This window comes from Streptomyces sp. NPDC029151, from assembly GCF_055564315.1.
The window spans coordinates 736017-792149 of record NZ_JBVHWQ010000001.1; the positions used below are offsets into that span (position 1 = coordinate 736017).

A 56133-nucleotide genomic window follows, 5' to 3' on the forward strand; every position below is an offset into this window, starting at 1 on the left:
GAGACCGGCTGGCACAACCCGCTGTACGTCGCCGCGGTCGGCCTGCTCCTCGCGCAGTACACCTTCTCCGGCTACGACGCCTCCGCCCACCTGTCCGAGGAGACCTCGCACGCCTCGGTGGCCGCCTCCCGCGGCATCGTCCGCGCCATCTGGGCCTCCTGGCTGGCCGGTTTCGTGCTGCTGGCCGGTCTGACCTTCGCCATCCAGGACTACGACGCCACCCGCACCAGCGCTACCGGTGTGCCGCCCGCCCAGATCCTGCTCGACGGTCTCGGCACCGACGGCGCGAGCGCGCTGCTCCTCGTCGTCGTCGTCGCCCAGCTGTTCTGCGGGAACGCCGAGGTCGCCGCGGCCAGCCGGATGGTGTTCGCGTTCAGCCGGGACGGCGCGCTGCCCGGCTCGCACCTGTGGCGCAAGGTGAGCGGCCGCACCCAGACCCCGGTCGCCGCCGTCTGGCTGTCCGTCGTCGTGGCCTGCGTCCTCGCACTGCCGTCGCTGTACTCGGCGACGGCGTACAACGCGGTGACCGCCATCAACGTCATCGGTATCACCCCGGCCTACGCCATCCCGGTGTACCTGCGGCTGCGCGCCGGAGACCGCTTCCGGCCGGGACCGTGGCACCTGGGCCGGTGGAGCAGGCCGATCGGCTGGATCGCCGTCGTCTGGGTGGCCTGTGTGACCGTCCTGTTCTGCCTGCCCCAGGCGTCACCGGTCACCGTCGGCTCGATGAACTACGCCTCCGTCGCCCTCGCCGTGGTCCTGGTCCTCGCCAGTGTCTGGTGGTACGTCGCCCGCCGCTCGTACGGCACTCCCACCACCGCGGCGTACGGCAGCGACCGCGACCAGGCGGAACTCGCGGAGGGCATCGTCTGACGACCGCCCGAGGAGCGCCGTCCCGGTACGAACTGGCGTTCCGGATACGGCAGGATGAGCGAGCGCGCCGGTCAGCGGAGTTCCCCCGGCCGACGCGCTCGCACATTCCGGACTTCGAGCAGGTGACAACGTGACGAGACTTCACATACGGCTCTCCGCAGCGGCCGCGCGCCCCGGGGGTGACCGGTGAACCGTGCGCTGACCCTGGACGACCTCCTCCTCGCCGGGATCGCCCTGGCCGCCGGCCTGGTGCTCGCCTTCATGTCGCGCACCCTGCTGCGCTGGCTGGCCAAGCACGCCAAGCGGACCCGGTGGACGGGCGACGACGTCATCGTGGACGCGCTGCGCTCGGTCGTCCCGTGGGCGGCGATCGCGGGCGGCGCGGCGGCGGCGACGGCCGTGCTGCCGTTCACCCGGACCATCCAGCACCACGTCGACCAGGCCCTCCAGGTCTGGCTGATCGTCGTGGTGACCTTCTCCGCGGCCCGGGTGATCGCCGGCCTGGTCCGCTCGGTCACCCAGTCCCGCTCGGGGGTGGCGGGCTCGGCGACCATCTTCGTCAACATCACCCGGGTCCTGGTCCTGGCCATCGGCTTCCTGGTCGTCCTGCAGACCCTCGGCATCTCGATAGCACCGCTGCTCACCGCCCTGGGCGTGGGCGGTCTGGCGGTCGCCCTGGCCCTGCAGGACACGCTCGCCAACCTCTTCGCGGGCGTCCACATCCTCGCCTCGAAGACGGTCCAGCCGGGCGACTACATCCGGCTGAGCAGCGGCGAGGAGGGCTACGTCGTCGACATCAACTGGCGCCAGACGACGGTCCGCCAGCTCTCCAACAACCTGGTGGTCATCCCCAACGGCCAGCTCGCCAAGGCGAACATGACCAACTACACGCGCCCCGAGCAGGAGCTGACCGTCCTGGTGCAGGTCGGGGTGGGCTACGAATCCGACCTGGAGCACGTGGAGCGGGTGACCGCGGAGGTCGTCGCGGAGGTGATGAGGGACGTCACGGGCGCCGTGCCCGACCACGAGCCGGCCATCCGCTTCCACACCTTCGGCGACTCCCGGATCGGCTTCACCGTGATCCTCGGCGTCGGCGAGTTCAGCGACCAGTACCGGATCAAGCACGAGTTCATCAAGCGCCTCCACCGCCGCTACCGCGAGGAGGGCATCCGCATCCCGGCCCCCACCCGCACGGTCTCGCTCCAGCAGGGCTCGGCGGTGATCCCGCAGCAGCGCAGCGGGGAGGACGTCGTGGGCGGGGCGGTCCTGTCCGACTAGGAGCGGCGCGGCGGCGCCCCCTCGCCGGCCCCCTCGTGGGAGCCGTCGGTGATCTTGGGCATCCGTAGCCAGAGATCGTCGTCGCTGTCAGGAGGAGCCAGCATGACCATACCCGTGCGCCGGACCCGTCCGGCGGAGCGCCGGCGGCGCTTCGATCTGCGCAGCACCACGATGTTCTTCGTCCTGCTCGCGATCATCCTGTGCGTTCTGGCGTGGGTGGCGCGTACGGCGGCGGACATGGTCGAACGCCGCCCGCTGTGGGCGGGTGTGCTCGCGGTGCTCGGGGTCGCCGCCGCGCTGCAGTTCCGGTCGGGACGGCGCCGCTTCTCCGCCTGGAGGTACGCCCGCCGGGCCGCCCGGGCACTGGAGGAGGCCGCGGACAGGGCGTCGGACAGTCTCCGCGCCGCGGAGGAGGCGGCTGCCCGGCCGACCGAGGCCGCCGTGCCGGCCGGGCCCTCCGGGAGCACCGTGCCGGTGGCGGAAGCCACGGCTCCGCTCCCCGCGGCGGACTGTGCCGAGCTGGACCCCGACGGTTTCGAGCACGCCGTGGCGGAGCTGTGCGTCCGCTCCGACTGCCGTGACGTGGAGGTGGTGGGCGGAGCCGGTGACCTCGGCGCGGACGTCGTCGCGGTCGCCCCGGACGGGCGGCGCGTCGTCATCCAGTGCAAGTTCTACGCGGACGGCAACAAGGTCGGCTCCCAGGACCTGCAACGCTTCGGGGGAACCTGCTTCACCATCCACGAGGCCGATGTCGCCGCGGTCGTCACCACCAGCGACTTCACCGAGCCCGCTCTGGAGTACGCCCGTCAGTGCGGGATCGTCTGCGTGAACGGCGACGGCCTGCGGGCCTGGCACCTGGGCACGGGCCCCAGCCCCTGGCACCGGGCGGACATCGAGGCCTGACCCGGCCGGCGCGGACCGGGCCGGCGCGGACCGGGCGGCGCTCGCAGCGGCGTGACCGGCCGGGGCCGGGCTACGCTCGAAGCAGCATGACGTCCTCCCCCTCCTCCCCAGGCCCGACCGGGCAGCCGTCCGACCCGCGGTCCGCCGGGCGGGGCCCCGTCGGGCCCCGCGCGCTCGACCAGCGGCTCGACGCCCTCGCGCGCCAGCCGTTCCGGGCCGGGTTCCACCTGCGCGGGCGGGACCGGGCGACCGCCGCCCTGAAGGGCCCCGCGACCCTGCGGTGGCACGCGTACGACCTGATCGCCAAGCGCCTGGCGCCGGCCGAGCCGTACAAGGACGGCCGGCAGACGCCGTACCGCGGCCATCCCGTGTTCGTGGCCCAGCACGCGACCGCGACCTGCTGCCGGAGCTGCCTGGAGCGCTGGCACGGCATTCCCAAGGGGCGGGAGCTGACCCGGCCCGAACACGTGTACGTGGTGGAGGTGATCTGCCGCTGGATCGCGCGCGAGATGGCGGACGGGTCTTTTTCCGGCCCGGACCCCTGTCGAGCCGACCCCGATCACGAGATATCTTGATGTCGAGCAATGTTACAGACGTGGAGCGGAGCACCCGGTGACTGACTCGACCATCATCTACACCTACACAGACGAGGCCCCGGCCCTGGCGACGCATTCGTTCCTGCCGGTGATCCAGGCGTACGCCTCGCAGGCCGGTGTGCCCGTGGAGACGCGCGACATCTCGCTGGCCGGGCGCATCATCGCCGTCTTCCCGGAGTACCTGAACGAGGACCAGCGCATCCCCGACGCGCTGACCGAGCTGGGTGAGCTGGCCAAGACCCCGGCCGCCAACATCATCAAGCTGCCGAACATCTCGGCGTCCATCCCGCAGCTGAAGGCCGCCGTCGCCGAGCTCCAGGGCAAGGGCTACGCGCTGCCGGACTACCCGGACGACCCCAAGACCGACGAGGAGCGCGAGATCCGCGCCCGCTACGACAAGGTCAAGGGCTCCGCCGTCAACCCGGTCCTGCGCGAGGGCAACTCCGACCGCCGTGCCCCCGCCTCGGTGAAGAACTACGCCAAGACCCACCCGCACCGCATGGGCGCCTGGACCTCCGAGTCCAAGACCAACGTGGCGACCATGGGCGAGAACGACTTCCGCTCCACCGAGAAGTCCGTCGTCGTCTCCGAGGACGGCGCGCTGAAGATCGAGCTGGTCGGCGAGGACGGCACCACCACCGTCCTGAAGGAGTCCGTACCCGTCCTGGCGGGCGAGGTCGTCGACGCCTCCGTCATGCACGTCGCGGAGCTGGAGCAGTTCCTCGCCGCGCAGGTCGCCCGCGCCAAGGCGGAGGGCGTGCTGTTCTCCGTGCACCTGAAGGCCACGATGATGAAGGTCTCCGACCCGATCATCTTCGGTCACGTGGTGCGCGCCTTCTTCCCGAAGACGTTCGCGAAGTACGGCGAGACGCTCAAGGCGGCCGGCCTCACCCCGAACGACGGCCTCGGCGGCATCCTGAAGGGCCTGGAGAGCCTGCCCGAGGGCGCCGAGATCAAGGCCTCCTTCGACGCCGAGATCGCCGAGGGCCCGGACCTGGCCATGGTCGACTCGGACAAGGGCATCACCAACCTGCACGTGCCGTCGGACGTCATCATCGACGCCTCGATGCCGGCCATGATCCGCACCTCCGGCCACATGTGGGGCGCGGACGGCCAGGAGCACGACGCCCTCGCCGTGATCCCGGACTCCTCCTACGCCGGTGTCTACCAGGCCGTCATCGACGACTGCCGGGCCAACGGCGCCTACGACCCGTCCACCATGGGCTCGGTCCCGAACGTCGGCCTGATGGCGCAGAAGGCCGAGGAGTACGGCTCCCACGACAAGACCTTCGAGATCGCGGCCGCCGGCACGGTCCGCCTGACCGACCAGGCCGGCAACGTGCTGATCGAGCAGCCGGTCGCGCAGGGCGACATCTTCCGCGCCTGCCAGACCAAGGACGACCCGATCCGCGACTGGGTCAAGCTGGCCGTCACCCGCGCCCGCGCCACCGGCGACCCGGCGGTGTTCTGGCTCGACGAGAACCGCGCCCACGACGCCCAGCTGATCGCCAAGGTCAAGCAGTACCTGCCGGAGCACGACACCGAGGGCCTGGACATCCGCATCCTGTCCCCGGTCGAGGCCACCAAGCTGTCGGTGGAGCGCATCCGCCGCGGCGAGAACACCATCTCGGTGACCGGCAACGTCCTGCGCGACTACCTGACCGACCTGTTCCCCATCCTGGAGCTGGGCACCAGCGCCAAGATGCTGTCGGTCGTCCCGCTGATGGCGGGCGGCGGCCTGTTCGAGACGGGCGCCGGCGGCTCCGCGCCGAAGCACGTCCAGCAGCTGGTCAAGGAGAACTACCTGCGCTGGGACTCCCTCGGTGAGTTCTTCGCGCTGGTCCCGTCCTTCGAGCAGTACGCCGAGGCCACCGGCAACACCCGCGCCAAGGTCCTCGCCGACACCCTCGACCGCGCCACGGCGACCTTCCTCAACGAGGACAAGTCCCCGACCCGGCGCGTCGGCGGCATCGACAACCGCGGCAGCCACTTCTACCTGTCCCTGTACTGGGCGCAGGAGCTGGCGCGGCAGACCGACGACGCCGACCTGGCCAAGGCCTTCGCTCCGCTCGCCGAGACCCTCGCCGCGAACGAGCAGAAGATCGTCGAGGAGCTGAACGCGGTCCAGGGCTCCCCGGCCGACATCGGCGGCTACTACCAGGTCGACAAGGCCAAGGCGGACGCGGTCATGCGCCCGTCGGCCACCTGGAACGAGGCGCTGGCGTCCCTGAGCTAGTGCCCCCGGCGGCCTGAGCCGCCGCGGTGACGCGCCCTCCGCCCCGGCCGGGAACCCCCCGGCCGGGGCGGAGGCATGCCGGGAGCCTGCGGGCGGGGGGCGTTGTCAGTGCCGTATGGCACCTTGATCACGCAGGTGCCTCGCTCCTGCGCGCCCCGACCACCCAGGACCTCAGGAGCAGCCGGTGTCCCACCCCGCCCCCTCGTTCGACCTCCTCCCCGGTGCCGCCGACTCGCCGGTGCTGCTGCACGTGCCGCATTCCGCGCGGGCGATACCGGACGACGTGCGGGCCGGCATCGTGCTGGACGACACCGCGCTGGAGCGGGAGCTGGACCACATCACGGACGCGCACACCGCCGAGATCGCCGAGCGGGCCGCCGCGCTCGCCGGGCTGCGCCCCTGGCGGTTCGTGAACCGGCTGTCGCGGCTGGTGGTGGACCCGGAGCGGTTCCCGGACGAGCGGGAGGAGATGACGGCCGTCGGCATGGGCGCGGTGTACACGCGGACCACGCACCGGGCCGAGCTGCGCCCCGCGGACACCGATCCCGAGCCCCTGCTCGACCGCTACTTCCGGCCCTACGCGGCGGCCATGACACGGGCGGTGGCCGACCGGCTCGCCGCGACCGGCCGGGCCGTGATCATCGACGTCCACTCCTACCCGGCCGAACCCCTCCCGTACGAGCTGCACGGGAGCGGTCCGCGTCCGCCGGTGTGCCTGGGCACGGACGGCTTCCACACCCCGCCCGGGCTGGCCGAGTCCGCCCGCGAGGCGTTCGCCGCCTGCGGCGGGACCGGTCTGGACAGCCCGTTCGCCGGCACCTACGTACCGCTGGACTTCTACGGCACGGACGCCCGGGTCGGCGCCCTGATGGTGGAGATCCGCCGGGACACGTACATGACGGAGCCGGGCGGCCCCGCCGGCCCCGGCCTGGACCGGCTCGCCACCGCGCTGGCGGCGCTCGTGGACGCCCTCAGGCCCTGAGCCACTCCGTGACGATCAGCTCCGCGCGGGTCCGCAGCCGCAGGGCGAACGGGCCGGACGGCGGGGTGTCGCTGGTGAAGCGGCCGAGGGGATCGGCGGTGAGCGGGCGGCCGGCCTGGGGGCCGCCGAGCACCTCGATGCGGGCCGGCTGCGGTGGCAGCAGCTGGCCGATCAGACCGTCCTCGGTGACCTCCACGTCCACGGTCGTCCCGCCCGCGCGGAACGTCAGCATGCGCGGCGCGTCCCCGGCCCCCCGGACCGGCAGCGCGTCCACGAGCGAGTCGAAGCTCAGCTCGGCGAGCCGGGCGTCCAGGTCGTGCAGCGCGAAGGCGTCCAGGGCCGTCTGGAGCAGCTCGGCCGGGACCGGGTCCAGCACGGCGGCGGCCTGGCGCAGCTCCTCCTCCAGCACGGCGTCCGCGAACTCCTCCGGCCCCTCGGGCATGTGGTCGTCCTCGTTCACAGCGCACCCCGCGCGTTCATCCGGGCCCGCAGCCGGCGCAGACAGCGCTGGCGCAGCGGGCCGATGCTGCCGATCGCGATACCGAGCGCGGCCGAGATCTCCCCGTAACTGGGCGGCGGCGAGGCCATCAGCACACGCAGCAACTGCCGGCAGCGCTCGCCCAGTCCGTCCAGCTCCTGCCAGAGGCGGCGGACCCGCTCCGCCCGGTCCGCCGCCTCCTCCAGATCGATCAGCGTCTCCTCGGGCGTCCGGTCCTCGCTGGCCCGGTCCAGCACCCGCGGGTCGTCGGTCAGGGTCAGCCGCGCCAGGCCCTTGAGCACCTTCAGGCACTCGTGCCGGGCGGTACTGGCCAGCCAGGCACCGGCCTTGTCGGGTTCCCGGATCCGGCCCAGGTGCTGGGCGAAGCGGAACCAGGTGGTCTGGAAGACCTCGTGCCCGTCGGCGTCCGACAGCCGGTGTGCCCGCACCACCGACCACACCAGCGGACTCATCCCTTCCACCAGCGCCTTCCAGGCCGCGGCGTCCCCGTCGACGGCGGACTGGACCAACGCGCCGACCTCTGCTCGGTCCACGGCTCCACCCCTTGTGTACGGGCTGTCATCGTACGCCGCGGAATGGAGCGTTCCGGCCCTCACGCGGGCACGGCCGGGACGCCGGCCGGGACGGGTCGCCAGGTGGGCGGGCGGAGCGCCGGTACGTGCGCCCCGCGCACCTCGGCCCGGTCCGTGGCGGCCGCCAGCAGCGCGGCGCCGGCCGCCCGCGGGTCGCGCTCCCGGTACGCCGTCATCCGCGCGGCGACGAGTCCCGCGGCCACCGGGGTGGCGAAAGAGGTGCCGCTCCACTGCGCGAGGCCCTCGAACATCACCTGGTCCGGCTTGGCGCCCGTGCTCTCCCGGCCCTCGCTCAGCACGCCGGTGTGGCGCGGGTACCGGCAGGTGCAGGGGTAGTCGGCGGAGCCGAACCGGCAGGAGTCGTAGGTGGAGTGCTGGTAGACGTACGGCACGGGGGTGGTGAAGCCGGTGAGGGCGCTGGTGAGGCGTTCGCCGGGGGCGTGGACACGCACCCAGGGCCCGTGGTTGGTGAAGCAGGCACCGGCCTCGCCGTCCGCGCGCAGGGCGCCGACCGAGAGCACGCAGTCGGCGTACTCGGGCAGGGTGGCGTAGGCGGCGGGCCAGAACGGGGTCTCGCTGCCGTTGTTGCCGGCGGCGGCCACCAGCAGGGTGCGCTGTCCGCGCAGTTCGCGCATGAACGCGTCCAGGCCGATCAGACCGTCCGGGTCCGTGCTGGGCGTGCCCGCGGAGAGGCTGAGGATGTCCGGCCAGCCGTCCCGGTCGACGGCCTCGAAGAGCAGCCCGCCGAACTCGGACTCCAGCACCGCCCCGGCGTCGTTGAGCGTGCCGCGCACGGTGATGTCGGTGTTGGGCGCGACGGCCGCGAGGATCCCGGCGATGAACGTGCCGTGGCCGACGTACTGGCGGAGCACGCCGTCGCCGTCGGTCTCGGTCAGCTGGGCGTCGCCGGTGGTGTGGGAGAGCAGCGGGTAGGAGCGGTGGTCGTGCACCAGGCCGGTGTCGACCACGAGCACGCCGACCGCGGTGGCCGGGTCGTAACTGCCCTCGGCGGCGCCGGGGTTGGCGGTCTCGGTACGCGCCACGGGCACCGGCTCGTCGCCGGGGCAGGCGTTGACCGCGATGTGCAGCACATGGTTGCGGCCGGCGAGCCGGCGGCCCTGGCGCTCCTCGGCCTCCCGCACCGCCCGCAGCGCGTGCGGCACGGTGTCCTCGCCCCCGTCCGGGTCTCCGACCCGGATCCGGGTGACACCGGTGCGGCCGGCCCGCGGGCCGACGCGGCGCACGTGGTCGGGGACGAGACCCCGGGTCTCGGTGAAGTGGGCACGCACGGCGTCCTCGACGAACCGGGCCTCCTCGCCGTCCCGGACCAGGACGACACCCTTCTCGTAGAAGTGCCCGGCCGTGTCGTCCGGCCCCATGGTCAGGGGTACGTCCGGCAGGGAGCGCTGGATGTGGTGGAACTGCTCGTGGAAACGCTGTGGTGCCATGTGGTGTCCTCCCCCTCAAGACGGTGTCCGACAGTGAGAGTCGCGGGACCACCGTCTGATACAGCAGGCCACTACCATGCGAGACGTGACAGCGGGAAGCGAGCCGGTTCTCGAACTGCTGCCCTTGGTGTTCGCCGATCCCGGCGAGGCCCGGGCGCGCGCCGAACAGGTCCTGGGAGCCGGTTCGCCGCCGCTGCACGCCAGTGTGGCCCACCAGGTACTGGGCATCTGGCAGCGGGACTTCGGCGATCTGCGGATCGCGCTCCGGCACCTGCGGCGGGCCCGGGACCTGGCCGCGCGCGCCGAGTCGGCCGACCGGGAGGCCGATGTCCTGGCGACGCTGGGGGTCGCACTGGTGCACGCGGGGCGCACGCGGCAGGGGCTCGCGTCCTTCGAGCGGGGTGTCGCCCGCGGCGGCGGACACACCCGGGCCCGGGTGCTGTACCGGCGGGCGTACGTGTGGTGGGTGCTGGGACACCACCGGGAGGCCCTGGAGGACGTACGGCGGGCCCTTCCGGTCCTCAGGCAGGCCGCCGACGACATCTGGACCGCGCGGGCACTGACCCTGCGGGCCACCGTGCACCTGGCGCTGGGCGCGGTGGAGCGGGCCGTCGCGGACTTCACGGCGGCGGAGCGGCTGTGGGACACCACCGGCCAGGAGCACGACAAGGCGGACGCGGTGGAGAGCCGGGGGCTGGCCGCGTTCCGGTCCGGGGACGTCCCGGCGGCGCTGCGGCTGCTGGACGAGGCCGAGGAGCGCTACGCCAAGCTGGGCACCCCGACGTACAACCTGTCGATCCGGCGCTGCGAGGTGCTGATGGCGGCGGGGCTCGCCCCGGAGGCGCTGGTCGAGGCGGACGCGGCGATCGCGCTGCTGGACCGGATCGGCGGGCAGTCCACGCGCAAGGCCGAGCTGCTCCTCGCCGCCTCGTGGGCGGCCCGCTCGGCGGGCGACGCGCACACCGCCGTGGCCCGCGCCGCCGTGGCCGTGCGGCTGTTCGCGGCGCAGCGCCGGACGTGGTGGGAGACGCACGCCCGGCTGGTGCTGCTGGAGGCGCGGGTGGCGGCCGGGCGCCGGTCGGGGCGGATGGTCGCGGACGCCGCGGCGGTCGCCGAGCGGCTGGCCTCCTTCGGCTCGCCCGCCGCACCGCAGGCCTCGCTGCTCGCGGGCCGGATCGCGCTGGCGCTGGGCTGGACGGCGGACGCGGAGCGGCACCTGGCGGTGGCGGCGCGCAGCCGGCACGGCGGTCCGCCGCCCGCCCGGATGACGGGCTGGGCGGCGCAGGCGCTGCGGGCGCGGGCGGCCGGTTCCCGGCGCGGTGTGCTGGAGGCGTGCCGGCGCGGCCTGGACGTGCTGGACGACCACCGGATGACGCTGGGCGCCTCGGAGCTGCGTGCCCACGCGACCGCCCAGGGCGCCGAACTCGCCGCGCTGGCGCAGGAGGTGACCCTCGCCCAGGGCAGTCCGCGACGGCTGCTGGAGTGGAGCGAGCGGTGGCGCGCGACCGTGCTGTCCACACCGCCGACCCGGCCGCCGGAGGACCCGGCGCTGCTGAGCGGGCTGACCGCCTACCGGGAGATCGCGGCCCGCGCGGAGGCCGCCCGGATGGAGGGCCGCCCGGTGCCGGCGCTGGAGCGCGAGAAGCGGCGCCTGGAACGGGAGATCCGCTCCCGCACCCGCCACATGGGCGGGGCCGCCGCCGACGCGGGCGACCGGTTCGACGTGGGCCGGCTGCTGGACCGGCTCGGTGACGGGCGGCTGGTCGAACTCGCCGTGGTGGACGGCCGGGTGCACGTCCTGCTGTGCGGGCAGGGCCGGGTACGGCGGTTCGCCGGCGGTTCGCTGGCGGAGGCGGTGGCCGAGGCCGAGCACGTGCAGGCCGGACTGCGGCGGCTCGCGCACCCCGGGGCCGAGGCACGGCTGCCGCTGGTGGAGGCCGCGGGCCGGCGCCTGCAGGAACTCCTGCTGGCGGGGGCGGTGCCGCATCTCGGCTCGGGCGAGGTGGTGATCGTGCCGCCGGGCTCGCTGCACCGGGTGCCGTGGGCGCTGCTGCCGGCGCTGCGCGAGCGGGTGCTCAGCGTGTCGCCGTCGGCGGGCAGCTGGCTGCGCGCCCGCGAGACCCCGGCGCCGCCGGACGGCCCGCCGGTGCTGGTGCGCGGCCCCGGCCTCGCCACGGGCGGCGCGGAGGTCCCCGAACTGGCGGACCGGTACGGCGCGGCGACGGTCCTGGAGGACGACGCCGCCCAGGTGCCGCGGGTCCTGGCGGAACTCGACGGCGCGTGCCTCGCCCACCTCGCGGCGCACGGCACGTTCCGCGCCGACAGCCCGCTGTTCTCGGCCCTCCGGATGGCGGACGGCCCGCTGATCGTCCACGACTTCGAACGCCTGGCGCGCAGCCCGTACCGGATCATCCTCTCCAGCTGCGACACCGCCCGTCTCGCCTCCGTCGGCGCCGACGAACTCCTCGGCGTGGTCACCGCGTTGCTGCCGCTGGGCACGGCCGGTGTGGTGGCGAGCAGCGCACCGGTGAACGACGCGGCGGTGGTGCCGCTGATGCTGGCCCTGCACAAGGGCCTCGGCGCCGGCCTGTCCCTGGCCGAGTCCCTCCGCGACGCCCGCGCGTCCCTGCCGGGCGACGCGGTGCACCAGGCGACGGGGTGGGCGTTCGCGGCGTTCGGGGCGGCGTGAGAGGTGTCTTCTACGCCGTCTCCCTCCCGGTCGTGTCCACCAGCCAGGGCAGCGCCCCCCGGTCCCCGGTGCCCAGCCGCGTGTAGGCGCTGTAGAGATGGTTGCCGACCGTCCGGACGGACAGCGTCAGCTTCTCGGCGATCTCCCGGTTGCTCAGCCCCGCCGCCGCCAGCTCCACGATCTGCCGTTGCCGGGCGGTGAGTTCGCCGAGGACCAGCCCGGCCAGCGCCCGCGTACGCGCCCCCTCGCAGCGGCGGGCCAGGGCGGCGGCCCGGGTGCGCGAGAGCCGCGCGGCCCGCGGATCCCGGTGCACCCGTGCGGCCTGCGCGTGCGCCTCCGCCGCGTACAGCGCGAACCCGCGCTCCGCCAGCGCCTGCGCGGCCCGGTCCAGCCCGGCCCCGTCCCCGCGCGCGAGCGCGTCCGCGTGCCGCGCGAACACACTCCCGGCCGGCAGCCGCCCCACGGCCCGCCCGGGCTCGCCGAGGCGGACGGCCTCATAGGGCGCGAGGACGTCGTCCGGGTCGGCCCCCTCGCGCGGCTGCCCGTCGGCCCGCTCCAGTTCACGCCGGCAGCCCGGGTCGTCCGGTGCCTCCCGCAGCCCCTCCCGCGCCCATGCCGCCGCCTCCCGCAGCTCGCCGCGCAGCCGGGCGAAGCGGGCGCGGACCTCGGCGTACCGGGCCGGCGGCGGGCCGCCCTCCGCGAGCAGCCAGTCCCCCACCGGCGTGGGCACCGGCCGGACGTCGAGCTGGTCCGTCCGCCGGGCCAGGGTGCGCAGTTCGGCGGCGAGCGCGGGACCGTGGGCGAAGGGAGGACGGGCCAGCCGCCGGGCTCGCAGCCGGCCGGCCGTGGCGCGCAGCGCGGGCCCGTGCAGGGGATGGGCGAGGGTGACACCTCCTCGCTCGTCGACGTCGACCAGGCCGTCCGCCTCCAGACGTTCGAGGGCGTCCAGGTCCAGCTCGTCCGCCGGCATCGGCAGGGGTTCGGCGAAGGCCAGGCGTTCCAGGGCGTCCCGTTCGCCGGGTCCGGTCCGCTCCAGGGCGGGGGCCAGCCGCTCGCGGACGGCCGGGGTGACCGGCAGCGCGCCCCGCCAGGCCCGCTCCCCGGTGCCCGGGACGGGCGTCAGCCGGCCGGACCCGGTGAGCGCGGTCACCAGGTCGCGCAGCAGCCGCAGATCGCCCCGGCAGGCCTGGTGCAGCCGGCGCACGGTCAGCGGTTCCAGTCCGGTCCCGGCGAGGAGGCGGGCGGTGTCCTCGCGGGGCAGCGGGTCGAGGGCCAGCCGGGGCAGCAGCTCCCCGGTCCACAGCCGGGACACCGCGCCCGGCGCGGGCGTACCGTCCGCCGCGGCCACGAGCAGACGGGTACGGCCCCGCACGGCCAGCTGGTGGACCAGGGCGGCGGAGGTCTCGTCCAGCAGCTGGGCGTCGTCCACGACGAGGAGCCGTACGCCGGACAGCGCGCGGACGGCGCGGTGCAGCGAGACGGTGTCCGGGAGCAGGTGCGCGAAGGCGGCGAGGGGCAGGTCCCGGGCCTCGGGCGTGCCGGTCACCCGGGCGTGGTCCGTGCCCCTGACCGCCTCCGTGATCAGCCGGGTCTTGCCGCGGCCCGCCGGTCCGGTCACCACGATGCCGGGCCGGCCGGCGCCCAGCGCACCGCGCACCAGCTCCAGTTCGTCCGCGCGGCCGGTGAACGGCCACGGCAGCTCCAGGGTCTTCGCGTCCTGTCCGTAGGTCCTCACATCAGACAGAGCGCGTGTACTCAGGTCTGATACAGGGCGACTTGAGCAGCTCCCGACTCAGGCGGGCGGGCGGGGCTGGCGGCAGGCTGGCCGCATGACCCGACGCCTCTGCTCGCTCCCGCGGCAGCCGGCCCCGTCGTTCGCACCGGGGCTGACCGCCGAGCGGCTGGGCGCGCTGCTCGCCGGGCGGCGGATGTGGGTCAACGGCACGGTGCTGCACTACTGCTTCCTGGACGCCCCCACCGACGTCTCGGTCATCCCGGTCCCCGGGACCGGGGAGCTGCGCCGGGTGCCGTGGGCGGGCGGCGAGGAGCAGCGGGACGTGGTCCGCGGGTGCCTGCGCGAGTGGCAGGACCTCGGCATCGGCGTCACCTTCGCCGAGGTCGGCGACCGCCATGAGGCGGAGCTGCGGATCGGGTTCCAGGCGGGTGCCGGGTCCTGGTCGGCGGTGGGCCGGGAGGCGCTGTCGGTCGGCCGGGGCGAGCGCACCGTGAACCTCGGCTGGGACGTGACCGCGCCCGGGGAGCGCGGGACCGTCCTGCACCAGATCGGGCACGCGCTCGGCATGGTGCACGAGCACCAGAGTCCGTTCGCCGGGCTGCACTGGGACGACGAGGCCGTGTACGCCGAGCTGGGGGGCCCGCCGAACTTCTGGAGCCGGGAGACGACGTACACGAACGTGCTGCGCCCGCTGGACGCCTGCGAGGCGGGGGGCTCGGTGTGGGACCCGCAGTCGGTCATGACGCTGCCGTTCGGGCCGGGACTGGTGCTGGAGCCGGAGCAGTACCGCGGGGGGCTGTGTCCGTCCGGCGCCCCCTCCCCGGCCGACAAGGAGTTCGTGCTCCGCTGGTACCCGCCCGCCGCGCCCTCCGGGCCGGCCGCGCTGGTGCCGTTCCGGTCCGCTCCGCTCGGTCTCGGGCCGGGCGAGCAGGCCGACTTCACCGTCGAGCCGCCGGAGACCCGCGCGTACACCGTGGGCACCTTCGGCGACGCCGACACCGTGCTGGTGGTCTTCGAGGAGCGGGACGGGGAGCCGCGCTTCCTCGCGGGCCACGACGACGGCGGCGGGCCGGACACCGCCGCCGTCCGGGTCCGGCTCGTCAAGGGCCGCCGCTACGTCGTCCGGGTCCGCCTGTACTCCACGTGGGGGGCGGGAGAGACAGCGGTCATGTGCTGGTGACAGCACACGGACGGCGGGGAGCCACGGTCCGGCGCCGGGGGAACGGGCGTGGACGTCACCTACGGGGGAGGTGACGTCCACGCCCACGCCGTCGGTTCCGGGCCCCGTGCCGGGGCCGTCGGCTCGCCGGAGAACACCGCCTGGGGTACGAGTGCTACGGCGGGCACACCGAGTGGTTCAGCGGCGCGGACGGCCGGCGGCTGACGGACCGGCTCAGCCGGCGGTGCGCAGCGGTTCCACGCCGATGACCTTGCGGTACACGCGGGCGCCGTCGCCGTAGTCGTCCACGGCGTAGTGCCAGGTGGCCTGGTTGTCCCAGAGGACGAAGTCGCCGGGCCGCCAGCCGAAGCGGATCGTGTAGTCCGGCGAGGAGGCGTGCCGCAGGAGGTGGTCGAGCAGGACGCGGCCCTCCTGCGGGGTGACACCGGTGAGCCCGAGCGCGGAGGAGCTGAGGAAGAGTCCCTTGCGCCCGGTGAGGGGGTGTTCCAGGACGACGGGGTGCTCGACCGTCGTCTCACCGATCCCCGTCTTCCTGCTGCCCTGCGCGTAGTTCGCGGGGTTCCCGTCGTAGACGGCGTTGACGTCGGCCAGCAGCGCCTTGAACGGCTCGGACAGGTCGTCGTAGGCAGCCTGCAGATCCGCCCACAGGGTGTGCCCGCCCAGTTCCGGCACCTCGTCATAGGTCAGCGACTCGATGGCGAAGGCCGGGCTGCGCCACAGGCCTCCGATGTGCCAGGTGCTGGCCTTGCCGGTCTGCCGCACGTTGTACGGGTAGACCAGCGCGTGCTCCGGGTGCCGCACGGCGGTGGGGTGGTCGAAGACGTCGGAGAACAGCCGTACCGCTTCCACGTGCTGGTCCGGCGTCAGGTGCTGGTCCCGGAAGACCAGCACCTTGTGGTCGCGGAAGGCCCGGCGCAGCGCGTCGGCGGTGGCCTCGTCGACGGGGCGGGTCAGGTCGACGCCGGTCACCTCCGCGCCGAAGCGCGGTCCGGCGCGGTGGAGGGCGAGGTGCGTCTCATGGGTGGTGACAGTGGGCATGTCCATCTCCTTGGAACGCCGTGCGGACGGCGCCGTGCGGACGGGACACCCCTGGGCGGACGGCGGGAGGAGCGGCAGCTCGGGACTGCCCGCGGGCCCGGGGTGATGGAGGGATGTCAGGCGTGTCGACAGACCGGCGCGCCGGTGCGCGCCAGGTCCACGTGCGGTCTGCGGGACAACGCCGGGGCGGTCACCTCACCACGGTAGGCGGGTGACACCGCCCCGGACCAGTCTCCACCGTTGCACTCACATGAACTCTCACCGCGGTCCCGGCCGCCCGGGTCGTCCGGGTCGTCCGGGGCACGGTGACGGCATGCTCGTCGTTCTGCGTGGCCTCCCCGGGGCGATCGCGTGCGGCAGGTCCGTGCGTACCCCGGTGCGCCGGGGCGGAACCGCTCCTGCTACGGCCCCGGCACCCCGGTGACCGGGTGGGGCCGGGACTCGGTCGGGGCGGCGGCGAGGCCCGTCACGACGCGGCCCGCTCGGGCGCGGCACCGGTGCCGGCGTCGGGGTGGGCGAGGCCCAGGTGGTCGCGCAGGGTCGTGCCCGCGTAGTCGGTGCGGAAGACGCCCTGTTCCTGGAGCAGCGGGACGACCTTGTCGGCGAACGGGTCGAGTCCGCCGGGGGTGATGTGCGGGACGAGGATGAAGCCGTCGGAGGCGTCGGCCTGCACGAAGTCGTTGATGGTCCGCGCGACGGTGGCCGGGGCGCCGACGAAGGTCTGCCGGTTGCCGGTGTGGATGACCAGGTCGCGGATGGACCACTTGTTGGCCTCGGCGAGCTGCCGCCACTCGCGGGCGATGGCGACCGGGTCCCGGTACATCCGCACCTGGGCGCGGCCCCGGGATATGTGCTCCTCGCTCACCACCGGGTCGACGTCGGGCAGCGGACCCTCCGGGTCGTACGCCGACAGGTCCCGGTTCCAGACGAACTCCAGGTGCTTGATGGCGGTGGCGCCGCTGACCTGCTGCCGGCGGACCTCCCGGGCGAGTTCGGCGGCCTCCTGGTCGGTGTCGCCGAGGACGAAGGTCGCGGCGGGCAGGATCAGGAGCTGGTCGGGGCGGCGGCCGTACCGGGCGAGGCGGGACTTGACGTCCGTGTAGAAGGCCTGGCCCTCCTTCAGCGTCGCGTACCGGCTGAAGATCGCGTCGGCGCTGGAGGCGGCGAACTCGCGGCCCTCCTCCGAGTCGCCGGCCTGGAAGACGACCGGGCGGCCCTGCGGGGAGCGCGGGACGTTGAACCGGCCGTGGATGTCGAAGTGCTGCCCCTGGTGCACGAAGGCGCCGGCCCGGGCGTCCCTGAGGAAGGTGCCGGTGGCCTGGTCGGCGAGGATCTCGTCGCCGCGCCAGGAGTCGAACAGCTCGTGCGCGGTGGCGAGGAACTCCTTGGCGCGGGAGTAGCGCTCCTCCTGTGGCAGGAAGCCGCCGCGCCGGAAGTTCTCGCCGGTGAAGGCGTCCCAGGAGGTGACCACGTTCCACGCGGACCGGCCGTCGGAGAGGTGGTCGAGGCTGGCGAACTGGCGGGCCACCTCGTACGGCTCGTTGAAGGTGGAGTTGATGGTGCCGGTCAGGCCGAGCCGGTCGGTGACGGCGGCCAGGGCGGCCAGCACGGTGAAGGTGTCGGGGCGGCCGACGACGTCCAGGTCGTAGATCTCGCCGCCCTGTTCGCGGAGCCTGAGCCCCTCGGCGAGGAACAGGAAGTCGAACTTGGCGCGTTCGGCGGTGCGCGCGAAGTGGACGAAGGAGCTGAACTCGATGTGGCTGCCGGCGGCCGGGTCGCTCCACACGGTGGTGTTGTTGACGCCGGGGAAGTGGGCGGCGAGGTGGATCTGCTTCAACGGCTTGCTCATGGGGTGCGGTCGTCCTCTCCGGCGTCTCAGGCTGCTGCGTAGCGGTTGGCGGGCCGGGTGAGGCCGAGGTGGCCGCGCAGGGTGCCGGCCTCGTAGGCGTCCCGGAAGCGGCGGCGGCGCTGCAGCTCGGGGACCAGGTCCCGGGTGATCCGCGGCAGGTCGTGGCCGGCGACCGCGGGCCGCAGCCGGAAGCCGCTCAGCCCGGCGGCCGCCAGCTCCTCCAGCAGGTCGGCGAGTTGGGCGGCCGTGCCGGTGAAGATCCGGGCGTCGCTGGTGTACGGCTCGCCCGCGAGGGTGTCGAGGCGGTCCCGGCGGTCCTCCGCCTCGGCCCGGCTGTCGTCCAGGAGGACGACGAGGTCGCCGAAGACGTGCAGGGTCTCCCCGGCACGGCCCGCCGCCTCCTGCTGGGCGCGGATCTCGGCGACGATCGCCCGGGCGTGGTCCGCGTCCCGCGGGGTGACGTAGCCGATGTCGGCCTGGCGGGCGACGAGCCGGTACGGGACGGTCCGGTGGGCGAGGGCGGTGACCAATGGCTGGCCCTGCGGCGGGCGGGGCGTGATGGAGGGACCCCTGACGCTGAAGAAGCGGCCCTCGAAGTCGATGTAGTGCAGCTTCTCCCGGTCGATGAAGCGGCCGGTCGCCGCGTCCCGGATCTCGGCGTCGTCCTCCCAGCTGTCCCAGAGCCGGCGGACCACTTCCACGTGGTCGGCGGCCTCGTCGAACAGCTCCGTGATCGCCTCCTGGGCGTCCGGGCCGTCGAAGCCGTCGAGCCGGGGGACGGTGCGCCGGCCGAAGTGCGCGGCCTCGTCGGTGCGGAAGGTGGTCCGCACCCGCAGGCCCGCGCGTCCGGCGCTGACGTAGTCGAGGGTGGCGATCGCCTTGGAGATGTGGAACGGCTCGGTGTGGGTGGTCACCACGGTCGGCACCAGGCCTATGCGGCGGGTGAGCGGGGCGACGCGCGAGGCGATGAGGACCGCGTCGAGCCGGCCGCGGACCTGGTCGGTGCGCTCGTCGGGCGCGAAGAGCAGGGAGGACTGCGGGCCGAGGCCGTCCTCGATGGTGACGAAGTCGAGCAGGCCGCGTTCGGCCTCGGTGATCAGGTCGGTCCAGTAGCCGGCGGTGAACAGGTCGCGGGGGCGGGCGACCGGCTCGCGCCAGGACGCGGGGTGCCAGCCGGTGCCGTCCAGGGCGACGGCGAGGTGCAGTGGTGCGGGGGAGGTCGAGGACACGTCGGTGCCTTCCTTGATGTCCGTACGAGAGCACCGGCACGCGGTGCCGACGGCGGCCGGGACGGGCGGCGTCGGCCACGGGCGGGCGCGGCAGCAGGAGGAGACCCGGGCCGGGGGAAGAGGGCCGGGGTGAGGTCAGGGGCGACAGAGCGCGGCGGACACGCGCTGGAGGTCTATGTGCGGCCGGGAGTGCAGACGGACGGAGCGGTACGCGGGCACGGGGCGCGGCGGGCGTGCCCGCCGGGGCGCTCGGGTCACGGCCGTCACCTCCCTGCGTCGGACACGGCGGGCCGGGCCGGCGGCCGCCTGCCGGATCTCGTGTCGGATGCCTTCGTGACGTTCAACGCCCGGCCGGCGCCGCTTGTTCCCGGACTGCGGCACCTGCACGATGCGGGAACGGCGGCGCGGGGTGAACCCGATCGACTCGTAGAGCCGGACGGCGGACGTGTTGTCGGCGGCGGCGTGCGGGAACGGGGTGTGCCCGCGCTCCCGGATCCCCGCCGCGACCGCGCGCACCAGCCGGGTCGCCGGCCCCCGGCCGCGATACGCGGGGTCGGTGCACACCGCGCTGATCTCGGTCCAGCCGGGCAGCCGCAGTCTTTCCCCCGCCACGGCGACGAGCCCGCCGTGGTGCCTGGGGCCGAGGTAGGTGCCCATCTCGGCGGTCCGTCGCGGGAACGGCCCGGGCCGGGTGCGGGCGGCCAGGCCGAGGAACCCGGGGACGTCCCCGGGCCCCGGGCGCACCGCCTCCGGGGCCGGTTCGGCGCGCAGCGCGGTGTCGACGAGCTGGACGCCCTCGCCGTCGCCGAGCGTCTCCCACCCGTCGGGGACCCGCCCGACCGGCTTGCCCCGTACGGTGGTTCCCGGTCCGACGAGCGTGCGCAGGTCGTCCCGGGCCGCGGGGTCGGCCGGGTCGGCGACAGCCGCGAAGGCGCAGGTCCTCGGCCGGTAGCGGGCCGCGCGCCCGAACCGCTGCGCGAGGTGGGCGTGCGGGCCGTCGAGGGCGGCCCGGACGGCGTTGCCGAGGGCGGGGGCGTCGGGCGGGAAGGGACCTGCGCCGACGCCGGGCACGTGATCGCGCATCAGGAGTTGTCCAGCGGCAGCCCGGGCGGGTTGACCTCCGACTTCGGCAGGGACTCGTTGGAGAGGTTGTAGGCGGCCAGCAGCTTGCCGTACTGCCCGTGCTCGACCAGGTAGTTGATGGCCTCGGCGACCGGCTCGGCCAGGTGGCTGTCCTTCTTGGCGGTGGCCGCGATCAGGCCCTGGAGCGTGGCGCCGGCGCCGGAGAAGGTGCCCGCGTTGCGGGTCGGCTGGGAGGACTTGGCGGTCTGCCGGACGCGGTAGGAGATCGTGGGGTTGGGGCCGAAGTAGGCGTCGATCTTGCCGCTCCTGAGGGCCAGGTTGATGGAGTTCTGGTCCGGGAAGTACTTGACGGTGAGCTTCTTGCCCTCCTTGGCGAGTCTCGCCTTCCACTCCAGCAGGATCTTCTCCTGGTTGGTGCCGGCGCCCACGCTGACCGTCTTGCCGGCGAGGTTCTGGTACCGGCCGTCGAAGTTCCAGGGGTTCTTCTTCAGCACCTCGAAGGCCAGGTTGTCCTTGCGGTAGGAGGCGAACTCGTACTTCTTCTTGCGCTCCTCGGTGACGGTGACGTTGGAGAAGGCGACGTCGACCTTCCCGCTGTCGATGCCGACGAAGAGGTTCTCCCAGGTGGAGTTCCTGACCTCGGGCTGGAGACCGAGGACCGCGGCCACCAGGCGGCCGAGGTCGGGCTCGGAGCCGGTGAGGGTCTTCTGGTCGCTGCCCAGGAAGGTCAGCGGCGCGGATCCCGAGGGCAGGGCGCCGACGCCGATGACGAGCTTGCCCCTGCTGCGGACGGAGTCGGGCAGGTGAGCGCTGATGGACTTCACTTCGGAGACCTTCAGCGCGGTCTGCGTGGCGGCTCCGTTGGACAGCCGCCCCACGGTCACCGTGCCCGCGGAGTCGGTCGTGGCGGCGGCCTCGCTGTCACCACCGCAGGCGGTGAGCGCGCCGGCGAGGGAGAAGGCAGCGGTGGCCGCGGTGAGGCCGCGCAGGAGGCCGCGTCGGGAGAGGTGGCTGGGCATGGCTGTCCTTGTCGTTCGCGGAGTGGTTGTGGTGGCGGGTCCGGGTTCGCGTCGCGAGCCGGTGAGGGTCAGAGCACCTTGCCGAGGAAGTCCCGGGTCCGCTGGTGCCGCGGGTGGTCGAGCACCTGGCCGGGCGGGCCCTGTTCGACGATCCGGCCGCCGTCGATGAAGACGATCCGGTCGGCGACCTCGCGGGCGAAGCCGATCTCGTGGGTGACGATGACGAGGGTGGTGCCGCTGGTCGCCAGGTCCTTGATGACGGCCAGCACCTCGCCGACGAGTTCCGGGTCGAGTGCCGAGGTCGGTTCGTCGAAGAGGATGATCCCGGGCCGCAGGGCGAGGGCGCGGGCGATGGCGACACGCTGCTGCTGGCCGCCGGACAACTGCCGGGGATAGGCGCCGGCCTTGTCGCCGAGCCCCACGCGGTCGAGCAGTTCGCGGGCCAGCGCCACGGCCGCCGCCTTGGTCAGCCGGCCCGTGGCGACGGGGGCGGCGGCGACGTTGTCGAGGACGGTCAGGTGCGGGAAGAGGTTGAAGTTCTGGAAGACGAAGCCGATCCGGCCGCGCTGGGCGAGGATGGCGCGCTCGCTGAGTTCCTTCAGCCGGTCCCCGTGGCGCTTCACCCCGATCAGCTCGCCGCCGACGCTGACGTGACCGATCTCGGGCTTCTCCAGGTGGTTGATCACCCTGAGCAGCGTCGACTTGCCGGAACCGGAGGGCCCCAGGACCACCGTGACCTCGCCGGGGCGGACGGTCAGGTCGATGCCGTCGAGGACGCGGTGGGCGCCGTACCACTTGTGGACGCCGTGCACTTCCAGCGCGGCGGGGGCGGTCTCCGGAAGGGTCGGTGCGGTGGTCATACGGCGGCCTCCCTGCGCAGCCGGTCCCGCAGCGAGGCCAGGCCGGCCCGCGCCTTCTGCAGGGGTGTGGGGGGCAGGGTGCGGGTGGCGCCCCGGGCGTGGTACCGCTCGACGTGGAACTGGACGACGGACACGGCGCTGGTGAGGATCAGGTACCAGACGGTGGCGACCAGCAGCAGCGGCACGACGTCACCGGGGTAGGTGCTGCTCATCGACTGGACGGTGCCGAAGATGTCGAGCAGGGACACGTAGAAGACGAGGGACGTGCTCTTGACGAGTCCGATCAGCTGGTTGACGTAGTTCGGGGTGATGGACCGCAGGGCCTGCGGGAAGACGATCCGGCGGAACTGGTAGCCCTTGGGCAGGCCGAGCGCGGCGGCCGCCTCGTGCTGTCCCTGGTCGACGGAGAGGATGCCGCCGCGCACCACCTCTGCGGCGTACGCCGCCTCGTTGAGGCTGAGACCGATGACGGCGATCGTCATGTCGGTGGCCAGTTTCGACTCGTCGAAGGTGACGAAGGCGGGGCCGAAGGGCACACCGAGGCTCAACGTCTTGTACAGGGCACTGAAGTTGTAGAGGAAGATCAGCACCACGATCAGCGGCACGGAGCGGAACAGCCAGGTGTACGTCCAGCTGACCGCGCGCAGCACCGGGCTGCCGGAGAGCCGGCCGAGGGCCAGCAGGATCCCGCCGAGGAGTCCGAGGACGGCGCTGAGCGCGGTGACTTCCAGGGTGACGAGGAGGCCGTCGAGGACGGTGGGGCGCACGAACCAGTAGCGGAAGCGGTCCCACTGGTAGAAGGGGTTGGTGACCAGCCCGTGCAGGATCTGCGCGACGAGCACCAGGACGACGGCGGTGACGATCCACCGGCCGGGCCGACGCAGCGGCAGGACCCGCTGGGCGGCAAGGGGTTTCGACGGGGTGTCGGTCGGTGTCGGCGGCGCCTCGGCCAGCGAGACGGCGGCGCCCGGCGGTTCACTCATGGCAGGCTCCGGCGGAGTCGGACACCCCCGGGTGCCGCGCACGGGCGGGCGTGGGCCACGACGGCACTACGGCACGAGGCGGCGCACGGACAGGCACGGGACCGGGGGCTGGGCGGACAGCGGCACGCCTCGGGGACGGCGTGCGGCGGGAGTGCGGGGGCTGGGAGGAGAGGTCAGCCCTGACAACGGGCGGAGCCCGGTGCGGTACACAGTGCGCTGTTCACGCGGAGCAGGTCGACGGCGCGGTCGGCGACGAGGAGACCGTCGTACGACGGTACGCAGCCCTGGGGGCGGCTCGCGGCCGTCCGGGGAGCTGCGTACATGGCGTCACCTGTCACTGTTCCGGGCCCCGGGGGGCCTCGCGCTTACCGAAACGTCATCCGGTCCGGTCGTCACCTGGGGCACCCCACCGCGGCGCGAGGGTTGCCGGTCAGCGAGCCAGGGCTTGGCGCTGACGCTCATGACCGTTCTTGAGCCGTAAGTAAGGCAGTTGCCCGTTCGATTGTCAACGGCCGTCCGCCCACCGGACATCGGCGGCCCGCTCTCACCTGCGGGAAGCGTCCGGGGCTTCCGCGGCGTGGGCCGCCCAGTCCAGGATCTGGACAGCTGCTCCGGCGGCTTCCAGGCCCTGGCAGCGGCCGTGGTGGCGGCGGGCGATGCCGTCGAGGTCGAGCCGGCGGCCGAACGCGGGGTGCGCGGCCAGCCGGCGGGCGTAGGCCCACAGGGCGCGGTGGCCGGCGATGCGGTGCACGGCGGAGGCGTCGAGATGGCAGCGGTGGACGGTGTCGAGCTGCACGAGGGTCACCCACAGTTCGATGTCGGCGGCGGTGAGCCGGTCGTCGACGAGGTACGACTCCCCGTCCAGCCGCCGCTCCAGCCGGCCCAGGGTGTCGAGCAGCACGTCGAGGGCGGCGGCCCGCTCCGCCGGGTCGGCACCGGCCCGTCCCGCGCGCTGCGCGGCCTCCTCGATGCCCTCGGCGCACATCCGCTCGACGGCCTCGATCACGGACTCCAGCCCGGAGGGGTACAGGCGGGCACCGCCGCCCGGACGGAACCGGTCCAGGTCGCGCAGGATGTCGGGCGTATGGGTGCTGACGATGCGTCCGGACCAGTCGTCGCTGAGCACGGGCCCGAGCGCCGGTCCGGTGTGGTGGTGGGCGCTCGCCTCGTACAGCGGGCGCAGCACCGAGTGACCGGCGTCGGGACAGTCCGGGACGGCGGGCAGGAGGGTGACCGGACAGACGGTGTCCAGATCGAGCAGGCGGTGGCCGACGGCGAGGCGCAGCCCGTCGGGACAGGCGGTGGACAGATGGAGCCGGTAGCGGTGCGGCACGGCGTAGTGGCCGCTGCGCGCGTCCCGGCCGATCCGGCCCCGGAAGGCGGGGGCGGTACGAGGGGCGGCGGACGGCACGGCGGCGAGCGGAGCGATGGACATGCGTCTCCCCGGAGGTGGGTGTGCGGACGGACGCGCCGGCGCGGAGGGGGGCCGGTCGGTGGCGGTGGGGGCGGCCGGGTCAGCGGTGGCGGCTGATCGCGCTGCAGACGCGCTGCAGGTCGATGTGACGGCGGGAGGTCAACAGGGGGGCGCGCAACGGCGTCCGGCCCGTGCGGCCGGTGCCCGTCGCGAGGCGCGTCATGATTCCCTACCTGTTCACTAGGATTCCCTCCCTGGAGTGTCGATCCGGGGTGGTACGACGTCAAGAGGGTGTCCACGCCCGGTACTCGGGCTCGGCCGTGACACGGGCCGGCCGAGGGCTCCGGCTCGGCGCGGGGGACTCCTCAGACACGGGAACATGTGACATAGTACTGGCGTGACGAAGCGACTGACCTGCGATGTCGTGGTCGTCGGGGCCGGAATGGTGGGCGCCGCCTGCGCCTGGTACGCCGTGCGCGCCGGACTCGACGTGCGCCTCGTGGACCGGGGCCCGGTGTCGGGCGGCACCACCGGCGCCGGCGAGGGCAACCTCCTCGTCTCCGACAAGGGACCGGGCCCGGAACTCGCACTCGCCCTGCTGTCCGCCCGGTTGTGGGCCGAGCTGGCGCGGGAGCACGGCACCGCGATCGAGTACGAACCCAAGGGCGGCCTCGTGGTCGCCTCCACTCCCCCGGCCCTGGACGCCCTGCGGGACTTCGCGGCGGGCCAGCGCGAGGCCGGCGTCACCGCCGTACCCGTGGACGGCGGAGGGCTCGCCGAGCTGGAACCGCACGTGGCGCCGGGCATGGCGGGTGGCGTGCACTATCCGCAGGACGCCCAGGTCATGCCGGCGCTCGCCGCCGCCCACCTGGCCCGCGCCTCCGGTGCCGCCCTGCACACCGGGCAGGCCGTGACCGGGGTGCTGCGGACGGCGGGCGGCACGGTGTACGGCGTCCGCACCGACCGGGGCGAGATCCACGCACCGGCGGTGGTGAACGCGGCCGGCACCTGGGGCGGCGACCTCGCCGCGCTCGCCAGCGTCCGGCTGCCCGTCCTGCCGCGGCGCGGCTTCGTGCTGGTCACCGAGCCACTGCCGCGAATGATCCGGCACAAGGTGTACGCCGCGGACTACGTCGCCGACGTGGCCAGCGACTCGGCCGGCCTGCGCAGTTCGCCGGTGGTGGAGGGCACGCCCGCCGGCCCGGTGCTGATCGGCGCCACACGGGAGCGGGTGGGCTTCGACCGCTCGCTGTCGCTGGACGCGGTTCGGGCGCTCGCGGCCGGGGCGGTCGGACTGTTCCCGTTCCTGGAGCGGGTCCGCGCGCTGCGGACGTACGCGGGCTTCCGGCCGTACCTGCCCGACCACCTGCCGGCGATCGGGCCCGACCCGCGGGCGCCCGGCCTGTTCCACGCCTGCGGGCACGAGGGCGCCGGCATCGGACTCGCCCCCGGCACCGGACAGTCGATCGCGCGGGTGCTCACCGGGAAGGCGCCCGAGCTGGATCTCACGCCGTTCCGTCCGGAGCGGTTCGACACCGAGGGAGGCGACGTCCGGTGAATCCGCTGAAGCTGACCCGCGCCCGCCCGCGCGAGGCCTGCACCGTCACCTTCGACGGCCGGCCCCTGTCCGCGCTGCCGGGCCAGACGGTCGCGGCGGCGCTGTGGGCGGCGGGCGTGACGGCCTGGCGCAGGACGCGCGGCACCGGCGAGCCGCGCGGTGTGTTCTGCGGGATCGGGGTGTGCTTCGACTGTCTGGTGACCGTCAACGGCCGTCCGAACCAGCGGGCCTGCCTGGTGCCGGTGCGCCCGGGAGACGTGATCCGCACACAGGAGGGGACGGGCCCCGGCGATGACTGAACCACCGCGACTCACCGTCGTCGGCGCGGGCCCCGCGGGTCTCGCCGGGGCGCTGGCGGCAGCGGCACGAGGTGTCCGCGTGACCCTGGTCGACGCGGCCGAGCAGGCCGGCGGGCAGTTCTACCGGCAGCCCGCCCCGGCCCTCGGCGCACGTCGGCCGGGGGCCCTGCACCACCAGTGGCGCACCTGGGAGCGGCTGCGGGACGCGCTGGCCCGGCACCGCGCGGCCGGCCGGATCACCCACCTGACCGACCACCACGTGTGGTGCGTGGAGCGGCGGTCGGACTCCGGGCCGGTCACCGTGCACGCCCTGCGCGGCCCGGCGCAGCAGGAGGGCGTCACCGTCCGGGCCGACGCCGTGCTGCTCGCCACCGGCGGGTACGAGCGGGTGCTGCCGTTCCCCGGCTGGACACTGCCCGGGGTCGTCACGGCGGGCGGCGCGCAGGCCATGCTCAAGGGCGGCCTGGTGCTGCCCGGCCGGAGGGTGGTGGTGGCCGGGACCGGGCCGCTGCTGCTGCCGGTGGCCACCGGGCTCGCCGCGGCCGGCGCCCGGGTCGCCGCGCTGGTCGAGTCCGCCGATCCGGCCGCGTTGCCGCGCCGGGCGCCCGCCCTGGCCGCACAGCCCGGCAAACTCGCCGAGGGCGCGGGGTACGCGGCCCGGCTGCTCCGGCACGGCGTGCGCACCCTGACCCGGCACACCGTCGTCGCGGCGCACGGCACCGGCCGGCTGGAGGCGGTGACGGTGGCCGCGCTCGACCGGGACGGCCGGCTCCGGCCCGGCAGCGCCCGGCGCATTCCCTGCGACACCCTCGCCGTCGGCCACGGCATGCTGCCGCACACCGACCTCGCCGAGACCCTCGGCTGCACCCTGTCCGGCACCTCCGTACGGGTCGACGCCGAGCAGCGCACCGACGTGCCCGGTGTCTGGGCCGCCGGGGAGGCCACCGGCGTGGGCGGCGCGGCGCTGGCGCTCGCCGAGGGGCACATCGCCGGGAGCTCGGCCGCCGCCCGGCTGCACGGCACAGTCCCCGACCCGCGCCACTGGGCCGCCGCCGACCGGGCCAGGACCCGGCTGCGGGCGTTCGCCACGGCCCTGGACGAGGTGTACGCGCCGCCGGCCGGCTGGGCGGACCGGATCCCGGACGCCACGGTGGTGTGCCGCTGCGAGGAGGTCACCGCCGGACGGGTGCGGGAGGCCGGTGAGCTCGGCGCCGGGGACCTGCGCACGGTGAAGCTGCTCACCCGGGCCGGGATGGGCTGGTGCCAGGGCCGGATGTGCGGGCCCGCGGTGGCGGGCCTGGCCGGCTGCCCGCTCACCGCCGGACGCCGGCCGTTCGCCCGGCCGGTACCGCTGGGCGTCCTGGCCGCCCTGCCGGAGAGGGAGTGAGACCGGCACCGCCCGGACGACCCGCACCAGCACGCCCTGCGACTCACACCAGCACGCCCACGGCTCGGACCCGGCTCGGACCGGCACCCGAACGGCTCGGGGTCCGGCACCCCACTCAGTACTATGTCACACGCCACGAATGAGGGAACATCCATGACCATGGCACAGCACCGTCCCTGGCGCGGCATCCTCGTCGCCACCGCCCTCCCCCTGCGCGCCGACCTCTCGGTCGACCACGACCGCTACGCCGAGCACTGCGCCTGGCTCGTGGCGAACGGCTGCGACGGCGTCGTACCGAACGGCTCGCTCGGCGAGTACCAGGTGCTCACCCCGCAGGAGCGGACCCGGGTGGTGGAGACGGCCGTGGCCGCGGTCGGCGGCGAGCGGGTGATGCCGGGGGTCGCCGCCTACGGCTCGGCCGAGGCCCGCCGCTGGGCCGAGCAGGCGGCCGAGGCCGGGTGCGGGGCGGTGATGCTGCTGCCGCCCAACGCCTACCGCGCCGACGAGCGGTCGGTGCTCGCGCACTACGCGGAGGTCGCGAAGGCGGGCCTGCCCGTGGTGGCGTACAACAACCCGATCGACACCAAGGTCGACCTGGTGCCCGAACTCCTCGCCCGGCTGCACGGCGAGGGGCTCGTGCAGGCCGTCAAGGAGTTCTCCGGAGACGTCCGCCGCGCCTACCGCATCGCCGAACTCGCGCCCGAGCTGGACCTGCTGATCGGCGCCGACGACGTGCTGCTGGAGCTGGCGGTGTCCGGCGCCAAGGGCTGGGTGGCCGGCTATCCGAACGCGCTCCCGCGGGCCTCGGTGGAGCTGTACCGCGCCGCGCTGGCCGGCGACCTCACCACCGCGCTCCCCCTGTACCGGCAGCTGCACCCGCTGCTGCGCTGGGACTCGAAGGTGGAGTTCGTGCAGGCGATCAAGCTCTCCATGGACGTCGTCGGGCGGTACGGCGGCCCGGTGCGCCCGCCGCGGGTGCCGCTGCTGCCCGAACAGGAGGCCGCGGTCCGCGCGGCCACCGAGAAGGCCGTCGCCGCGGGCCTCGCGTAAGGGAGCCGGACCATGCGCAGCACACTCGTCCTGCACGCCGTCGACTCGCACACCGAGGGCATGCCGACCCGGGTGATCACCGGCGGGATCGGCACCATCCCGGGCGCGACCATGAACGAACGGCGGCTGTGGTTCCGTGAACACCGCGACGGCGTCAAGCGGTTGCTGATGAACGAGCCGCGCGGCCACTCCGCCATGAGCGGCGCGATCCTGCAGCCGCCCACCCGCCCCGACTGCGACTGGGGCGTGGTCTACATCGAGGTCTCCGGTTATCTGCCGATGTGCGGGCACGGCACGATCGGGGTGGCCACCGTGCTGGTCGAGACCGGGATGGTGGAGGTCACCGAGCCGGTCACCGTCATCCGGCTGGACACCCCGGCGGGGCTCGTGGTCGCCGAGGTCGCGGTGGAGGACGGCGCCGCACGCGGCGTGACGCTGCGCAACGTCCCCTCGTTCGCGGCCGGCCTGGACCGCGAGGTCACCCTGCCCGACGGCCGTACCGTCACCTACGACCTGGCCTACGGCGGCAACTTCTACGCGATCCTGCCGCTCGACACCTTCGGGCTGCCCTTCGACCGGGCCCGCAAGGACGACATCCTGGCGGCCGGACTGTCCCTGATGGAGGCCGTCAACGAGCAGGCGGAGCCGGTGCACCCGGAGGACCCGTCCATCCGCGGCTGCCACCACGTCCACCTGTACGCGCCCGGTGCCACGGCCCGGCACTCCCGGCACGCCATGGTCATCCACCCCGGCTGGTTCGACCGCTCCCCGTGCGGCACCGGCACCAGTGCGCGGATGGCACAGCTGCACGCGCGCGGTGAACTGCCGCTGCACACCGAGTTCGTGAACGAGTCGTTCATCGGCACCCGGTTCACCGGCCGGCTGCTGGGGACGGCGGAGGTCGCCGGGGTGCCGGCCGTGCTGCCCAGCTTCACCGGGCGCGCGTGGATCACGGGCACCGCGCAGTACCTGCTGGACCCGACCGACCCGTTCCCGGAGGGCTTCGTGCTCTAGGGGGTCCTCTAGACTCACCCGGTGATGCGTGACATGGCACAGAATACGGCTCAGGGCGCGCGGGACGCGGAGCTGCCCGCCCTCCCCCGGCTGGGCGGCCGGCGGAGCAGCTACCGCGAGCGGGTCGCGGACGCGCTGCGCGCCGCGCTGATCGCGGGCGAGCTGCGGCCGGGCGAGGTGTACTCGGCGCCCTCGCTCGCCACCCGGTTCGGCGTCTCGGCGACACCCGTGCGGGAGGCGATGCTCGACCTGGCCAAGGAGGGGCTGGTCGACACCGTGCCCAACAAGGGCTTCCGGGTCACCGTCGTCTCCGACCGGCAGCTGGACGAGTACACGCACGTCCGGGCGCTGATCGAGATCCCCACCGTGGTGGAGCTGGCCCGCACCGCCGACCGCGTCTCCCTGGAGGCGCTGCGCCCGGCGGCCCGGGAGATCGTCGCCGCCGCGGCGGCGGGCGACCTGATCGGCTACGTCGAGGCCGACACCCGCTTCCACCTGGGGCTGCTCGCCCTGGCCGGCAACGCCCACCTGGTCGAGGTCGTCGCCGACCTGCGCAAACGCTCCCGCCTCTACGGCCTGACCGCACTGGTGGAGGCGGGGCGGCTGCTGGCCTCCGCCGAGGAGCACCTGGAGCTGCTGGACGCGCTGCTGGAGCGCGACGAGAAGGCCGTGCACGCGGTCATGACCCGGCACCTGGGACATGTGCGCAGCCTCTGGGCGGCACCGGACTGACCGCGGCCGGCCCCCGGAGCGCCCCGCGGGAGGCGCCGGACATCTGGCGGCGCGGGGGCCGTGCCACGACGCTTTTTCCGTGATCAAGCGGCCCGCACAGAACAACAAACGGCGATTTTGAGCCACATCGGTGCATCCCCGACCATGGGCCCGTCCCGGCGATCCCGGGAACGTCAGTTCCATGAGAGGCGCACCACCGATGCACAGCACCGGAACCGTCCCGCAGTCGGCTCCGGCCCCCACGGGGGTCCCCGCCACGTCCCCCGATCTCCCCGCCGAGGACCGGCACGGCGACACCGGCAGGCATGCCCGCCGGTTCGGCCTGCCCGTCGCCACCGCGCTGGTCATGGGCAACATCATCGGCGGCGGCATCTTCCTGCTCCCCGCCTCCATCGCCCCGTACGGCACGGTCAGCCTGGTCGCCTTCGGCGTGCTGACCGTCGGTGCCATCGCACTCGCCCTGGTCTTCGGCCGGCTCGCGGCGCGCGACCCGCGCACCGGCGGACCCTACGTCTACGCCCGCGAGGCGTTCGGCGACTTCGCGGGCTTCCTCGCCGCCTGGTCGTACTGGATCACCACGTGGGTGTCGAACGCCGCGCTCGCCGTGGCCGCCGTCGGCTACCTCGACGTCCTGATCCCGGTGAACGGGCACCGCTGGACCGCCTGCCTGGCCGCGCTGGCCCTGCAGTGGCTGCCCGCGCTCGCCAACTTCGCGGGCACCCGGTACGTCGGCGCCGTCCAGCTGGTGTCGACGGTGCTGAAGTTCGTACCGCTGCTGCTCGTGGCGGTCGGCGGGCTGTTCTTCTTCGACCCCGACCGGCTGGGGCCGTTCAACACCAGCGGCCAGGGTGCGGTCGGCGCGGTGTCCGCCTCCGCCGCCCTGCTGCTCTTCTCCTACCTGGGGGTGGAGTCCGCCGCCGTCAGCGCGGGCGAGGTCAGGAACGCCCGCCGCAACGTGGGGCGTGCCACCGTGATCGGCACCGCGGGTGCCGCGCTCGTCTACCTGCTCGGCACGCTGTCCGTGTTCGGCACGGTCGCGCACGACCGTCTGGTGACCTCCACCGCGCCGTTCTCGGACGCCGTGAACGCGATGTTCGGCGGCAGCTGGGGCGGTACGGCGGTGGCGCTCGCCGCCCTGGTGTCGATGACCGGCTGCCTCAACGGCTGGACCCTGCTGAGCGCGCAGACGCCGTACGCGGCGGCCCGTGACGGCCTGTTCCCGAGCGCGTTCGCACGCCGGCGCCGTGGCGTGCCCACGGTCGGTGTCGGCGTGACGGTCGTGCTCGCCTCCCTGCTCACCGTCTACAACTACGCCTCCGGCTCGGGCAAGGTCTTCGAGATCCTCGTCCTGGTGACCACGTTCACCGCGACGGTCCCCTACCTGCTGGCCACCGCGGCGCAGATCTTCCACCTGGTCTCCGGCCGCGGCGGGACGGTGGACCGGGCACGGCTGGTCCGGGACTCGGTGGTCACCGCGGTCGCCGCCGCCTTCTCCGTCTGGCTGATGGCGGGCGCGGGCTACGCGGCGGTGTACCAGGGCGTGCTGTTCCTGTTCGTCGGCATCATCGTCTACGCGGTGATGGCGGCACGGCGGCAGCGGAGGCAGGCCCAGGACGGCGGGGCCGGGCTCCCGTCGGGCGGGACCGCCGGTCACCCGTGAGCGGCTCGGTGACGTGAGGACCGCGGTGCTGCCCCGCGGTACTTGGGGACGCGCATCGTGATCTTCATTCCGGCACCGACACCGGTCTCGATGACCAGTCCGTGCTCGTCGCCGTAGACCTGGCGCAGCCGCTCGTCCACGTTGCGCAGCCCGATGCCGGCCGAGGGGCTGCCCTCGCCGCGCAGGATGCGGCGCAGCCGGTCCGGTTCCACGCCGACCCCGTTGTCCTCGATGACGATCCGGGCCGTCGCGCCCTCGTCCTGCGCGGTGATGGCGATGCGGCTGCGCTCGACGCTCTCCTCCAGCCCGTGCTTGACCGCGTTCTCCACCAGGGGCTGGAGGCAGAGGAAGGGCACCGCCACGGGCAGCACCTCGGGGGCGATCTGCAGGGTGACCCGCAGCCGCTGTCCGAACCGGGCGCGGACCAGCTCGAGGAACTGCTCGACGGAGCGCAACTCCTCGGCCAGCGTGGTGAACTCACCGTGCCGGCGGAAGGAGTAGCGGGTGAAGTCGGCGAACTCCAGCAGGAGCTCCCGGGCCCGTTCGGGGTCGGTCCGCACGAACGAGGCGATCGCCGCCAGCGAGTTGTAGACGAAGTGCGGTGAGATCTGCGCGCGCAGCGCCCGGATCTCCGCCTCGATCAGCCCCGTGCGGGTCCGGTCGAGTTCGGCGAGTTCGAGCTGTACGGAGACCCAGCGCGCCACCTCCTCGGTGGCCCGGCCCACGGACTCCGATTCCCCGGTGCTCAGCACGACGAGCGCGCCGAGCACCCGCCCGTCGACGGTGAGCGGGGCGACGGCACCCCGGCGTACCGGGCAGGCCGGGTCCGGGCAGCCGACGGTGAAGGTCTGGGCGCGGCCGGTGTCCAGCACCTGGCGGACCCGCTCCAGGGCCGTGTCCGCGTGGTGCCGGCCCGGTCCGTCCCAGGCCAGCAGCCGGTCCTCGGCGGTGAGGCCGAGCGCGGCCGTGGCGAACAGCGGCCGGAGCCGTCGTACCGCCTTGCGGGCCGCGTCCTCGGTGAGTCCGGCGCGCAGCGGGGGCGCGGCCATGGACGCGGTGTGCAGGGTGTGGAAGGTGGCGCGTTGCACGGGGGTGCCGTGGTCCGTGCCGTCCGGGTCGGCCCTGCGGGCCAGGAGTCGGCCGGCGCCGAGACCGGCGGCGAATAGCACGGGGGCCCCGGCGGCGAGGAGGACGAGCCCGTTCACGCGGGGGTCCCGGCGTCGGCGGGCCGGCGGCGGATCGTCATGGGGCGGTCACTCCTCGGCGAGCGGCGGGCACGTCGTGGCCGGCGGGACGTTCGGGCAGGTGGAGGCGGGCCATGACGGCCTCGGTGCCGGCCGGGATCCGGTCCCGGGTGGCGAGCGAGACAAGGATCATGGTCAGGAAGCCGAGCGGTACCGACCACACGGCCGGCCAGGCGAGCAGGGTGTGCGCCCAGCCGTCGGACAGAGGACCGGTCAGGGGTCCGGCGATGGTCAGGGCGACCGCGGTGAGGGCGCTGCCGCCGCCGGTGAGCAGTCCCGCGATGGCGCCCGGCGGGGTGAGGCCGCGCCACCAGATGCCGAGGAGCAGAAGCGGGCAGAAGGAGGAGGCGGCCACCGCGAAGGCGAGTCCCACGGCGTTGGCCACGGGGAGTTTGCCGGCGGCCACGCTCACCGTGGCGGGTACGGCGACCGCCAGGAGCGTCGCCGGCCGGAAGCGGTGCACGCCGAGCGAGGGCAGCACGTCCTGGCTGAGCACGCCGGCGACGGACAGGGTGAGCCCGGAGGCGGTGGACAGGAAGGCGGCACAGGCGCCGGCGGCGACGAGGGCGCCGAGCAGGTCGCCGCCGAGGCCACCGACGAGACGTTCGGGCAGGACGAGCACGGCGGCGTCGGTGGTGCCGGTGAGCAGCAGGTCGGGGGCGTAGATCCGGCCGAGCAGGCCGTACAGGGGCGGCAGCAGGTAGAAGCCGCCGACCAGGGCGAGCACGATGACGGTGGTGCGCCGGGCGGTGCGGCCGTCGGGGTTGGTGTAGAAACGGACGAGGACGTGCGGCAGCCCCATGGTGCCGAGGAAGGTGGCGAAGATCAGCCCGTACGTCGCGTAGAGCGGATGACCGTCCCGGCCGCCCGGCAGCGGCGCCGCCCAGCCGGAGGCCCCGTCCCGCCGCCCGTCCCCGCTCTCGCGCTCGGGCACGGGTGTGCCGGGCGCGAACCGGAGCGTCGTCCCGCCCCGCACCTCGTGCACGCCGGCGTCCAGCACCAGGCGGCCGTCGTCGTACCCCCGCCCGTCCACGGCACCGGTCACGACGGCCGGCAGCGGCGCCGCGATCCGGATCCGGACGGTGGTCTCGACGGTGACCTGCGTGTGCCGGCGGAAGGTGGGCGGCTCGTCGAGGGCGCCGGCGGGCCGCGGGTCGCCGTGCCAGGCGAGGACCAGGAAGACGGCGGGCACCAGGAGCGCGGTCAGTTTCAGGCAGTACTGGAAGGCCTGGACGAAGGTGATGCCGCGCATGCCGCCGGCGGTCACGGCCAGGGTGACGACGACGGCGACGAGGACCCCGCCGAACCAGTGCGGTGCGCCGGTGACCAGTCCGAGGGTGAGGCCCGCGCCCTGGAGCTGGGGCAGCAGGTACAGCCAGCCGACACCGACGACGAGCGCTCCGGCCACGCGCCGGGCGGCGCGGGACTCCAGCCGTGAGTCGGCGAAGTCGGGCAGCGTGTAGGCCCCGGAGCGGCGCAGCGGGGCGGCGACGAAGACCAGCAGGACGAGATGGCCGGCGGCGTAGCCGACGGGGAACCAGAGCATCTCGACGCCCTGGGCGGCGACGAGCCCCGCGATGCCGAGGAACGAGGCCGCGGAGAGGTACTCGCCGCTGATGGCCATGGCGTTGAGGTACGGCGGGACGGTACGGGAGGCGACGTAGAAGTCGGAGGTGGTGCGGGAGATGCGCAGTCCCGTCGCACCGATCACCAGGGTCGCGACGACCGCCGCCGACACGGCCACGATGCCGTACGCCTGGTTCACCCGGCCGCCCCGGACGCGCGGCCGGACCGGTCACGCCGGACGCCGGTCACCGTCAGGCTCCTTCGGTGCGGTCCGCGGCGGCCCGTTCGTTGCGTTCGGCGCGTACGACGTACCACCGGCCGATGACGACGAGGGCGGGATAGGCGGCGACACCGAGGACGGCCCACACGATCAGCGCGCTGCCCGGCGAGTCCGCCGGGTCGGGCAAGGCGGTGAAGGCGAGGGGCAGCAGCCCGAGCAGGGCGACGAGCACACCGAAGGCCGTGAGGGCGAGGCGGAGTTGACGTCGCATCAGAAGCCGCAGAGTGAGGGGGTCCACAGCGGAACCGGGCCCCGTACTCCCTGCCCGGACCACACGGCCGCCGCGCGGGACCCCCGTGACCACTTCACGCCGAGGAGTCCCAGGTGCACCCATGCCGCGTCCTCCGACCGCGATGATCACACTTCGCAGTGGAGTGTACGCACCCCCCGGCCAAAGCAACAGCTCCTGTGCCGACGCCCGCCGGCCCCACCCGTCAGGGATTCCGTGGGGATGTGGGGCCCCGGGGAACGACCAAGGGTCCTGCCTCACCACGGTGAGGCAGGACCCTTGTCTGCGACCTCGGAGCGTCGCTCCCGTCGGGACGACAGGATTTGAACCTGCGACCCCTTGACCCCCAGTCAAGTGCGCTACCAAGCTGCGCCACGTCCCGTCGCGGTCTCACGCGTAGTTCCGCGTGATCGCGCAGGTCAACACTACCGCACCCGGGCGGGTGCCCGTGTCGGGGCCGGTACGGGGGCCGTCGTGGCGGGGGCGCGGCGGACCGGGACCAGGAGGGCGGCGCCGGACGCGGCGCTCGGCCGCTCCGTCGGGACGCTGCCGACGACGCGGTCGGCGTCGAGGCGAATGCGAAGGCGAAGGCGAAGGCGAAGGCGATGCCGGAGGGACCGGCCGCGACGGGCGTCTGCCCCTGCGCGTCATGCCACGGCGTGAGGAGTCCGCAGGCCGGCGCGCCGAGGGCGGCACCCGGGGTGGGCAGCGTCTTGGCGCCGGCGCGCGGCTCCGGAACGACGCCCGGCGCGACCCGGCCCCGCCGATCGCCCCGGACGGGCTCCGCACCGCCCGCCGAGTGCGTCCGGCTACTTGATCAACGCGTTCGCCACGACCACGACCAGCCCCAGCAGCGCGTCCCCCAGTCCCACGAGGACGGCGACCGGCCAGCTCCGTGCCGACCAGCGGGCGGTGACCAGGCCGAGCCCGAAGAGGATGACGATGTTGAGGACGAAGGCGGCGTACTCGACACCCTTGGCCGGCCACCACCCCCAGCGCGCGCCCGCGAGCAGGAAGACCGTGGGCAGCACGGCCGTGACGAGCGGCCACTCGTTGCGCATCGCGAGCAGGGCGTCCCCGCGGCGGTGCGGGGTGCGCTCGGCGATGTAGTGGGCGTAGCCGTGGGCGAGGGCGGAGGCGCACGCGGTCACCAGCACCCAGGCGGCGTCGTAGCCGCGGACCTCGGCGGAGGTGTGCCCGTACTGCGTGAGCGCCGCGACCATCGAGCTGGCGAGGACGGCGCCGTACACCCCGCCGAAGAGGACGATCTCGCGGGTGTCGTGCTGCCGGGGCGGTGCGGTACCGGCCGCCGTGGAGTCAGCCATCTCCCCACGATCACCCGCGCCCCGCGCCCCCGCCACTCCGCCCGTTCCCCTCGCCGCGCACCCCGCCGCGCACCCGGCCGCTCCGGGCGGTCCCGCCTCGTCCCGCCCGACGAAGTGTCCTCCCACCACGCCCGACGCCCCACACACTGTCCACGGCGGCACGCCCCGCACGCCCACTAGGGTCGGCCCCATGACGCACAGCTTCGCGCTCCACATCCCCGACGCCGACCTCGAACCCGAGCCCCTGGACCCGGGGCAGATCGTCTCCGGGAGCCCGGAGGTGACCGGGAAGGTGGTCTGGGAGTCGGCGGACGGCCGGCAGGTCCGCGGGATCTGGCAGATCACCCCGGGCGTGGTCACCGACACGGAGGCGGACGAACTCTTCGTGGTGATCAGCGGCTCGGCGACGATCGAGGTGGCGGACGGACCGACGCTGACGGTGGGACCCGGCGACATGGCCGTGCTCCGCGCGGGCGACCGTACGACGTGGACCGTGCACGAGACACTGCGCAAGGCCTACGCCGTCAACCTCTGAGGCCGTCCCCGGGCGGCCCCGTCGTCCCCCGGATCTCCAGGGCCGGCACCGCCAGCTGCACCCGCCCCTGGCCCGCCGGCGCGTCGAAGCGGTCCAGCAGGCAGCGGGCGGCGCGTCGGCCCATCTCGTGCGGCGAGGTGTCGACGGTGGTCAGCCAGACGTGCCGGAGCCGGGAGATGCCGGTGTTGTCGTACCCGGTCACCGACAGGTCCCGGGGCACCCGCAGCCCCAGCTCCCCGGCCGCCGACAGCGCCCCCACCGCGGCCATGTCGTTGACGGCGAGCAGCGCGGTGGGCCGCTCGGGGCGGCTGAGCAGGCGTACGGTCCCGCGGTAGCCGCCCTCCTCGGTCAGGTCGCCGGGCTCGACCAGCGGTCGGGCGCCGTGCGCCCGCATCGCCGCCTCGTAGCCCCGCCGGCGCAGTGCGCCGACGGCGCCGTGGCCGGCGAGGTGCGCGATCCGGCGGTGGCCGAGCCCGAGGAGGTGCTCGGTGGCGAGCCGGGCACCGCGTTCGTCGTCACCGGCGACGACGTCCACCTCCGGCGGCTGCTCCTCGCGCGCGCCCGCCACCACCACCGGCATCCGCCGCGCGAGCGCGCCGAGCGCACCCGCGTCCGGGACCGTGCCGACGACCACCAGGCCGTCGACGCCCAGGTCCAGGAAGGGTTCGGCGAGGTCGTGGCCCATCCGGCGGTTCAGCCGGGCGTCGGCCAGCAGCATGTGCAGACCGGCCGCGCGCAGCGGGGCGTTGAGCCCGTCGAGCAGTTCCACGAACCAGGGGTTGCGCAGGTCGTCCAGGAGGACGCCGACCGTGCGGGTGCGCTGCTCGCTGAGGCTGCGGGCGGCCGCGTTCGGCCGGTAGCCCAGCTCGCGCACGGCCCGCAGGACGGCCTCCCGCTTCTCGGGCCGCACCGGGCCGGACCCGCGCAGCACCAGGGACACGAGCGACTTGGACACGCCGGCGCGTTCCGCCACGTCACGGATGGTCGGCGGTCTCACGGCAGGAACCTCACGGCATGGACCGTTCCACGCGACGTGCCGGGCTGTCAAAGGGTTGACACCCAGGCCATGTCCGAACAAAGGTGGCCCCTGAGCGAGATGGACCGGTCCAAACAGGCCAGAGAGAGGGCTGTCATGGTGGATGCGCTCGGTGTCGCCGTCATCGGTTTCGGCTGGATGGGCCGGGTCCACACCCAGGCCTACGCCCGCCTCCCGCACCACTACCCGAAGCTCCCGCTGCGACCCCGGCTGGTGTCGGTCGCCGAGGAGGTGCCCGGGCGGGCGGAGGAGGCCGCCGAGCGGTTCGGGTTCGCCTCGGCGACCCGCGACTGGCGCGAGGTGGCCGCCGACCCGCGCGTCCGGGCCGTGAGCGTCACCGCGCCGAACTTCCTGCACCGGGAGATCGGCGTGGCGATGGCCGAAGCCGGCAAGCACCTGTGGATCGAGAAGCCGGTGGGCCTGACCGCCGGGGACGCCCGCGCGGTCGCCGACGCCGTCGCCGAGGCCGGCGTCCAGGGGACGGTCGGCTTCAACTACCGCAACGCGCCCGCCGTGGAGGCCGCCCGTGAGCTGATCTCCTCCGGCGAGATCGGCACCGTCACCCACGTGCGCATCCGCCTCTTCAGCGACTACGCCGCCCATCCGGAGTCCGCCCTGACCTGGCGGTACGAGCGTGAGCGCGGCGGCAGCGGGGTGCTCGGCGACCTCGCCTCGCACGGCACCGACCTGGCCCGTTTCCTGCTCGGCGACATCGCCTCGCTCACCGCCGACACGGCGGTCTTCGTCCCGGAACGCGCCCGCCCGGGCGGTGCCACGGCCGGTCACACCCTCGCCTCCGGCGGCGAGCCGGGGCCGGTCGAGAACGAGGACTACGTCGGCTGTCTGTTCCGCTTCGCCTCCGGCGCCCGCGGCGTCCTGGAGGCCTGCCGGGTCTCGGTCGGCGAACAGAACGCCTACGGCTTCGAGGTGCACGGCACCCGGGGCGCGGTGTTCTGGGACTTCCGCCGGATGAACGAGCTCAGGGTGAGCCGGGGCACGACGTACCAGGACCAGCCGGTGAGCACGGTGTACGTCGGCCCCGGCGCCGGCGAGTTCGCCGCGTTCCAGCCGGGCGCGGCCAACGCGATGGGCTACGACGACCTCAAGGTGATCGAGGCCTACCGTTTCGTCCGCTCCATCGCCGAGGGCACGCCCCACGGCACCACCCTGGCGGACGCGGTGCGGGCCGCCACCGTGCTCGACGCGATGGCGGAGTCGGCGGCGAGCGGCCGGTGGGTCAGCCTGCCGGGGTCGTAGGCAGGTTGTACGGCGTGACCACCTGGATCGCGGACGGCAGGACCGGTCCGGCCGGCGGCAGGGCACCGTGGAAGCGCATCACCTCGTGGCAGGCCTCGCGCAGATCGTGCCGCAGGTCGTGGTGGAGCACGGCGGACAGGCGGTGTTCGCGCAGCAGGCGGGTGTTGTCGTGGTCCAGGTCGTGCGCGACGTACACCGCGCAGTCGCGGCCGAGGTCGGCGAAGGCCCGGAGGGTGGCGTTGTTGCCGCCGCCGATGGAGTACACCGCGCGGATCTCCGGGTCGCGCCGGAGGGCGGCGCGGACCAGGTCGTACTGCGTGGCGTCCAGGCCCTGCCCCTCGGCGATCTCCACCAGCGCGCGGTGCGGGTGCCGTACCCGCATCACGCTGCGGAATCCCATCTCGCGCTCCTCCTCGTTGCGGAAGAAGCCGCTGCTGAGGCTGGTGAGGACGTTGCCGGGCCGGTCGCCGAGCCACTGGCCCATCAGGTAGGCGGCGGTCGCGCCGGCCGCCCGGTTGTCGATGCCGACGTAGCCGACGCGTCCGCTCGCGGGCAGGTCGGTGACGAGGGTGACGACCGGGACGCCGGCGGCGGCGAGCCGGCCCACGGCCGCGGTGACCTCCGGCACGTCCGGCGCCTTGAGGATCACGCCCTGCGATCCGCGCCGGGCGATCCGGTCCAGCGTGCCGGCCAGTTCCCGCACCGGGCCGGTCTCGCGGAAGTGGAAGCGGGAGCGGACGACGGCCGGGTGCAGGGCCGGAAGTTCGGCCTCCAGGGCGGCGCGGACCGCGGTGGTGAACCGCTCGGGCGCCTGCGCCACGATGTCGACCATGAAGGTGCGGCCGACCAGCCGGACCTGGGTGCGCTGGCGGTCGAGGTCGGCGATGGCCCGGTGCACCTCGCGCGCGGTGCTCTCCCGCACTCCTCCCCTGCCGTTCAGCACCCGGTCCACGGTGGCCTCGCTGAGACCGGCCTGACGTGCGATCTCCCGGATCGGGAACGGGTGGCCCATGGACGGGCTCCTCTGCTGCGTGAGGGGTTTTTGATGGCTCGCTGCTGGTTGTTCGAGGGGTTTGTACTGACAAGAATGGCAGGGCCGCGCCGTCCCCCTGGCCGAAAGCGCTCCGGTGGGCCCACGGACGGCGACTGAACGCCGGGGCAGCCGAGGCCGGTCATGGGACGTCCACTGGACGACAGGCGGCCCGGTCGCCCGGCGGCCCCGACCACAACTGCGCACCCACCCAGGAGCAGCACCGCATGCGTATCGGAATCCTCGGCCTCGGCCGTATCGGCGCCTTCCACGCCGAGACCCTCTACGGCCTCGACGCCGTCGAGTCGCTCGTCGTCGCCGACCCGTTCGCGGACGCGGCCGAGGCCGCCGCCGAGCGGTTCGGGGCCGAGGTCGCGGACTCGCCGCAGGCCCTGCTCGCGGCCGGCGTGGACGGCGTCGTCGTCGCGGCGGCCACCGACGCCCACCCCGCCCTGATCCTGGCCGGTGTCGAGGCCGGCGTCCCGGTCTTCTGCGAGAAGCCCGTCGCCAGGACGATGCGCGAGGGCGTCGAGGTCCTCAAGGCCGTCCAGGGCAGCGACGTGCCGATCCAGATCGGCTTCAACCGGCGGTTCGACGCGGGCTTCGCCGCCGCGCGGGCCGCCGTACAGGCCGGCGAGCTCGGCACGCTGCACACCGTCCGGTCCACGACCCTGGACCCGGCGCCGCCGCCGGCCGCGTACGTCGCCGCGTCCGGCGGCATCTTCCGCGACTGCTCGGTGCACGACTTCGACATCATCCGCTGGGTGACGGGCCGTGAGGTCGCCGAGGTGTACGCGGTGGGCGGCAACCGGGGCGCCGACCACATCAGGGCGGCGGGCGACGCGGACACCACCGGGGCCCTCCTGACCCTGGACGACGGCACCATCGCGGTGGTGTCCAACTCCCGGCACAACGGGCGTGGTTACGACGTCCGCATGGAACTGCACGGCTTCGCCGACTCCATCGCCGTGGGCCTGGACGACAAACTGCCGCTGCGCTCGGTCGAGCCCGGTGTGAGCTTCCCGCCCGGCCCCCCGCACGACTTCTTCATGGACCGTTTCGCGGACGCCTACCGCGCCGAACTGACCGCGTTCACGGAGGTCGTGGCCGGCACCCGGCTCTCCCCGTGCACCGTCGAGGACGCCCTGGAGGCCGGCTGGATCGCCGAGGCCTGCACGTTGTCCCTGCGCGAGCACCGCCCGGTGACACCGGCGGAGGTCCGGCAGGGCTGAGCCGGGACGACGGCGCCGGGCGGGTGCCCGGCGCCATCCGTGTGCCGGCCGGCCGTGGTCCGCCCGCCGAACGGCCCTGGTGCGCCTTCCGGTCGGCCGCGGGTGGGCGCCCCGGTCAGCCGCAGTACCGGATCAGCCACTCGTCCGGGTTGTAGGTGTCCCGCGCCGGGTCCGGCGCCGTCGCCGGCCTCGTCTCCACCGTGTCCTCGGGGCGTATCCGCTCGGGCAGCGCGCCGAAGCGGTCGCGGCGCAGGGCCGCGGCGTCGGCGGGCTCCTGGGGGGTGCTGCGAGCTTCCGTACGGTGTGTCATCTCGTCCTCCCGTCTGCGCGGGCGTTCCCCGTTGTCTGTCAGAACGCCCGCGTGCCCCCGTTGGTTCCCGGCCACCCGGTGCCCGAATCTTCAGGAACAGCGAAGGAACCGGGCCGCGGTCCTCACCGGGGCCCGGTTCCGTCCGGCCGGCCGGCGCCTCAGGCCCCGCAGGACCGCAGGAAGCGCCGGGTGCGTACGGCGATCGGCAGCGGCTTGTCCGGCTCGCAGGGGTACATGTCCTGCTCGACGATCGCGAACAGCTCCACGCCCAGCCGCTGCGCCGCCTGGAGCACCGGCCCGAGTTCCGGGACCCCGCCGGGCGGTTCGCACATCACCCCGCGCCGCACCGCGGGTCCGAACGGCACCCCGCCCGCGACGACGTCGGCGAGGATCTCCGGGTCGACCTGCTTGAGGTGCAGGTACCCGATGCGCTCGCCGTAGGTCTCGATCAGCTTGACGCTGTCCCCGCCGCAGTAGGCGTAGTGTCCGGTGTCCAGGCACAGGTTGACCAGCTCGGAGTCGGTCGAGTCCAGGAAGCGCTCGACGTGCTCCTCGGTGTCGATGTGGGTGTCGGCGTGCGGGTGCACCACGATCTCCAGGCCGTAGTTCTCCCTGACCTCGTGGCCGAGCCGTTCCATGCCCTTGGTCAGGAGCGCCCACTGCTCGGCGGTCAGCTCGGGCGGCTCCAGGATCTCGGCGGTCTTGTCGTCCCGCCAGAAGGAGGGGATCACCACCAGGTGCCCGGCGCCCATCGCCTGGGTGAGCGCGGCGACCTGGCTGACGTGTGCCCAGGTCTCCTCCCAGACGGCGGGGCCGCGGTGCATGCCGGTGAAGACCGTGCCCGCCGAGACCTTCAGGTTCCGCCTGGCCACCTCGTCGGCGAGGCGGGCGGGGTCGGTGGGCAGGTAGCCGTAGGGGCCCAGTTCGATCCAGTCGTAGCCGGCCTCGGCGACCTCGTCCAGGAAGCGTTCCCAGGGCACCTGCTGCGGGTCGTCGGGGAACCAGACGCCCCAGGAGTCGGGGGCGGATCCGACCCGGATGCGGTCGAGGGCGTGGGGCATGGTCAGGAGGTCCCTTCGGGGGTGGTCGCCACGGGTGCGGTGAGGTCGCCCTCCTCGGGCAGCTCCTCGGTGTCGACGCCGCGCACCTGGGCCAGTTCGTGCTTGAGCGCGGCGAGTTCGGCGCCGCCGGCCATGTGGTTGGTGAGTTCTTCGAGGCTGATCCCGCTGCGTTCGGCGCTCAGTTCCAGGGTGCCGAGGCGCAGGACGCTGAAGTGGTCGCCGACCATGTAGGCGTGGTGGGGGTTGTGGGTGATGAAGATGACGCCGAGGCCGCGGTCACGGGCGGCGGCGATGTACTTCAGGACCACGCCGGACTGCTTGACGCCGAGGGCGGCGGTCGGCTCGTCCAGGATGAGGACGCGGGCGCCGAAGTAGACGGCGCGGGCGATGGCCACGCACTGGCGCTGGCCGCCGGAGAGCGTGCCGATGGGCTGTTCCAGGTCGTCCAGGACGATGCCCATGTTGCGCAGTTCCCGGTCGGCGGTCTCCTTCATGCGGGCGATGTCGAGGCGGCGCAGCGGCCAGGGGCCCCTGGTCATCTCGGAGCCGAGGAAGAAGTTCCGCCACACCGGCATCAACGGGACGGTGGCGAGGTCCTGGTAGACGGTGGCGATGCCCCGGTCGAGGGCCTCGCGCGGGGTGGAGAAGCGCACCGGGGTGCCGTCGACGAGGAACTCGCCCTCGGTGTGCTGGTGCAGCCCGGAGATGATCTTGATGAGGGTGGACTTGCCGGCGCCGTTGTCGCCGAGCACGCAGGTGACCCGGCCGGCGTGGACCGTCAGGTCGACGCCGTGCAGGGCGCGGATGTTGCCGTAGGACTTGCCGGCGCCGCGCAGTTCGACGAGGGGGCCGCCGTCGGCGGGCGGGGAGTCCTTCAGGACGGTGCCGTGGGTGGTGTCGTCGGTCATCGTTTCACCTCCGGGTCGCCGTGCGCTGGACCCACAGATTGATCAGGACGGCGCCGAGGAGCATCACGCCGAGGAAGGCCTTGAACCAGTCGGGGTTCCAGCCGGCGTAGACGATGCCCTGCTGCACCATGCCGAACATGAAGGCGCCGAAGACCGGGCCGATCGCGGAGCCGTAGCCGCCGGTGAGCAGGCAGCCGCCGATGACGGCCGCGGCGATGTAGATCAGCTCCTGGCCGACGCCCTCGCCGGACTGCACGGTGTTGAACGAGAACAGGTTGTGCATGCCGACGAACCAGGCGCCGAAGCCGACCAGCATGAACAGCGAGATCTTCGTGAACCTCACCGGGACGCCGACCGCGCGGGCGCTGTCCTTGCTGCCGCCGACGGCGAAGATCCAGTTGCCGTACCTGGTGCGCAGCAGCACCCAGGTGGCGAGCGCCGCGAAGACCAGCCACCAGACGATGGTGATCTTCACCTGGACCCCGCCGACGCCGAAGGTGGAGGCGAAGACCGCCTTGGCCTGGCCGAAGCCGTCCATGTCGCTGATGTCGTCGGTCGCGACGTTGCCGGTGACCAGCTTGGTCACGGCGAGGTTGGCGCCCTGGAGGATCAGGAAGGTGCCGAGGGTGACGAGGAAGCTGGGCAGCCCGGTCTTCACCACCATCCAGCCGTTGAAGGCGCCGATCGCGAGGGACACGGCCAGGGCGACGATGACACCGGTCCACACGTTGAGGGTCAGCTGGTAGCTGAGCATGCTCGCGGTGAGCGCCGAGGAGAGCACGGCGACTCCGGAGGAGAGGTCGAACTCGCCGCCGATCATCAGCAGGGCCACCGGGAGGGCCATGATGCCGATGGTCGAGGACTGGTAGAGGATGTTCGCCATCGAGCTGCCGTCGCGCACCGGCGGAGCCGTGATCAGGAAGAAGACCAGGACGGCGACGGCGCCGAGGAAGACACCCACCTCCGGCCGGGCCAGGAGCCCGAGGACCGGCGAGCGCCGGGCGGTGCGGCCGTCGGTCTGCTGCGGACCGGACGCCGGCGGCCTGTCCACCGCCGGCTCAGCCTGATGGGTCATGCTCATCACCGGGTGCCCTTCGCGGCGTACTCGGCGACCTTGTCGACGTTGGACTTGTCGACGAAGGCCGGGCCGGTCAGCACCGGCTTCTCCCCGCCGCCGCTGTAGTTGCCGTTGTTCTTGTAGAGCCACAGCGAGTCGACCGCCAGGTAGCCCTGGAGGTAGGGCTGCTGGTCGACGGCGAACTCGACGGTCCCGTTCTGCACCGCCTTGACCAGGTCTTTGTTGAGGTCGAAGGTGGCCACCCGAGCCTTGCTGCCCGCGTCGCCCAGCGACTGCACCGCGGTGAGGGCGAAGGGGGCGCCGAGGGTGACGACCGTGTCGACGTCCTTGTCCTGCTTCAGCTTGGCCGTGATGGTCGACTTCACGGACGGCATGTCGGTGCCGTTCACGTACAGGGTCTCCGTGGTGCCGGCGAAGGTCTTCTTCACGCCGTCGCAGCGCTGGGTGAGGCCCACGTTGCCCTGTTCCTGGATCACGCAGACGATCTTCTTGGCGCCCGTGGTGTTCAGCTTCTTGCCGAAGGCCTCGCCCGCCACGCTCTCGTCCTGCCCGAAGAACTCCAGCAGGCCGAGCTTCTTCCAGTCGCTCAGTCCCGAGTTGAGGCCGACCACGGGTATGCCGGCCTGTCCGGCCTTGCCGATCACACCCTTCATCGCGTCGGGCTTGGCCAGGGTGACCGCGATGCCGTCGACCTTCTGGTCGATGGCGTTCTGCACGTAGTTCGCCTGGTTGCCCGCGTTGGGGTCGGCGGAGTAGACCAGCTTGACGTTGTCCTTGGCGGCGGCGGCCTCGGCCCCCTTGCGGACGGTGTCCCAGAAGGTGTCACCGGGCGCCTGGTGGGTGACGAGCGCGACGGTCATGCGCGGGGTGTCCGCCTTGCCCGCGGAGGCGTTCGCCGCTTCCTCCTCGGCCTTCTTGCCGCCGGAACTGCTGGAACAGCCGGCCAGGGTGAGGGCTGCCGCGGCGGCCACGGCCACGAGGGGGGCCGTTCTGCGGGAGCGGGGTCGAGAAGAGCGGTCCATCTTTCCTGCACCTCACTGTGCGTGCGACGGGGCAAGGGACGCGGGGTGGCGTCGGGACGGGATACAAGCCGCTGGCGGGTCCGCTGTCAATACTTTGTCAAGACATCATTTCACGCGGTGGTCCGAATGTAAGTACAAATGAGGGGCTCTTCCCTCGCGCCGGCCTCACCCGGGAGCCACGAGCCCAGTAGACCGCACCCCGCGCCGAACGGCACCGGGCGCGTCCGCCGGCACCGGGGAACCGTTCCGCCGGGACGGCCCGGACGGCGAGGATCACGTTTCAGGCAAGAGACCTCCCGTTGCGACCGGACCTATTGACGCGTGAGCGGACATGGGGCTGTTATTACGCCCACGCTGTTCGGTCGAGTTGGTTTCTGATCGGTTTCGGAGAGCTTTCGGTGATCAACTCATCCCCTTGGCCGAACCCTGCATTCCTCAGGAGCCGCCATGCGCCTCTCGCCCTCCGGTCTTTCCGTCCCCGGTCCCAGCCGGCGCTCCCTGCTCCGCGGAGCGGGCGGTGCCGCCCTGCTCGCCGGGGCCGGCACACCCCTGCTGTCCGCCTGCGGAGGCAGCGGTTCCGGCTCCGACCCGAAGACCGTCACCGTCGGTTCGAACGCCTCGGACGCGGTGCCCAAGAAGGCGTTCGAGAGTGTCTACGCGGCCTTCAGGAAGCGGTCGGGCCTCACCGTCGATGTGAACACCAAGGACCACAACACCTTCCAGGAGCAGATCAACTCGTACCTGCAGGGCACTCCGGACGACGTGTTCAACTGGTTCGCCGGTTACCGCATGCAGTTCTTCGCGGCGAAGAAGCTGGCCACGCCGATCGACGACGTCTGGGCGAAGATCGGGGACGACTTCCCCGAGGCGATGAAGAAGCTCAGCAAGGGCGAGGACGGCAGGTACTACTTCGTGCCGATGACGACGTACCCCTGGGCGGTCTTCTACCGCAAGAGCGTCTTCCGGCAGCACGGATACCGGATCCCCGCCACGTGGGACGAATTCGTCGCGCTGTGCAAGCAGATGAAGAAGGACGGTCTGGTCCCCCTCGCCTTCGGCGACAAGGACGCCTGGCCGGCGATGGGCACCTTCGACCAGATCAACTTCCGCCTCAACGGGTACGACTTCCACGTCCGGCTGATGGCGGGCAAGGCGTCCTGGACCGACGCCAAGGTGAAGGACGTCTTCGACCACTGGGCCGAGATCCTCCCCTACCACCAGGACGGCTTCATGGGCCGTACCTGGCAGGACGCCGCACAGACCCTGGTGGCGAAGAAGGCCGGCATGTACCTCCTCGGCTCCTTCGTGGCCCAGCAGTTCACCGACGCGGCGGACCTGGACGACCTCGACTTCTTCCCCTTCCCGGAGATCAACTCCGCGTACGGCCAGGACACCGTCGAGGCGCCCACCGACGGCTTCATGGTCAGCAGGTCCCCGAAGAACCACGCGGGTGTCGTCAAGCTGCTGGAGTACCTGGGCAGCCCGGCGGCCGAGGAGCTGTACCTGAAGACCGACCCGAGCGTGGTGGCCGCCTCCGGCAAGGCCGACACCTCCGCCTACTCGCCGCTGCAGAAGAAGGCGTTCGACATGATCGGCGGCGCCAGGAGCCTCACCCAGTTCATGGACCGCGACAGCCGTCCCGACTTCACCTCCACGGTGATGCAGCCCGGCCTGCAGAAGTTCCTCCAGGATCCCAAGGGCGTGGACGGCCTGCTGTCGTCCGTCGAACGCCAGAAGAAGCAGATCTTCGCGTCCTCGTGAGCGGCCCGATGACCACCGACACGACGACGAAGACGCCGCGGCCGGCGGCCGTGCCCGCTCCGGGGGCCGCGCCCGGGAAGAAGGTCACGGCGGGTCACCGGCGCCTGCTGACCCGCCGTGACCGGTTCACCCTCGCCGTGATGGCGGGCGTGCCCACGGTCCTGCACGTGATCCTCGTCTGGGTCACCGCCCTCGCCTCGATCCTCCTCGCCTTCACCACCTGGGACGGCATCGGGTTCGACGCGATCAGGTGGGTGGGCCTGGACAACTTCCGACAGCTCTTCACCGACAACCCGCAGTTCTGGCCGGCCGTCCAGCACAACGTCGTCTGGTTCGTCGTACTGATCCTGCTCCCGACGCCGTTCGGTCTGTTCCTCGCCGTCCAGCTGGACAAGCGGATCCGGTTCAGCCGGGTCTACCAGACCGCGTTCTTCCTGCCCGTCGTCATCTCGATGGCGTGCATCGGGTTCGTCTGGCAGCTGGTCTACAACCCGGACACCGGCCTGATCAACAGCATCATCGGCGCCAACGAACCCGGCCACTACATCGACTGGATCGGCGACCCCGACCTCAACCTGTGGGCCGTCCTGATCGCCGCGTCCTGGCGGCACACCGGCTACATGATGATCCTGTACCTGGCCGGTCTGAAGAGCGTCGACCCCTCGCTGCGCGAGGCCTCCGCCCTGGACGGCGCGAACGAGTGGCAGACGTTCAAGCACGTCGTCTTCCCGACCCTGCGCCCGACCAACACGGTGGTCCTCGTCGTCACCATCATCGAGGCCCTGCGCGCCTTCGACCTGGTCTTCGTCTTCAACAAGGGCGCCCAGGGCACCGAGTTGCTGTCGATCCTGGTCACCAACAACATCATCGGCGAGTCCAGCCGCATCGGTTACGGCTCGGCCATCGCCGTCGTCCTGCTGGTGATCTCCCTCGCCGTGATCGTCCCGTACCTGATCGCCACCTTCCGGAAGGAGCGGCGCGCATGAGCACCGTGAGCGCGCCGGGGAAGAGGCGTGCCCCGATCCGGCCGGCCCGGGTCCTGCTGCACGTTTTCCTCGCCGGCACCGCCCTGGCCTGGCTGGCGCCCCTGCTCTGGGCGGTCTTCTCGGCCCTGCGCCCGTACGGCGAGACCAGCGCCAAGGGCTACGTGTCCTGGCCGGACACGCTGAACCTCGACAACTTCACGAACGCCTTCCGGCAGTCGGACATGCTGCACTACTTCGGCAACACGCTGGTGATCGCGGTCCCGGCGGTGCTGCTGACGCTGTTCCTGTCCTCCTGCGTCGCCTTCTACGTCAGCCGGTTCGACTTCCGTCTCAACCTCGCGCTGCTGCTGGTGTTCACGGCCGGCAACCTGCTGCCGCAGCAGGTCGTCATCACCCCGCTGTACCGGCTGTACCTGCTCACCGACCTGCCGGGCATCACCGCGAGCGGCAAGCTGTACGACTCCGCGCTGGGCCTGGTGCTGATCCATGTGGCCTTCCAGTCCGGGTTCTGCGCGTTCGTGCTGAGCAACTACATGCGCTCGCTGCCGCACGAGCTGACCGAGGCCGCACTGGTCGACGGCGCCTCGGTGTGGCGGCTCTACTGGCAGATCACGCTGCCGCTGTGCAAGCCGGCGATGGCCGCCCTGGCGACGCTGCTGTCCATCTGGATCTACAACGACTTCTTCTGGGCCCTGGTGCTGATCTCGACGGGCGAGAACATGCCGGTCACCTCGGCGCTGAACAACCTCTCCGGCCAGTACTTCACCGACCCCAACCTGGTCGCCGCCGGCTCCCTGCTGACCGCGATCCCGACCCTGGTCGTCTACTTCGCGCTCCAGCGCCAGTTCGTCAGCGGCCTGACCCTGGGCTCCAACAAGGGCTGAGGCGCCCGCACCCCGAAGAGACCACCGTGCGGCGCGCCCTGTCCGTCCCCGGTCCCGCCCACGGCGACGACGCGGCCCGGCGGTTACCCGGGAGCCTTCCGGGAGGCGCCGGGCGTCCGCTCCGACGAACCGTTCCCGCTGCTGCCCGGGGACCGGCCGGGATGACCGGCGCGGTGCCGGACGGGGGCGACGGGGACGCGGTGGTCGGAGCGGCCGCGGCCGGCGGGCGCCGGGACGGTCGTCTCGTTCGCGGCGCCCCCTGACCGGTGTCCCCGCGGTGACCCGCCGCCCGCACGCTCCGGCGGCGCCTGGCACCCGGCCACCCTGCAGGACCCGGCCGCGCCGGCCGCGCGGCTGGACCCCATCCGTGCGGAGGCGGGCGTGGCGCCGGCCCGCGCGGCCCCACCCGGTGTGGAAGCGGTCCGCCGGCGCGGTCCGGAGGCGGACCTCCTGTCCGTGCTCGACCACACCGGGCACGGTCCGGGTGGCACCGGGCGGGGTGCCGTGGTGCGCGAGCCGCACGCGCGGTGAAGTCCCGCTTCCCGCACGGGTCTTGAAGGTTCGCGCCGTGACTGGTGGGATGCGCGGCAACACCTGCCCCACCGGTCCGGGAGGTTTTCCGTGCTGCGAGCGATCCTGACGGCGGGGGCGGCCGTCGCCGCCCTGCTGGCCCCCACCGCCGCCCACGCCGAGGAGGCCGGGCCGGGCGTCCCGCCGGCAGGGGCGGGTGCTCACCCTGCACGGCTGGAACATCGAGGACAAGACGCACCGGGGCGAGGCGGCCCTGACCGGCATCACCGAACGCCACCTGCGCGACATGCGGGCCCAGGGCTTCGACTTCGCCCGGCTGCTGGTCTTCTGGGACGACCTGGAGCCGCGACCCGGGCAGTACAGCCGGGGTTACCTCCGCAAGGTCGAGCGCGTCCTGGACTGGGCCGAGAAGTACCACCTGAGGGTGGTGCTCGACGCCCACCAGGACGTCTTCGGCCCCGCCTTCGGCCACCGCGGCATACCCGAGTGGGCGACCAGGACCGACGGACTGCCGTTCACCGCGCACCCGGACGACTGGTTCGCCGAGTACTTCGAGCCCGCGGTGCAGCGGGCCTTCACCCATCTCTACGAGGACGCGGACCTCCGGCGCGCCCAGGCCGCGATGTGGCGGACGCTGGCCGCCCGCTTCGCCCGCCATCCGGCCGTGCTCGGCTACGACCTCGTCAACGAGCCGATGGGCGAGCAGAGACCCGGTGAGGACCTCCCGACGGCCGCGCGCCGCGTCGAACGCGACCAGCTCACGCCGATGTACAACCGGCTCGCGGACGCGATCCGCACGGTCGACCAGGACGACTGGCTGTTCGTCGAACCGACCCCGATCGTGGGCGAGGGCGTGCCCACCGGCCTGGGCCGCGTGGCGGATCCCCGGGTCGTGTACGCGCCGCACTTCTACGACACCGCCATGGAGGCGGGCGCCGACTACGATCCCGGCGCGGGCTGGATCGAGGCGTACGAGCGGGCCGTCACCGCGTACCCGAAGCGGTACGGGGTGCCGGTGGTGGTGGGCGAGTGGGGTCCGCCGGACAGCGGCCTGCCGCACATGAACCGCTTCTACCGCGACGCGATGGCCTCCCTGGGCCGCTACGCCTCCGGCTGGGCGGGCTACGTGTGGTGTTACGGCGGCGGGTACTGCGCGGTGGACGACACGGGCGCCTTCCGCCCCAACAAGGAGCTGACCGTCGAGCCGTACGCGGAGACCGTGGCGGGCACGGTCCGCTCCGCCGGGTACGACTCCGCGTCGGGCGTGTACCGGCTGTCCTACCGCGCGGCTTCCGCCGGGCCGCGGGTGACCACCCTGTCCCTTCCGCCCGGCACCTGGCGGGTCACGGCCGAGGGCGACGCGACCGTCGTCCGCGTCACGGACGGCCGGGCCCGGGTCCTGGCCGGCCGGGACGGCCTGGTGAGCGTGACCGTGCGGCGCGGCTGACCACTGGGTGTGGCCCGCCCCCGTCGGCGCGGGGGCGGGCCACGGCGCGGTGGCGGGTCAGGGCGTCCCCGGCTGCGTCTCCTGCTCGAAGCGGGCGTGGAACCGGCGGTTGTGGTCCACCTGGCGTTCCGGGCCGGTCAGGGTCACCGTCGCCGTCAGGCGGGCGTCGGTGCTGGACGCCGCCAGACGCAGGTGCAGCTCGCCCGGTTCGACGACCCGCCGTCCGTCCCGGCCGGTGAAGGACGCCAGATCGGCCGGCACGGTCACCCGCAGCCGGTGCGCCTCGCCCGCTGCGAGCGCGACCCGGGTGTAGCCGACGAGACGCTGCACCGGCTGGACGACGGAGGCGACCGGGTCGTGCAGGTAGAGCTGGACGACTTCGGTGCCGGCCCGCTCCCCGGTGTTGCGCACGGTGAAGGCGAGGGAGAACTCCCCGCCGGTGTCCGCCTGCGGCCGGTCGACCGTCAGGCCGTCCCAGGCGAAGGACGTGTAGGACAGGCCGTGCCCGAACGGGAAGGCCGCCGTGGGATCGATGCTGGACACGTCGCTGGCCTGGGCGAGCCGGGCCCCCAGGTAGGTGGCGGGCTGGCCGCCGGTGTCGCGGGGCACGCTGACGGGCAGCCGCCCGGACGGGTTGATCCGGCCGCTGAGCACGCCGGCGATGGCGGTGGTGCCCTCCGCCCCGGGGAAGAAGGACTGCACGACGGCGGCGGCCCCGTCGGCCGCGCGGCCGAGGGCGTAGGGCCGGCCGGCGAGCAGGACCGTCACCACGGGTGTGCCCGTGTCGAGCAGCGCGTCGAGCAGTCGCTGCTGGGCGCCGGGCAGGGCCAGGGACTCCGCGTCGCAGCCCTCGCCACTGGTCCCCCGGCCGAAGAGGCCGGCGCGGTCGCCGAGGGCCGCGACGACGACGTCGGCCCGACGCGCGGCGTCGACGGCCTCGGCGATGCCGAGGATGTCGCCGTCGTCGACGCCGGTGCCGCGTACGACGGTGAACTCCGCGTCGGGGAACTCGCGCCGCAGGGCGTCCTCCAGGGTCGGCAGGTCGATGCCGGGCGGGGTCCCGGGGTGGTGCACGCCGACGTGCTGGGGGAAGGAGTAGCAGCCCAGTACGGCCGTGGCCTCGGTCGCGTTGGGGCCGATCAGGGCGATGCGGTGCGGCCGGCCGAGGGGCAGGGTGCCGTCGTTGCGCAGCAGGACGACCGCTTCCTCGGCGACCGTTCGGGCCAGTTCCCGGTTCCCGGCGGAGTCCAGGTCGACGGTGCCGCGCAGGGCGTCGGGGTCGTCCAGGTCCGCTCCGCCGAGGGCGGCCGGGACCGGGTTCCAGTCCGCGTCGAGCAGGCCCAGCCGGGCCTTCTGCAGGAGGACCCGGCGCAGCGCGCGGTCGATCAGCGCCTCCGGGACCCGGCCGGCGGCGACGGCCTCGGCGAGGGGCGCGCCGAACGTCTTGACGGTGGGCAGTTCCACGTCGACACCCGCGCGCAGGGCCGTGCCCGCCGCGTCCGCCCAGTCACCGGCGACGCCGTGCAGGATGCGGAGGAAGGCGATGCCGAAGTAGTCGGCGACGACCGTGCCCTCGAAGCCCCAGGTGTCCCGGAGCAGCCCGGTGAGCAGGTCCTCGTCGGCCGCCGAGGGCATGCCGTCGGTGTCGGTGTAGGCGTGCATGACGGAGTCCGCCGCGCCTTCGCGCACCGCCATCTCGAAGGGGGGCAGGAGGACGTCCGCCCGCTCGCGCGGACCCATGCCGACGGGGGCGAGGTTGCGCCCGGCGCGGGAGGCGGAGTAGCCGGCGAAGTGCTTCAGGGTGGCGACGACACCGGCGGACTGCAGGCCCTGGACGTAGGCGGTGCCGATGCTGCCGACGAGGTAGGGGTCCTCTCCGATGGTCTCCTCCACGCGGCCCCAGCGGGCGTCGCGCACCACGTCGAGGACGGGCGCGAGGCCCTGGTGGACGCCGACGGACCGCATGTCGCGGCCGATGGCGGCGGCCATCCGGCGGATGAGGGCGGGGTCGAAGGTGGCGCCCCAGGACAGCGGGACGGGGTAGGCGGTGGCGCCCCAGGTGGCGAACCCGGCCAGGCACTCCTCGTGGGCCAGGGCGGGGATGCCGAAGCGGTTCGCGGCGGCGATCCGGGTCTGGGTGCGCAGCAGGGAGAGCGCGCCGAGCGCGGGGTCGACGGGCGCCGTGCCGAAGGGGCGGGTCAGCTGGCCGAGCCCGGTCGGCAGGAGCGCGTCGAGGTCGACGGCCTCCTCCATGTCGTGCTGGTGCGGGGCGACTTCGCCGCCCTCGTCGGACGCGCCGACCCACACGCCGTACAGCTGGGCGATCTTCTCCTCCAGGGTCATCGCGGCGATCAGCGCGGACACGCGGGTGCCGATGTCCTGGGTCGGGTCGTTCCAGAGGGGGATCTCGGGGGTGGTCTCTACGGCCACGTTGGTGGTCACTTTCCTCCCATGCCCATCAGGCCCTGGACGAGGGCGCGGCGGGCGAACAGGTAGACGAGCAGGACGGGCACCATGGACAGCGTCACGGCTCCCAGCAGGCCGGGGATGTCGATCCCGTGTTCGGTCTGGAAGTTGTACAGACCCAGGGTGATGACCTTGGTCGAGTCGGACTGGGTCAGGACGAGCGGGAACAGGAAGCCGTTCCAGGCCTGGAGCGCGGAGAACACCACGATCGTGGACAGGCCGCCGCGCGAGAGCGGCACGACGAGCTGGAAGAACATCCGCCGCGGGGTCGCTCCGTCCACCGTCATGGCCTCGAACAGCTCGGGGGAGATGTCGCGCATGGAGCCGCTGAGGATCAGCGCGGACATCGGCAGGCAGAACGCGGCCGTGGGCAGGATGACGCCGAGGAGGTTGTCGTACAGGCCCGCCTCGCTGATCAGGTAGAACATCGGCACGATGACGGCCTGGGCGGGGATGGCGAGGCCCAGCAGGAACAGCCGGAAGACCTGCGAGGTGACACGGCTGCGGCTGCGTACGATCGCGTAGGCCAAGGGCGGTACGAGCAGCAGCACCACGGCGACGACGCAGACGGTGACGATGATGGTGTTGAGGAAGTACTGGCCGAAGCCCGAGTCGAACGCCCCGGTGTAGTTGTCGAGGGTGAAGTCGCCGGGGAAGGAGAGCGGGCCCTTCTTCGCGTAGTCCTGCCGGGTGCGCAGGGTCGCGGCGAGCATCACGTACAGCGGCAGACCCACCAGGACGAGCCAGACGATCGAACCCGCTCCGGCCAGGTGGTTGGGGCGGCGCCTCATGACACCCCCTCCATGTCGCTGCGCATCTTGTCGTAGCCGGAGACGCGGACCACGACCAGCGAGACGACCGTGGCGGCGACGACCAGGCACAGGGCGATGGCCGAGCCCGCTCCGAAGTCGAAGCCCTTGAAGGCCTTCTGGTACATGTAGTAGGCGCTGATCGTGGTGTCGGTGCCCGGGCCGCCCTGGGTGAGGATGAGGACGGTCTCGAAGGTGGTCAGCCCGCCGACGATCATCAGGATCATCGAGGTGACGATCGAGTTGCGCAGCTGCGGCAGGGTGATGTGGAAGAACTGGCGGTAGCGTCCCGCGCCGTCGATCTCCGCCGCCTGGTACAGCACCGGCGGGATCGCCCGGGCGGCGCCCTGGTAGATCAGCGTGTGGAACGGCGTGAACTGCCAGGTGCTGACGAAGGCCAGCACCCCGATGGCGGAGGCCTGTTCACCGAACAGGTTGCCGTCCCCGAACAGCCAGGTCATGCGCGCGGGGATGCCGAAGTTCGGGTCGAGCAGCGCCCGCCAGAGCACCGACACCGCGGTGGAGGACAGCAGCAGCGGGATGAAGTAGATCGCCGAGAGGACGGCGCGGTTGCGCTGGTGCCCCGCGGCCCAGACGCCGAGCACGATGCTCAGCGGGGTCTGGATGACCACGCCCAGGGCGGTGAGCAGCAGGGTCAGCCAGATGCTCTTGATCATGACGGGGTCGTCGAGGATGCGCTTCCAGTTGTCCGTCCCGACGAACTGCGGTGACCCCAGGCCGTTCCAGCTCATGAAGGACAGCACCGCCACCATGATCAGCGGTGCGAGGGCGAAGAGGGCGAAGAACAGGGTGGCGGGCAGCGCCCAGCCGAAGCCGGGGCGCGTGCCGCGTGCGGAGTAGGAGTCCTCCGGCCGCCGCCGGGCCTTCCTGGAGGGCACGGCGGTGGGCGGAGCGCTCGTGAGCTGTGTCGTCATGAGCGGATCATTCGGTCGGGAGGGCCTGCATGGCC

Annotated in this window: 51 protein-coding genes, 1 tRNA gene and 1 riboswitch (2 of these 53 running past the window's edge); of the genes, 22 read left to right on the forward strand and 30 right to left on the reverse strand. The window is 73.3% G+C overall.

Features of this window, described 5'->3' with window-relative positions:
- The 6 genes from ACZ4VF_RS02655 to ACZ4VF_RS02680 form a co-directional block, all read left to right on the forward strand.
- Positions 1–873, forward strand: the 3' portion of a protein-coding gene (locus tag ACZ4VF_RS02655) for an amino acid permease (protein WP_467922691.1). The gene continues 660 nt to the left of window position 1, outside the view; only the last 873 of its 1533 coding nucleotides appear in the window; its start codon lies off the left edge, out of view; its stop codon occupies positions 871–873.
- 186 nt (positions 874–1059) lie between these two features.
- Complete coding sequence (locus ACZ4VF_RS02660; protein WP_467922692.1) at positions 1060–2151, forward strand: mechanosensitive ion channel family protein; 1092 nt, start codon at positions 1060–1062, stop codon at positions 2149–2151.
- Positions 2152–2253: 102 nt separating this feature from the next.
- Positions 2254–3054, forward strand: coding sequence for a restriction endonuclease (locus ACZ4VF_RS02665; RefSeq protein WP_467922693.1), 801 nt, complete (start codon positions 2254–2256; stop codon positions 3052–3054).
- An 86-nt stretch (positions 3055–3140) separates the two neighbouring features.
- The gene (locus ACZ4VF_RS02670) at positions 3141–3629 is read left to right on the forward strand and encodes a DUF4186 domain-containing protein (RefSeq protein ID WP_467922694.1); all 489 of its coding nucleotides are present in this window, start codon (positions 3141–3143) and stop codon (positions 3627–3629) included.
- A gap of 37 nt (positions 3630–3666) precedes the next feature.
- Positions 3667–5886 carry an NADP-dependent isocitrate dehydrogenase gene (locus ACZ4VF_RS02675; RefSeq protein ID WP_467922695.1) on the forward strand — a complete coding sequence of 740 codons (2220 nt, stop codon included), beginning with the start codon at positions 3667–3669 and terminating at the stop codon, positions 5884–5886.
- 184 nt (positions 5887–6070) lie between these two features.
- Entirely contained in the window at positions 6071–6868 is a 798-nt protein-coding gene (locus tag ACZ4VF_RS02680; RefSeq protein ID WP_467922696.1) for an N-formylglutamate amidohydrolase, read from the forward strand.
- Here ACZ4VF_RS02680 and ACZ4VF_RS02685 read toward each other — a convergent pair.
- The 3 genes from ACZ4VF_RS02685 to ACZ4VF_RS02695 are packed head-to-tail and all read right to left on the reverse strand — an operon-like array spanning position 6858 to position 9387.
- Entirely contained in the window at positions 6858–7310 is a 453-nt protein-coding gene (locus ACZ4VF_RS02685; RefSeq protein WP_467922697.1) for a hypothetical protein, read from the reverse strand. The two genes, ACZ4VF_RS02680 and ACZ4VF_RS02685, sit on opposite strands and share 11 nt — an antisense overlap.
- A gap of 14 nt (positions 7311–7324) precedes the next feature.
- A complete protein-coding gene (locus tag ACZ4VF_RS02690) occupies positions 7325–7900 on the reverse strand; it encodes an RNA polymerase sigma factor (protein WP_467922699.1) in 576 nt (191 codons plus the stop codon).
- Positions 7901–7959: 59 nt separating this feature from the next.
- Positions 7960–9387 (reverse strand): S8/S53 family peptidase, encoded by a 1428-nt coding sequence (locus tag ACZ4VF_RS02695; RefSeq protein WP_467922700.1) that lies wholly within the window; start codon positions 9385–9387, stop codon positions 7960–7962.
- A gap of 85 nt (positions 9388–9472) precedes the next feature.
- Between ACZ4VF_RS02695 and ACZ4VF_RS02700 the strand changes: the two genes are divergently transcribed.
- Positions 9473–12076, forward strand: coding sequence for a CHAT domain-containing protein (locus tag ACZ4VF_RS02700; RefSeq protein WP_467922701.1), 2604 nt, complete (start codon positions 9473–9475; stop codon positions 12074–12076).
- 10 nt (positions 12077–12086) lie between these two features.
- On the opposite strand, the gene ACZ4VF_RS02705 is transcribed toward ACZ4VF_RS02700, so the two are convergent.
- Positions 12087–13811: a LuxR family transcriptional regulator AbsR2 gene (locus tag ACZ4VF_RS02705; RefSeq protein WP_467922702.1), complete on the reverse strand. Its 1725-nt coding sequence runs from the start codon at positions 13809–13811 to the stop codon at positions 12087–12089.
- A gap of 94 nt (positions 13812–13905) precedes the next feature.
- Here ACZ4VF_RS02705 and absR1 point away from each other — a divergent pair, with 94 nt between their 5' ends.
- Positions 13906–14991 carry a beta-glucuronidase AbsR1 gene (gene absR1 / locus ACZ4VF_RS02710; RefSeq protein ID WP_467922703.1) on the forward strand — a complete coding sequence of 362 codons (1086 nt, stop codon included), beginning with the start codon at positions 13906–13908 and terminating at the stop codon, positions 14989–14991.
- Between the two features lie 213 nt (positions 14992–15204).
- On the opposite strand, the gene ACZ4VF_RS02715 is transcribed toward absR1, so the two are convergent.
- From ACZ4VF_RS02715 to ACZ4VF_RS02760, 10 genes are all read right to left on the reverse strand, one after another.
- Positions 15205–16029 (reverse strand): TauD/TfdA dioxygenase family protein, encoded by an 825-nt coding sequence (locus tag ACZ4VF_RS02715; protein ID WP_467922704.1) that lies wholly within the window; start codon positions 16027–16029, stop codon positions 15205–15207.
- 466 nt (positions 16030–16495) lie between these two features.
- Positions 16496–17878 carry an NtaA/DmoA family FMN-dependent monooxygenase gene (locus ACZ4VF_RS02720; protein ID WP_467922705.1) on the reverse strand — a complete coding sequence of 461 codons (1383 nt, stop codon included), beginning with the start codon at positions 17876–17878 and terminating at the stop codon, positions 16496–16498.
- 26 nt (positions 17879–17904) lie between these two features.
- Positions 17905–19107 (reverse strand): LLM class flavin-dependent oxidoreductase, encoded by a 1203-nt coding sequence (locus ACZ4VF_RS02725; protein WP_467922706.1) that lies wholly within the window; start codon positions 19105–19107, stop codon positions 17905–17907.
- 135 nt (positions 19108–19242) lie between these two features.
- Positions 19243–20190, reverse strand: a complete 948-nt coding sequence (locus tag ACZ4VF_RS02730) for a GNAT family N-acetyltransferase (RefSeq protein ID WP_467922707.1) — start codon at positions 20188–20190, stop codon at positions 19243–19245.
- Positions 20190–21209: an ABC transporter substrate-binding protein gene (locus ACZ4VF_RS02735; RefSeq protein ID WP_467922709.1), complete on the reverse strand. Its 1020-nt coding sequence runs from the start codon at positions 21207–21209 to the stop codon at positions 20190–20192. Before ACZ4VF_RS02735 ends, ACZ4VF_RS02730 begins: the two co-directional genes overlap by 1 nt.
- Positions 21210–21277: 68 nt before the next feature.
- Positions 21278–22069: an amino acid ABC transporter ATP-binding protein gene (locus tag ACZ4VF_RS02740; protein ID WP_467922710.1), complete on the reverse strand. Its 792-nt coding sequence runs from the start codon at positions 22067–22069 to the stop codon at positions 21278–21280.
- Entirely contained in the window at positions 22066–23052 is a 987-nt protein-coding gene (locus ACZ4VF_RS02745; RefSeq protein WP_467922712.1) for an amino acid ABC transporter permease, read from the reverse strand. Before ACZ4VF_RS02745 ends, ACZ4VF_RS02740 begins: the two co-directional genes overlap by 4 nt.
- A 173-nt stretch (positions 23053–23225) precedes the next feature.
- Complete coding sequence (locus ACZ4VF_RS02750) at positions 23226–23375, reverse strand: hypothetical protein (RefSeq protein WP_467922713.1); 150 nt, start codon at positions 23373–23375, stop codon at positions 23226–23228.
- Positions 23376–23408: 33 nt separating this feature from the next.
- A riboswitch (SAM riboswitch) is annotated at positions 23409–23518 on the reverse strand.
- Between the two features lie 78 nt (positions 23519–23596).
- Entirely contained in the window at positions 23597–24487 is an 891-nt protein-coding gene (locus tag ACZ4VF_RS02755; RefSeq protein ID WP_467922715.1) for a glutathione S-transferase C-terminal domain-containing protein, read from the reverse strand.
- Positions 24488–24566: 79 nt separating this feature from the next.
- Positions 24567–24689, reverse strand: coding sequence for a putative leader peptide (locus tag ACZ4VF_RS02760; protein WP_256464654.1), 123 nt, complete (start codon positions 24687–24689; stop codon positions 24567–24569).
- A 174-nt stretch (positions 24690–24863) separates the two neighbouring features.
- Between ACZ4VF_RS02760 and ACZ4VF_RS02765 the strand changes: the two genes are divergently transcribed.
- From ACZ4VF_RS02765 to ACZ4VF_RS02795, 7 genes are all read left to right on the forward strand, one after another.
- The gene (locus ACZ4VF_RS02765; RefSeq protein ID WP_467922716.1) at positions 24864–26024 is read left to right on the forward strand and encodes an NAD(P)/FAD-dependent oxidoreductase; all 1161 of its coding nucleotides are present in this window, start codon (positions 24864–24866) and stop codon (positions 26022–26024) included.
- Complete coding sequence (locus tag ACZ4VF_RS02770; protein ID WP_467922718.1) at positions 26021–26323, forward strand: (2Fe-2S)-binding protein; 303 nt, start codon at positions 26021–26023, stop codon at positions 26321–26323. The genes ACZ4VF_RS02765 and ACZ4VF_RS02770 overlap by 4 nt, the downstream gene beginning before the upstream one ends.
- Complete coding sequence (locus ACZ4VF_RS02775; protein WP_467922720.1) at positions 26316–27710, forward strand: FAD-dependent oxidoreductase; 1395 nt, start codon at positions 26316–26318, stop codon at positions 27708–27710. The genes ACZ4VF_RS02770 and ACZ4VF_RS02775 overlap by 8 nt, the downstream gene beginning before the upstream one ends.
- Positions 27711–27863: 153 nt before the next feature.
- Entirely contained in the window at positions 27864–28760 is an 897-nt protein-coding gene (locus tag ACZ4VF_RS02780) for a dihydrodipicolinate synthase family protein (protein ID WP_467922721.1), read from the forward strand.
- Positions 28761–28772: 12 nt separating this feature from the next.
- Entirely contained in the window at positions 28773–29774 is a 1002-nt protein-coding gene (locus ACZ4VF_RS02785) for a proline racemase family protein (protein ID WP_467922722.1), read from the forward strand.
- 33 nt (positions 29775–29807) lie between these two features.
- On the forward strand, positions 29808–30506 hold the full coding sequence (locus ACZ4VF_RS02790) for a GntR family transcriptional regulator (protein WP_467922723.1): 699 nt from the start codon (positions 29808–29810) through the stop codon (positions 30504–30506).
- Positions 30507–30705: 199 nt separating this feature from the next.
- Positions 30706–32166: an amino acid permease gene (locus ACZ4VF_RS02795; RefSeq protein WP_467923751.1), complete on the forward strand. Its 1461-nt coding sequence runs from the start codon at positions 30706–30708 to the stop codon at positions 32164–32166.
- Here ACZ4VF_RS02795 and ACZ4VF_RS02800 read toward each other — a convergent pair.
- The 5 genes from ACZ4VF_RS02800 to ACZ4VF_RS02820 form a co-directional block, all read right to left on the reverse strand.
- The gene (locus ACZ4VF_RS02800) at positions 32157–33371 is read right to left on the reverse strand and encodes a sensor histidine kinase (protein ID WP_467922724.1); all 1215 of its coding nucleotides are present in this window, start codon (positions 33369–33371) and stop codon (positions 32157–32159) included. The genes ACZ4VF_RS02795 and ACZ4VF_RS02800 overlap by 10 nt on opposite strands.
- Before the next feature lie 37 nt (positions 33372–33408).
- Positions 33409–35175, reverse strand: a complete 1767-nt coding sequence (locus tag ACZ4VF_RS02805) for a sodium/solute symporter (protein ID WP_467922726.1) — start codon at positions 35173–35175, stop codon at positions 33409–33411.
- A 52-nt stretch (positions 35176–35227) separates the two neighbouring features.
- Positions 35228–35467 carry a hypothetical protein gene (locus ACZ4VF_RS02810; protein WP_467922727.1) on the reverse strand — a complete coding sequence of 80 codons (240 nt, stop codon included), beginning with the start codon at positions 35465–35467 and terminating at the stop codon, positions 35228–35230.
- Between the two features lie 326 nt (positions 35468–35793).
- Positions 35794–35867 (reverse strand) — tRNA-Pro (locus ACZ4VF_RS02815).
- Positions 35868–36294: 427 nt separating this feature from the next.
- Positions 36295–36810 carry a hypothetical protein gene (locus ACZ4VF_RS02820; RefSeq protein ID WP_467922729.1) on the reverse strand — a complete coding sequence of 172 codons (516 nt, stop codon included), beginning with the start codon at positions 36808–36810 and terminating at the stop codon, positions 36295–36297.
- A 190-nt stretch (positions 36811–37000) separates the two neighbouring features.
- On the opposite strand from ACZ4VF_RS02820, the gene ACZ4VF_RS02825 reads away from it, so the two are divergent.
- Positions 37001–37345, forward strand: coding sequence for a cupin domain-containing protein (locus ACZ4VF_RS02825; protein ID WP_467922730.1), 345 nt, complete (start codon positions 37001–37003; stop codon positions 37343–37345).
- On the opposite strand, the gene ACZ4VF_RS02830 is transcribed toward ACZ4VF_RS02825, so the two are convergent.
- Positions 37335–38342 carry a LacI family DNA-binding transcriptional regulator gene (locus ACZ4VF_RS02830; RefSeq protein WP_467922731.1) on the reverse strand — a complete coding sequence of 336 codons (1008 nt, stop codon included), beginning with the start codon at positions 38340–38342 and terminating at the stop codon, positions 37335–37337. The genes ACZ4VF_RS02825 and ACZ4VF_RS02830 overlap by 11 nt on opposite strands.
- A gap of 135 nt (positions 38343–38477) precedes the next feature.
- Between ACZ4VF_RS02830 and ACZ4VF_RS02835 the strand changes: the two genes are divergently transcribed.
- Positions 38478–39638 (forward strand): Gfo/Idh/MocA family protein, encoded by a 1161-nt coding sequence (locus tag ACZ4VF_RS02835; protein WP_467922732.1) that lies wholly within the window; start codon positions 38478–38480, stop codon positions 39636–39638.
- Here the strand turns inward: ACZ4VF_RS02835 and ACZ4VF_RS02840 are convergent.
- On the reverse strand, positions 39619–40650 hold the full coding sequence (locus tag ACZ4VF_RS02840; protein WP_467922733.1) for a LacI family DNA-binding transcriptional regulator: 1032 nt from the start codon (positions 40648–40650) through the stop codon (positions 39619–39621). The two genes, ACZ4VF_RS02835 and ACZ4VF_RS02840, sit on opposite strands and share 20 nt — an antisense overlap.
- A gap of 245 nt (positions 40651–40895) precedes the next feature.
- On the opposite strand from ACZ4VF_RS02840, the gene ACZ4VF_RS02845 reads away from it, so the two are divergent.
- Positions 40896–41900, forward strand: a complete 1005-nt coding sequence (locus tag ACZ4VF_RS02845; protein ID WP_467922735.1) for a Gfo/Idh/MocA family protein — start codon at positions 40896–40898, stop codon at positions 41898–41900.
- A 115-nt stretch (positions 41901–42015) separates the two neighbouring features.
- Here ACZ4VF_RS02845 and ACZ4VF_RS02850 read toward each other — a convergent pair whose 3' ends face one another.
- The 5 genes from ACZ4VF_RS02850 to ACZ4VF_RS02870 all read right to left on the reverse strand — a co-directional run bounded on the left by ACZ4VF_RS02850 (position 42016) and on the right by ACZ4VF_RS02870 (position 46279).
- Positions 42016–42210 carry a hypothetical protein gene (locus ACZ4VF_RS02850; RefSeq protein ID WP_467922737.1) on the reverse strand — a complete coding sequence of 65 codons (195 nt, stop codon included), beginning with the start codon at positions 42208–42210 and terminating at the stop codon, positions 42016–42018.
- A gap of 158 nt (positions 42211–42368) precedes the next feature.
- A complete protein-coding gene (locus ACZ4VF_RS02855; protein WP_467922738.1) occupies positions 42369–43271 on the reverse strand; it encodes a sugar phosphate isomerase/epimerase family protein in 903 nt (300 codons plus the stop codon).
- Positions 43272–43273: 2 nt separating this feature from the next.
- On the reverse strand, positions 43274–44179 hold the full coding sequence (locus tag ACZ4VF_RS02860; protein WP_467922740.1) for an ATP-binding cassette domain-containing protein: 906 nt from the start codon (positions 44177–44179) through the stop codon (positions 43274–43276).
- A 4-nt stretch (positions 44180–44183) separates the two neighbouring features.
- Positions 44184–45260, reverse strand: coding sequence for an ABC transporter permease (locus ACZ4VF_RS02865; RefSeq protein ID WP_467922741.1), 1077 nt, complete (start codon positions 45258–45260; stop codon positions 44184–44186).
- The gene (locus tag ACZ4VF_RS02870) at positions 45260–46279 is read right to left on the reverse strand and encodes a sugar ABC transporter substrate-binding protein (RefSeq protein ID WP_467922742.1); all 1020 of its coding nucleotides are present in this window, start codon (positions 46277–46279) and stop codon (positions 45260–45262) included. The genes ACZ4VF_RS02865 and ACZ4VF_RS02870 overlap by 1 nt, the downstream gene beginning before the upstream one ends.
- A 447-nt stretch (positions 46280–46726) precedes the next feature.
- Between ACZ4VF_RS02870 and ACZ4VF_RS02875 the strand changes: the two genes are divergently transcribed.
- The 4 genes from ACZ4VF_RS02875 (at position 46727) to ACZ4VF_RS02890 (ending at position 51888) form a co-directional block, all read left to right on the forward strand.
- Positions 46727–48040, forward strand: coding sequence for an ABC transporter substrate-binding protein (locus tag ACZ4VF_RS02875; RefSeq protein WP_467922744.1), 1314 nt, complete (start codon positions 46727–46729; stop codon positions 48038–48040).
- A gap of 8 nt (positions 48041–48048) precedes the next feature.
- Positions 48049–49026 (forward strand): carbohydrate ABC transporter permease, encoded by a 978-nt coding sequence (locus ACZ4VF_RS02880; RefSeq protein WP_467922745.1) that lies wholly within the window; start codon positions 48049–48051, stop codon positions 49024–49026.
- Positions 49023–49910, forward strand: a complete 888-nt coding sequence (locus ACZ4VF_RS02885) for a carbohydrate ABC transporter permease (protein ID WP_467922746.1) — start codon at positions 49023–49025, stop codon at positions 49908–49910. Before ACZ4VF_RS02880 ends, ACZ4VF_RS02885 begins: the two co-directional genes overlap by 4 nt.
- A gap of 727 nt (positions 49911–50637) precedes the next feature.
- Positions 50638–51888, forward strand: coding sequence for a cellulase family glycosylhydrolase (locus ACZ4VF_RS02890; protein ID WP_467922747.1), 1251 nt, complete (start codon positions 50638–50640; stop codon positions 51886–51888).
- 57 nt (positions 51889–51945) lie between these two features.
- On the opposite strand, the gene ACZ4VF_RS02895 is transcribed toward ACZ4VF_RS02890, so the two are convergent.
- The 4 genes in view from ACZ4VF_RS02895 to ACZ4VF_RS02910 are tightly spaced (at most 7 nt apart) and all read right to left on the reverse strand, a layout consistent with a single transcriptional unit that may run on beyond the window.
- Positions 51946–54330 carry a beta-xylosidase/alpha-l-arabinosidase gene (locus ACZ4VF_RS02895; RefSeq protein ID WP_467922748.1) on the reverse strand — a complete coding sequence of 795 codons (2385 nt, stop codon included), beginning with the start codon at positions 54328–54330 and terminating at the stop codon, positions 51946–51948.
- Complete coding sequence (locus ACZ4VF_RS02900; protein WP_467922749.1) at positions 54327–55145, reverse strand: carbohydrate ABC transporter permease; 819 nt, start codon at positions 55143–55145, stop codon at positions 54327–54329. The genes ACZ4VF_RS02895 and ACZ4VF_RS02900 overlap by 4 nt, the downstream gene beginning before the upstream one ends.
- Positions 55142–56098 carry a carbohydrate ABC transporter permease gene (locus ACZ4VF_RS02905; protein WP_467922750.1) on the reverse strand — a complete coding sequence of 319 codons (957 nt, stop codon included), beginning with the start codon at positions 56096–56098 and terminating at the stop codon, positions 55142–55144. Before ACZ4VF_RS02905 ends, ACZ4VF_RS02900 begins: the two co-directional genes overlap by 4 nt.
- A gap of 7 nt (positions 56099–56105) precedes the next feature.
- Positions 56106–56133: the 3' portion of an ABC transporter substrate-binding protein gene (locus ACZ4VF_RS02910; protein WP_467922751.1), read on the reverse strand. It continues 1274 nt past the right edge of the window; only the last 28 of its 1302 coding nucleotides appear in the window; its start codon lies off the right edge, out of view — the gene reads right to left on this strand; it ends in the stop codon at positions 56106–56108.

Excerpts from the sequence above, each read along its gene's own strand:
- ACZ4VF_RS02735 (WP_467922709.1), bottom strand. The coding sequence starts at position 21,209 with ATGCCCAGCCACCTCTCCCGACGCGGCCTCCTGCGCGGCCTCACCGCG.
- ACZ4VF_RS02755 (WP_467922715.1), bottom strand. The coding sequence starts at position 24,487 with ATGTCCATCGCTCCGCTCGCCGCCGTGCCGTCCGCCGCCCCTCGTACC.
- ACZ4VF_RS02775 (WP_467922720.1), top strand. The coding sequence starts at position 26,316 with ATGACTGAACCACCGCGACTCACCGTCGTCGGCGCGGGCCCCGCGGGT.
- ACZ4VF_RS02720 (WP_467922705.1), bottom strand. The coding sequence starts at position 17,878 with ATGAGCAAGCCGTTGAAGCAGATCCACCTCGCCGCCCACTTCCCCGGC.
- ACZ4VF_RS02740 (WP_467922710.1), bottom strand. The coding sequence starts at position 22,069 with ATGACCACCGCACCGACCCTTCCGGAGACCGCCCCCGCCGCGCTGGAA.
- ACZ4VF_RS02810 (WP_467922727.1), bottom strand. The coding sequence starts at position 35,467 with ATGCGACGTCAACTCCGCCTCGCCCTCACGGCCTTCGGTGTGCTCGTC.
- ACZ4VF_RS02780 (WP_467922721.1), top strand. The coding sequence starts at position 27,864 with ATGACCATGGCACAGCACCGTCCCTGGCGCGGCATCCTCGTCGCCACC.
- ACZ4VF_RS02850 (WP_467922737.1), bottom strand. The coding sequence starts at position 42,210 with ATGACACACCGTACGGAAGCTCGCAGCACCCCCCAGGAGCCCGCCGAC.
- ACZ4VF_RS02760 (WP_256464654.1), bottom strand. The coding sequence starts at position 24,689 with ATGACGCGCCTCGCGACGGGCACCGGCCGCACGGGCCGGACGCCGTTG.
- ACZ4VF_RS02730 (WP_467922707.1), bottom strand. The coding sequence starts at position 20,190 with ATGCGCGATCACGTGCCCGGCGTCGGCGCAGGTCCCTTCCCGCCCGAC.
- ACZ4VF_RS02795 (WP_467923751.1), top strand. The coding sequence starts at position 30,706 with ATGCACAGCACCGGAACCGTCCCGCAGTCGGCTCCGGCCCCCACGGGG.
- ACZ4VF_RS02870 (WP_467922742.1), bottom strand. The coding sequence starts at position 46,279 with ATGGACCGCTCTTCTCGACCCCGCTCCCGCAGAACGGCCCCCCTCGTG.
- ACZ4VF_RS02885 (WP_467922746.1), top strand. The coding sequence starts at position 49,023 with ATGAGCACCGTGAGCGCGCCGGGGAAGAGGCGTGCCCCGATCCGGCCG.
- ACZ4VF_RS02905 (WP_467922750.1), bottom strand. The coding sequence starts at position 56,098 with ATGACGACACAGCTCACGAGCGCTCCGCCCACCGCCGTGCCCTCCAGG.
- ACZ4VF_RS02745 (WP_467922712.1), bottom strand. The coding sequence starts at position 23,052 with ATGAGTGAACCGCCGGGCGCCGCCGTCTCGCTGGCCGAGGCGCCGCCG.
- ACZ4VF_RS02785 (WP_467922722.1), top strand. The coding sequence starts at position 28,773 with ATGCGCAGCACACTCGTCCTGCACGCCGTCGACTCGCACACCGAGGGC.
- ACZ4VF_RS02880 (WP_467922745.1), top strand. The coding sequence starts at position 48,049 with ATGACCACCGACACGACGACGAAGACGCCGCGGCCGGCGGCCGTGCCC.
- absR1 (WP_467922703.1), top strand. The coding sequence starts at position 13,906 with ATGACCCGACGCCTCTGCTCGCTCCCGCGGCAGCCGGCCCCGTCGTTC.
- ACZ4VF_RS02845 (WP_467922735.1), top strand. The coding sequence starts at position 40,896 with ATGCGTATCGGAATCCTCGGCCTCGGCCGTATCGGCGCCTTCCACGCC.
- ACZ4VF_RS02820 (WP_467922729.1), bottom strand. The coding sequence starts at position 36,810 with ATGGCTGACTCCACGGCGGCCGGTACCGCACCGCCCCGGCAGCACGAC.
- ACZ4VF_RS02855 (WP_467922738.1), bottom strand. The coding sequence starts at position 43,271 with ATGCCCCACGCCCTCGACCGCATCCGGGTCGGATCCGCCCCCGACTCC.
- ACZ4VF_RS02900 (WP_467922749.1), bottom strand. The coding sequence starts at position 55,145 with ATGAGGCGCCGCCCCAACCACCTGGCCGGAGCGGGTTCGATCGTCTGG.
- ACZ4VF_RS02825 (WP_467922730.1), top strand. The coding sequence starts at position 37,001 with ATGACGCACAGCTTCGCGCTCCACATCCCCGACGCCGACCTCGAACCC.
- ACZ4VF_RS02750 (WP_467922713.1), bottom strand. The coding sequence starts at position 23,375 with ATGTACGCAGCTCCCCGGACGGCCGCGAGCCGCCCCCAGGGCTGCGTA.
- ACZ4VF_RS02875 (WP_467922744.1), top strand. The coding sequence starts at position 46,727 with ATGCGCCTCTCGCCCTCCGGTCTTTCCGTCCCCGGTCCCAGCCGGCGC.
- ACZ4VF_RS02715 (WP_467922704.1), bottom strand. The coding sequence starts at position 16,029 with ATGCCCACTGTCACCACCCATGAGACGCACCTCGCCCTCCACCGCGCC.
- ACZ4VF_RS02865 (WP_467922741.1), bottom strand. The coding sequence starts at position 45,260 with ATGAGCATGACCCATCAGGCTGAGCCGGCGGTGGACAGGCCGCCGGCG.
- ACZ4VF_RS02790 (WP_467922723.1), top strand. The coding sequence starts at position 29,808 with ATGGCACAGAATACGGCTCAGGGCGCGCGGGACGCGGAGCTGCCCGCC.
- ACZ4VF_RS02695 (WP_467922700.1), bottom strand. The coding sequence starts at position 9,387 with ATGGCACCACAGCGTTTCCACGAGCAGTTCCACCACATCCAGCGCTCC.
- ACZ4VF_RS02665 (WP_467922693.1), top strand. The coding sequence starts at position 2,254 with ATGACCATACCCGTGCGCCGGACCCGTCCGGCGGAGCGCCGGCGGCGC.
- ACZ4VF_RS02840 (WP_467922733.1), bottom strand. The coding sequence starts at position 40,650 with ATGGGCCACCCGTTCCCGATCCGGGAGATCGCACGTCAGGCCGGTCTC.
- ACZ4VF_RS02670 (WP_467922694.1), top strand. The coding sequence starts at position 3,141 with ATGACGTCCTCCCCCTCCTCCCCAGGCCCGACCGGGCAGCCGTCCGAC.
- ACZ4VF_RS02685 (WP_467922697.1), bottom strand. The coding sequence starts at position 7,310 with ATGCCCGAGGGGCCGGAGGAGTTCGCGGACGCCGTGCTGGAGGAGGAG.
- ACZ4VF_RS02860 (WP_467922740.1), bottom strand. The coding sequence starts at position 44,179 with ATGACCGACGACACCACCCACGGCACCGTCCTGAAGGACTCCCCGCCC.
- ACZ4VF_RS02835 (WP_467922732.1), top strand. The coding sequence starts at position 38,478 with ATGGTGGATGCGCTCGGTGTCGCCGTCATCGGTTTCGGCTGGATGGGC.